Annotated in this window: 45 protein-coding genes, 1 pseudogene and 1 riboswitch (1 of these 47 running past the window's edge); of the genes and pseudogenes, 16 read left to right on the forward strand and 30 right to left on the reverse strand. The window is 64.5% G+C overall.

Going from position 1 to position 57671, the window contains the following annotated elements; translation table 11 throughout:
• Nucleotides 1-199: 199 nt before the first annotated feature.
• The gene (locus ACWGS9_RS18505) at nt 200-1093 is read right to left on the reverse strand and encodes a LysR family transcriptional regulator (protein ID WP_454506611.1); all 894 of its coding nucleotides are present in this window, start codon (nt 1091-1093) and stop codon (nt 200-202) included.
• 96 nt (nt 1094-1189) lie between these two features.
• On the opposite strand from ACWGS9_RS18505, the gene ACWGS9_RS18510 reads away from it, so the two are divergent.
• Nucleotides 1190-2146: an SDR family oxidoreductase gene (locus tag ACWGS9_RS18510; RefSeq protein WP_454506612.1), complete on the forward strand. Its 957-nt coding sequence runs from the start codon at nt 1190-1192 to the stop codon at nt 2144-2146.
• Here ACWGS9_RS18510 and ACWGS9_RS18515 read toward each other — a convergent pair whose 3' ends face one another.
• The 6 genes from ACWGS9_RS18515 to ACWGS9_RS18540 all read right to left on the reverse strand — a co-directional run bounded on the left by ACWGS9_RS18515 (nt 2147) and on the right by ACWGS9_RS18540 (nt 11178).
• Nucleotides 2147-2305, reverse strand: a complete 159-nt coding sequence (locus ACWGS9_RS18515) for a DUF3309 family protein (RefSeq protein ID WP_454506613.1) — start codon at nt 2303-2305, stop codon at nt 2147-2149.
• A 98-nt stretch (nt 2306-2403) separates the two neighbouring features.
• On the reverse strand, nt 2404-5580 hold the full coding sequence (locus tag ACWGS9_RS18520; RefSeq protein ID WP_454506614.1) for an efflux RND transporter permease subunit: 3177 nt from the start codon (nt 5578-5580) through the stop codon (nt 2404-2406).
• 71 nt (nt 5581-5651) lie between these two features.
• A complete protein-coding gene (locus ACWGS9_RS18525; RefSeq protein WP_454506615.1) occupies nt 5652-6830 on the reverse strand; it encodes an efflux RND transporter periplasmic adaptor subunit in 1179 nt (392 codons plus the stop codon).
• A gap of 364 nt (nt 6831-7194) precedes the next feature.
• Nucleotides 7195-8616, reverse strand: a complete 1422-nt coding sequence (locus ACWGS9_RS18530; protein ID WP_454506616.1) for a coniferyl aldehyde dehydrogenase — start codon at nt 8614-8616, stop codon at nt 7195-7197.
• A 126-nt stretch (nt 8617-8742) separates the two neighbouring features.
• Nucleotides 8743-9873, reverse strand: coding sequence for a patatin-like phospholipase family protein (locus ACWGS9_RS18535; RefSeq protein ID WP_454506617.1), 1131 nt, complete (start codon nt 9871-9873; stop codon nt 8743-8745).
• Between the two features lie 204 nt (nt 9874-10077).
• Nucleotides 10078-11178 carry a citrate synthase/methylcitrate synthase gene (locus ACWGS9_RS18540; RefSeq protein ID WP_454506618.1) on the reverse strand — a complete coding sequence of 367 codons (1101 nt, stop codon included), beginning with the start codon at nt 11176-11178 and terminating at the stop codon, nt 10078-10080.
• A gap of 89 nt (nt 11179-11267) precedes the next feature.
• Between ACWGS9_RS18540 and ACWGS9_RS18545 the strand changes: the two genes are divergently transcribed.
• Entirely contained in the window at nt 11268-12413 is a 1146-nt protein-coding gene (locus tag ACWGS9_RS18545) for a citrate synthase (protein WP_454506619.1), read from the forward strand.
• Nucleotides 12414-12662: 249 nt separating this feature from the next.
• Here ACWGS9_RS18545 and phaR read toward each other — a convergent pair whose 3' ends face one another.
• Complete coding sequence (gene phaR / locus ACWGS9_RS18550; RefSeq protein ID WP_320215571.1) at nt 12663-13262, reverse strand: polyhydroxyalkanoate synthesis repressor PhaR; 600 nt, start codon at nt 13260-13262, stop codon at nt 12663-12665.
• Nucleotides 13263-13567: 305 nt separating this feature from the next.
• On the opposite strand from phaR, the gene ACWGS9_RS18555 reads away from it, so the two are divergent.
• The 6 genes from ACWGS9_RS18555 (at nt 13568) to ACWGS9_RS18580 (ending at nt 21792) form a co-directional block, all read left to right on the forward strand.
• Nucleotides 13568-14755 carry an acetyl-CoA C-acetyltransferase gene (locus ACWGS9_RS18555; protein WP_454506620.1) on the forward strand — a complete coding sequence of 396 codons (1188 nt, stop codon included), beginning with the start codon at nt 13568-13570 and terminating at the stop codon, nt 14753-14755.
• Between the two features lie 116 nt (nt 14756-14871).
• Nucleotides 14872-15597: an acetoacetyl-CoA reductase gene (gene phbB / locus ACWGS9_RS18560; RefSeq protein ID WP_454506621.1), complete on the forward strand. Its 726-nt coding sequence runs from the start codon at nt 14872-14874 to the stop codon at nt 15595-15597.
• 800 nt (nt 15598-16397) lie between these two features.
• Nucleotides 16398-19778, forward strand: a complete 3381-nt coding sequence (locus ACWGS9_RS18565; protein WP_454506622.1) for a helicase-related protein — start codon at nt 16398-16400, stop codon at nt 19776-19778.
• Between the two features lie 69 nt (nt 19779-19847).
• Entirely contained in the window at nt 19848-20234 is a 387-nt protein-coding gene (locus ACWGS9_RS18570) for an RNA-binding S4 domain-containing protein (RefSeq protein ID WP_454506623.1), read from the forward strand.
• 262 nt (nt 20235-20496) lie between these two features.
• Complete coding sequence (gene fdxA, locus ACWGS9_RS18575; RefSeq protein ID WP_112101550.1) at nt 20497-20835, forward strand: ferredoxin FdxA; 339 nt, start codon at nt 20497-20499, stop codon at nt 20833-20835.
• A 375-nt stretch (nt 20836-21210) separates the two neighbouring features.
• Nucleotides 21211-21792 (forward strand): CarD family transcriptional regulator, encoded by a 582-nt coding sequence (locus ACWGS9_RS18580; RefSeq protein WP_095816705.1) that lies wholly within the window; start codon nt 21211-21213, stop codon nt 21790-21792.
• A gap of 66 nt (nt 21793-21858) precedes the next feature.
• Here ACWGS9_RS18580 and ACWGS9_RS18585 read toward each other — a convergent pair whose 3' ends face one another.
• The 3 genes from ACWGS9_RS18585 to ACWGS9_RS18595 all read right to left on the reverse strand — a co-directional run bounded on the left by ACWGS9_RS18585 (nt 21859) and on the right by ACWGS9_RS18595 (nt 24291).
• Complete coding sequence (locus ACWGS9_RS18585; RefSeq protein ID WP_454506624.1) at nt 21859-22635, reverse strand: amino acid ABC transporter ATP-binding protein; 777 nt, start codon at nt 22633-22635, stop codon at nt 21859-21861.
• A complete protein-coding gene (locus tag ACWGS9_RS18590) occupies nt 22632-23312 on the reverse strand; it encodes an amino acid ABC transporter permease (RefSeq protein ID WP_320215558.1) in 681 nt (226 codons plus the stop codon). Before ACWGS9_RS18590 ends, ACWGS9_RS18585 begins: the two co-directional genes overlap by 4 nt.
• 205 nt (nt 23313-23517) lie before the next feature.
• Complete coding sequence (locus tag ACWGS9_RS18595; RefSeq protein WP_320311984.1) at nt 23518-24291, reverse strand: amino acid ABC transporter substrate-binding protein; 774 nt, start codon at nt 24289-24291, stop codon at nt 23518-23520.
• A 307-nt stretch (nt 24292-24598) separates the two neighbouring features.
• Between ACWGS9_RS18595 and ACWGS9_RS18600 the strand changes: the two genes are divergently transcribed.
• Complete coding sequence (locus tag ACWGS9_RS18600; RefSeq protein ID WP_320215555.1) at nt 24599-25462, forward strand: RNA polymerase factor sigma-32; 864 nt, start codon at nt 24599-24601, stop codon at nt 25460-25462.
• A 163-nt stretch (nt 25463-25625) separates the two neighbouring features.
• Entirely contained in the window at nt 25626-27623 is a 1998-nt protein-coding gene (locus tag ACWGS9_RS18605; protein WP_454506625.1) for a caspase family protein, read from the forward strand.
• A 92-nt stretch (nt 27624-27715) separates the two neighbouring features.
• Here ACWGS9_RS18605 and ACWGS9_RS18610 read toward each other — a convergent pair whose 3' ends face one another.
• From ACWGS9_RS18610 to thiB, 4 genes are all read right to left on the reverse strand, one after another.
• Nucleotides 27716-29182 carry a M48 family metalloprotease gene (locus ACWGS9_RS18610; protein WP_454506626.1) on the reverse strand — a complete coding sequence of 489 codons (1467 nt, stop codon included), beginning with the start codon at nt 29180-29182 and terminating at the stop codon, nt 27716-27718.
• A 154-nt stretch (nt 29183-29336) separates the two neighbouring features.
• Nucleotides 29337-30125 carry a thiamine ABC transporter ATP-binding protein gene (thiQ, locus tag ACWGS9_RS18615; RefSeq protein WP_454506627.1) on the reverse strand — a complete coding sequence of 263 codons (789 nt, stop codon included), beginning with the start codon at nt 30123-30125 and terminating at the stop codon, nt 29337-29339.
• A complete protein-coding gene (gene thiP, locus ACWGS9_RS18620; protein WP_454506628.1) occupies nt 30122-31744 on the reverse strand; it encodes a thiamine/thiamine pyrophosphate ABC transporter permease in 1623 nt (540 codons plus the stop codon). Before thiP ends, thiQ begins: the two co-directional genes overlap by 4 nt.
• Nucleotides 31745-31989: 245 nt before the next feature.
• Nucleotides 31990-33000, reverse strand: a complete 1011-nt coding sequence (thiB, locus tag ACWGS9_RS18625; protein WP_454506629.1) for a thiamine ABC transporter substrate binding subunit — start codon at nt 32998-33000, stop codon at nt 31990-31992.
• Between the two features lie 43 nt (nt 33001-33043).
• Nucleotides 33044-33147: riboswitch (TPP riboswitch) on the reverse strand.
• 238 nt (nt 33148-33385) lie between these two features.
• On the opposite strand from thiB, the gene ACWGS9_RS18630 reads away from it, so the two are divergent.
• From ACWGS9_RS18630 to ACWGS9_RS18645, 4 genes are all read left to right on the forward strand, one after another.
• A complete protein-coding gene (locus ACWGS9_RS18630) occupies nt 33386-34030 on the forward strand; it encodes a thiamine diphosphokinase (protein ID WP_454506630.1) in 645 nt (214 codons plus the stop codon).
• 18 nt (nt 34031-34048) lie between these two features.
• Entirely contained in the window at nt 34049-35863 is a 1815-nt protein-coding gene (locus ACWGS9_RS18635) for an ABC-F family ATP-binding cassette domain-containing protein (RefSeq protein ID WP_454506631.1), read from the forward strand.
• 62 nt (nt 35864-35925) lie between these two features.
• Nucleotides 35926-36168 (forward strand): type II toxin-antitoxin system CcdA family antitoxin, encoded by a 243-nt coding sequence (locus ACWGS9_RS18640; protein WP_320215545.1) that lies wholly within the window; start codon nt 35926-35928, stop codon nt 36166-36168.
• Nucleotides 36168-36467, forward strand: a complete 300-nt coding sequence (locus tag ACWGS9_RS18645) for a CcdB family protein (protein ID WP_454506632.1) — start codon at nt 36168-36170, stop codon at nt 36465-36467. The genes ACWGS9_RS18640 and ACWGS9_RS18645 overlap by 1 nt, the downstream gene beginning before the upstream one ends.
• Nucleotides 36468-36535: 68 nt before the next feature.
• On the opposite strand, the gene ACWGS9_RS18650 is transcribed toward ACWGS9_RS18645, so the two are convergent.
• Both ACWGS9_RS18650 and ACWGS9_RS18655 read right to left on the reverse strand, forming a co-directional pair.
• Nucleotides 36536-38503: a hypothetical protein gene (locus tag ACWGS9_RS18650; protein ID WP_454506633.1), complete on the reverse strand. Its 1968-nt coding sequence runs from the start codon at nt 38501-38503 to the stop codon at nt 36536-36538.
• Nucleotides 38504-38572: 69 nt separating this feature from the next.
• The gene (locus ACWGS9_RS18655; RefSeq protein WP_320215541.1) at nt 38573-39871 is read right to left on the reverse strand and encodes an adenylosuccinate synthase; all 1299 of its coding nucleotides are present in this window, start codon (nt 39869-39871) and stop codon (nt 38573-38575) included.
• A 305-nt stretch (nt 39872-40176) separates the two neighbouring features.
• On the opposite strand from ACWGS9_RS18655, the pseudogene ACWGS9_RS18660 reads away from it, so the two are divergent.
• A pseudogene (locus ACWGS9_RS18660) lies at nt 40177-40338 on the forward strand (EamA family transporter); the annotation flags it as partial.
• A gap of 166 nt (nt 40339-40504) precedes the next feature.
• Here the strand turns inward: ACWGS9_RS18660 and serA are convergent.
• The 5 genes from serA to glmM all read right to left on the reverse strand — a co-directional run bounded on the left by serA (nt 40505) and on the right by glmM (nt 46949).
• Complete coding sequence (gene serA, locus ACWGS9_RS18665) at nt 40505-42103, reverse strand: phosphoglycerate dehydrogenase (RefSeq protein WP_320312209.1); 1599 nt, start codon at nt 42101-42103, stop codon at nt 40505-40507.
• Nucleotides 42104-42168: 65 nt separating this feature from the next.
• Nucleotides 42169-43344, reverse strand: coding sequence for a phosphoserine transaminase (locus tag ACWGS9_RS18670; RefSeq protein WP_454506634.1), 1176 nt, complete (start codon nt 43342-43344; stop codon nt 42169-42171).
• A 194-nt stretch (nt 43345-43538) separates the two neighbouring features.
• Nucleotides 43539-44324, reverse strand: a complete 786-nt coding sequence (locus tag ACWGS9_RS18675; protein ID WP_454506635.1) for an outer membrane protein — start codon at nt 44322-44324, stop codon at nt 43539-43541.
• A 201-nt stretch (nt 44325-44525) separates the two neighbouring features.
• Complete coding sequence (locus tag ACWGS9_RS18680; protein ID WP_454506636.1) at nt 44526-45374, reverse strand: outer membrane protein; 849 nt, start codon at nt 45372-45374, stop codon at nt 44526-44528.
• Nucleotides 45375-45596: 222 nt separating this feature from the next.
• Complete coding sequence (glmM, locus tag ACWGS9_RS18685; RefSeq protein WP_454506637.1) at nt 45597-46949, reverse strand: phosphoglucosamine mutase; 1353 nt, start codon at nt 46947-46949, stop codon at nt 45597-45599.
• A gap of 360 nt (nt 46950-47309) precedes the next feature.
• Here glmM and ACWGS9_RS18690 point away from each other — a divergent pair, with 360 nt between their 5' ends.
• Entirely contained in the window at nt 47310-48167 is an 858-nt protein-coding gene (locus tag ACWGS9_RS18690) for a hypothetical protein (protein WP_454506638.1), read from the forward strand.
• Between the two features lie 426 nt (nt 48168-48593).
• Here ACWGS9_RS18690 and ftsH read toward each other — a convergent pair whose 3' ends face one another.
• The 8 genes from ftsH to tolQ all read right to left on the reverse strand — a co-directional run.
• Complete coding sequence (gene ftsH, locus ACWGS9_RS18695) at nt 48594-50528, reverse strand: ATP-dependent zinc metalloprotease FtsH (RefSeq protein ID WP_320308950.1); 1935 nt, start codon at nt 50526-50528, stop codon at nt 48594-48596.
• Nucleotides 50529-50631: 103 nt separating this feature from the next.
• On the reverse strand, nt 50632-52026 hold the full coding sequence (gene tilS / locus ACWGS9_RS18700) for a tRNA lysidine(34) synthetase TilS (protein ID WP_454506639.1): 1395 nt from the start codon (nt 52024-52026) through the stop codon (nt 50632-50634).
• Nucleotides 52020-53186, reverse strand: coding sequence for a tol-pal system protein YbgF (gene ybgF, locus ACWGS9_RS18705; RefSeq protein ID WP_454506640.1), 1167 nt, complete (start codon nt 53184-53186; stop codon nt 52020-52022). The genes tilS and ybgF overlap by 7 nt, the downstream gene beginning before the upstream one ends.
• A gap of 218 nt (nt 53187-53404) precedes the next feature.
• A complete protein-coding gene (gene pal / locus ACWGS9_RS18710) occupies nt 53405-53911 on the reverse strand; it encodes a peptidoglycan-associated lipoprotein Pal (RefSeq protein WP_454506641.1) in 507 nt (168 codons plus the stop codon).
• Nucleotides 53912-54183: 272 nt separating this feature from the next.
• Nucleotides 54184-55476: a Tol-Pal system beta propeller repeat protein TolB gene (gene tolB, locus ACWGS9_RS18715; RefSeq protein ID WP_454506728.1), complete on the reverse strand. Its 1293-nt coding sequence runs from the start codon at nt 55474-55476 to the stop codon at nt 54184-54186.
• Nucleotides 55477-55544: 68 nt separating this feature from the next.
• On the reverse strand, nt 55545-56699 hold the full coding sequence (locus ACWGS9_RS18720) for an energy transducer TonB family protein (RefSeq protein ID WP_454506642.1): 1155 nt from the start codon (nt 56697-56699) through the stop codon (nt 55545-55547).
• 7 nt (nt 56700-56706) lie between these two features.
• Nucleotides 56707-57165 carry a protein TolR gene (gene tolR, locus ACWGS9_RS18725; protein WP_320232855.1) on the reverse strand — a complete coding sequence of 153 codons (459 nt, stop codon included), beginning with the start codon at nt 57163-57165 and terminating at the stop codon, nt 56707-56709.
• A gap of 9 nt (nt 57166-57174) precedes the next feature.
• Nucleotides 57175-57671, reverse strand: the 3' portion of a protein-coding gene (gene tolQ / locus ACWGS9_RS18730; RefSeq protein WP_320215524.1) for a protein TolQ. 214 nt of this gene lie beyond the right edge of the window; 497 of the gene's 711 nt are visible here — the last part of the coding sequence; its start codon lies beyond the right edge, outside the window — the gene reads right to left on this strand; its stop codon occupies nt 57175-57177.

Genomic DNA, 57671 nt, shown 5'->3' on the forward strand with positions numbered 1-57671 from the left:
TGGCTTTGATTCTGTTTTGTTCGCTTTTCGATTCTCGTTTGGACTCCAATTCCGACTTGCTTGGCAGTCGGTGCACGACTTTTTCAGCAACCTGTTAAAGCGCGTCGCCTGAACCCGGTTCAGCGCGACGCGCTTTAGGATCAGAGAAATAGAGCATGATGTCGTCCGAAAACCGCTTCACACTTTTCGGCATCATGCTCTAGCCGGCGCCGGCCGAATAGCGCTTCAGCTCTTCATGCAGGAAATCCGCCACGCGGCGGATGCGCATGCTGCTGCGCACGTCGCGATGCATGGCGAGCCACACCGGCAGGATGGGCAGCGGCACGTCGAGTAATAGCTTCTCCATGTCCGGGTCCCGGTCGACCAGCGGCTCCTGGCCAAAGCCAACCCCATTGCCGGTCCGCACTGCTTCCCACAGCACGATCTGGTTGTCGGTCCTGAAACGGAAATGGCCGCGCGCGACGGGAATGCCGAACGAGGTGAAGCCGCGAATGATCTCGTCGCTGCGGTCGAAGCCGACCAAGGCATGATCGGCAAGGTCGGCGGGTGTCTCGGGACGACCGCGCCGGTCGAGATAGGAACTGGCCGCGCATAGGCAGAGCGCGATGTCGGTGACCTTGCGCGCCACCAACTCGTTCTGGGCCGGCCTGACCATGCGGATGGCGATGTCGGCATCGCGGCGCAGCAGGTTCTCGACCTGGTTCGAGGCGACGATCTCGACCTCGATGCCCGGTTCCTCCTCGCCAAGCCGCGCCATCATCTGCGGCAGAACGAAGGCAGCGACCACCTCCGAGGCGGCGATGCGCACCGTGCCCTCGATCGCCTCGACCGAACCCAGCGCCAGCAGCGAGAATGCATTGGCCTGCTCGCTGACCGCCCGGCCGCGCTCGTAGAGCGTGCTGCCCGCCTCGGTCAGTTCGTAGCCGCGCCGCCCGCGCCGGAACAGGATGACACCAAGCGCCTGCTCCAGCTCGGCGATATGGCGGCCGAGCGTGGGCTGGCTGGCCGCAAGCCTGCGCGCAGCGGCCGAAAGACTGCCGGTCTCGGCGACCGCGACGAAGCTCTTGACCAGATTCCAGTCGAATTCTTTCATTCATTTTTGAATAACAGATCGCCAGTCTTAGTCAATTTCAATTCACTCGTGAAGGCATCAGATTAGCCGGGCAGACACAGACAACGGAGACGAACAATGACCAAGATCGCAATCCTCGGCGCCAATGGCCGGCTCGGCCGCGTGGTTGGCAAGGCTTTCATCGACGCCGGCTTCGAGGTCCGCGCCGTCACCCGCACCGGCAAGGTGCCGGCAGAGCTCAAGGGCGCTATCGCCGTTGCCGGCGATGCGCTGGACCGCGAATCCCTGGTCCGCGCCACCGAAGGCGTCGACATCATCTTCAACGGCCTGAACCCGGTCTACACCGACTGGGCCAAATGCATGCCGATGGCCCAGAACGTCATGGCCGCCTGCCGCGCGAACAACACGCTGCATCTCTTCCCCGGCACCGTCTACAATTACGGCTCGCCGATGCCGCAGGTGATCACCGAGGAGACGCCGTTCCATCCTACCACCGAAAAGGGCCGCATCCGCTGCGCCATGGAAAACCTGTTCCGCGGTGAGGCCGAGGCCGGCGGGGTGCGCACCATTGTCCTGCGCGCCGGCGATTTCTTCGGCGGCACCGGCAGCGGCTCCTGGTTCGACCTCGTCGTCGCCGCCAAGATGGAGAAGGGCGTCTACACCGCGCCCGGCCCGGCCGACCTTACCCATGAATGGGCCTACCTGCCGGACTTCGCCGTCGGCTTCGTCGGCCTGGCTCGCAACCTCGACAAGCTCGGCTTCTACGAGGCCATCAACTTCCCCGGCCACGCCATCACCGACCTCGACATCAAGGCCGCGGCCGAGAAGGCGCTGGGCCGCAAGCTTAAGCTCAGCTTCATGCCCTGGTGGGTGCTGCGCGCCGGCAGCCCGTTCGTGGCCATGTGGCGCGAGATCGTCTCGATGTCCTATCTGCGCTTCGAGGCGCACCGGCTGGTCTCGACGCGGCTGGAAGAGGTCATCGGCGAAATCCCGCGCACCCCGCTCGACAAGGCCGTGAAGGAGGCCATGCGGGATATCGACATTGCCGTGGAGCCCGCGCGCCGGGCCGCCTGATCAGATCCTGCCCATGAGCAGGAGGATCATCAGCACGATCAGGATGACACCGACGATACCGGACGGCCCATAGCCCCAGGAGCGCGAATGCGGCCAGGCCGGTACGGCGCCGATCAAGATCAGGATCAGGATTATTACGAGAAGTGTCGTGATGGTCATGAGAAACCCTCGCCGTCTAATCGAACTTGAGGGGACAATGCAAAAAGCCGCCCGGTTGTTCCCGGGCGGCTTTTTATCCTTGGGGTTGTGAAACCGCTCTATTCCGCGGCCTTCGGGAAGGCGACCGCCGGTTCGACGCCTGCCTCGCTGGCCGGTTCGTCGGTCGCTACCTTGCCCTTGCCGCGCCGGAACAGGCGGCCGAGCCAGTTGCGCCGCTGGCCGGGCTTCACCTTGGCGCGGGTGAACACCATCAGCATCGACGGCGTCACCACCAGCGTCAGCAAGGTGGCGAAAGACAGGCCGAAGACGATCGCCGAGGACAGCGAAATCCACCACTGCGTCGACGGCGCGTTGATCGTCGTCTCGTGATGGAAGATTTCCAGGCCGAGGCCGAAGGCGATCGGCAGCACGCCGAGAATGGCCGACACCGCCGTCAGCACCACCGGCCGGGCGCGCTCGCGGCAGGTCTGCAGCACCGCGTCCATCTTGTCCCAGCCCTCCTCGCGCAGCCGGTCATAGGTGTCGATGAGCACGATGTTGTTGTTCACCACCACGCCGGCGAGCGCGATGACGCCGATGCCAGACATGACGATGCCGAAGGCCTCGCCCGTCAAAAGCAATCCGAGGAACACGCCGATCGTCGCCATGACCACGCAGGACAAGACAAGCCATACGCTGGTGAACTTGTTGAACTGCGCCAGCAGCACCAGGAAGATCAGGAAGAGTGCCGCGCCGAAGGCCTTGCCGAGGAAGGCGCTGGCTTCCGCGCTGTCCTCGTTGGAGCCGGCAAGCTTCCAGCGGATGCCGCTGCCGAGATCCATGTCGGCAACGGCCTTGGTGACCTGCTCCTGCACCGCCGCGACCTGCGCGCCGGCATTGACATTGGCCTGCACGACCACGGTGCGCGCGCCGTCGATGCGGTTCAGGATGCCGACGGTCGGCTCGGGCTTGCGCACGACGAAGTTCGAGATCGGCACCGAACCCTGCGAGGTCTGCACCCGGAGTTCGTCGAGCGTCGACAGCGTGCGCCGGTCTTCGGGCAGGCGGAGCCGGATGTCGACCGCCTTGTCGGCGCCGGCCGGCCGGTATTCCGAGAGCTTGAGGCCGTTGGTGACCAGTTGCACCACTGTACCGACCGACGTCGGGCTGATGCCGTATTGCGCCGCCTTGGCGCGGTCCACCTCGAGCGCCCAGTCGACGCCGGGCGGTGGTAGGCCGTCCGAAATGTCGATGACGTTGGGCACCTTGGCGATCCGCGCAGCCACCGCGCGCGCCTTGTCGTCAAGCCCGGCCGGGTCGGCGGCCGACAGCCTGATCTGGATCGGCTTGCCGGTCGGCGGCCCAGCTTCCGGCACGCGCACCTCGACATCGACGCCGGGAATGCCCGCCATCACCGCGCGCAGATCGTCGAGGATCTGGTTGGCGGATTTGCGCTCGCGCCAGTCGACGAACTCGTACTGGATCACGCCGACCACGTCTTCTGGAACGTCCTGGCCGCCGCCTTGCGTCTTGCCGACGCGCGTATAGACCGACTTCACCCCCGGCCAGCCGAGCAGGCGGTTCTCCGCCGTCTTGGTCGCGGCGTCCATTTCGGCAAGCGAAAGGTTGCCGCGGGCATGCACATAGAGCAGGCCGTAATCCGGTTCGACGCTGGGGAAGAATTCGACGCCGGCGCCATATTTCGAATAGGCGAAGCCGACGCCGACTAGAAGGGCGACGGTGAGCACGATGACGGTGATCGGGAAGCGCACCGCCTGCTTCACGATCGCCATATACCAGCCGTCGCGATGATCGTCCTCGTGATGCGCCGGCGCCTTGGCGAAGATCGCGCCCAGCGTCGGCGCGAAGACCAGCGCGTAGAGCATCGAGGCCGACAGCGTCACGATCAGCGTGATCGGCATGTACTTCATGAAGTCGCCGATGATGCCGGGCCAGAACAGCAGCGGCGAGAAGGCGGCGATGCGCGTCATCGTTGCCGCGATGACCGGGCCGGCCATGCGCTTGGCGGCCAGCGCGAAGGCGTCCGCCTTCGGCATGCCCTCGCTCATGCGCCGCTCGGCGAATTCGGTGACGATGATGGCGTCGTCCACCAGCATGCCGACGGCCAGGATGAGGCTGAACAGCACGATCATGTTGATCGTGTAGCCCATCATGGCGAGCAGCAGGATGCCCATCAGGAACGATGACGGGATGGCAAGCCCGATGAGCAGCGAAGCGCGCCCCGACAGCGCGTAGAGGATGACGATGAACACCAGGATGACCGCAATCATCACATGGTTCTGCAGGTCGCCCAGCAGCTGGTTGACGAAGACCGACTTGTCCTGCGTGTAGGTGACGTGCATGCCTTCCGGCATGGTCTTGATGAAGGCGTCGGAGACCTGCCTGACATGGGTCAGCGTGTCGATCAGATTGGCGCCGATGCGCTTCTTCACTTCGATGGCGATCGCCGGCTTGCCGTCGAGGCGAGTGACCGTCTCGGCGTCCTTGAAGGTCGAGCGGACGGTGGCGACGTCCTTGGCCTGCACGACGGCATTCGGCGTCGCGACCACCGGCAGGTTGGCGACGTCCTCCGGCGTCACGATCAGCGACGGCACCTTGACTGCGTATTTGCCCTCCGAACCTTCGAGATTGCCGGCCGCGACCAGGCTGTTGGACGCGGCGACGCCCTGGATCACCTGGTCGAGCTGCAGACCGTAGGAGGAGAGCTTCACCGGGTCGATGACGACCTCGACGAGGTCGTCGCGCGCGCCCTGCAGCGAGCCTTCGAGCACGCCGGGCACCTCCTCGATGCGGTCGCGCAGCTCGCGCGCCGCTGCGGTCAGCACACGCTCCGGCACATCGCCGGAAAGTGTGACGACGAGGACCGGAAATTCCGAGACGTTGACCTCGTTGACCGTCGGCTCCTCGGCCGCCTGCGGCAGGTCGGCCTTGGCGTCCTGCACCTTGCTGCGCGTATCCTGCAGCGCCGTCGCCAGGTCGGTCTGCGGCTGGAATTCGACCAGCACGTAGCCGCCGCCCTGGAAGGCAGCCGAGCGCATCTCCTTGAGCCCCTTGAGGCTCTTGAGCTTGCTTTCCATCGGCCGCAGCAGCAGGCGTTCGGAATCCTCCGGCGAGATGCCCTGATAGATCAGGCTGACATACATCATCGGAATCGGAACGTCGGGCTCCGCTTCCTTCGGTGTCGACTGGTAGGCGACCCAGCCTGCGACAAGCAGGAACATCAACGCCGATATTGTGAGGCGGGCATTGTTGATGGCGAGTCTGACGATATCCATGACTTCGGCCTGTTATTCCTCGGGCTGCGAACTGGCCGCCGCCGGGCTGCCCCGGCAAAGGCGCGTCGTGCTTACTGTGTGCCGGCGGTGGCTTCGCCGATCAGCTTGCTGATGGTCGCCTGGTCGGCCTCGACGGGCTTCACCGGATCGCCTTCCTTCACCAGTTCCTGGCCGGCGACGATGATGCGCGCGTCTTGCGGGATGCCGCCCAGCACCAGGCCGTGCGGCGTGTCGTCGACCAGGTCGATCGGGAAGAACGCTACCTTGTCGTCCTTGCCGACGGCGCGGATGCCGAGGTCGCCCTTGTCGCCCAGCGTCACCACCGAGCGCGGCAGCATGACCGCGTCGGTCGGCTCGGCGCTGAGCGCGATCTCGGCCGTCATGCCGGCGGGGATCGAGCCGTCGCCATTGGGGATCGCCACCTCGACGCGGAAGGTACGGGTCTGCGACGAGGCATCGCGGCTGATGTAGCGAACCGTGCCGGTGACCTTCTGGTCGTTGACCAGGCGAACATCGGCTTCGTCGCCGATCTTGACGTAGCGCAGGTCGCGCTCGCTGATCTCGCCGCGCGCGATCACCGGGTCGAGCTTCAGGATCGTCGCCACCTCGCCGCCCTGCATCACCGAACTGCCGAGTTCCACCGGAATGCGGTCGATGACGCCGTCGAACGGGGCCTTGACCTCGTTGCGGTCGAGTTCGGCCTGCGCGGTATCCAGCTGGGATTGCGCGAGCGTCAGATTGGAGCGGGCGGTGTCGAGCTGCAGCTTCGGCAGGTTGCCGGTCTTGGCCAGCCGCTCCGCGGCATCGAGCTCGGCCTTGCGCTGCACGACAAGCTGCTTGGCGTTGTCGACCATCGAGATCTTTTCCTCGGCCGCGAGCATCAGCACCAGGTCGCCGGTCTTGACGTGATCGCCCTGCTTGACCGGCAGCTTTTCGATGACGCCGGCAACCCGCGTCGCCAGCACGGCGCGCTTGTCGGGCTCGGTGAGGCCGGAGATGCGGATGGCGCGTGCATAGGTCTTGCGCGGCGGCGTCACCACAGCGACGGTACGCGGCGCGGCCTTGGGCTCGGCTTTCGCCGTGTTCGGCTTCCCGGCTTCAGGCTGCGCCGGCTTGCCGGCGTCAGTGTGCTTGGTAACCGACTTGTCGGCGGCGCTGCCGACGGACGAAAACTCGCCCGTTCCCATCCAGGCCGCGAATCCGATGAGCACAGCAATGGCTGCAAGCTTGTGAAACCTGAATTTCGGCATCGTCATTTTTCCGTTGCAGGACCTGGCGAGGTCGGCGCTCCCGACTTCGGGCGCGCGGCCGATATGGGTGCGCCGAGGGTCCAGTTCAATTTGCCGTGATAGGCGAAGTGCGCCTTCTACCTGAAAGTTGCGGCGCAATATAGTCGGAAAAGTTGCATGAGCATTGCATCATGGAACGCAATAGCTCGACAAATACGGGCTTTTCTGCCAGCCGACCGCCGCTTTTGCGGGCACGCCGATAATTTTCTATCCTTCCCCGCGGTTACTGGCAGCAGCCGTCAGGATGATGCAGAGAACTTCCATAGGCGACGGCGATTGCCAGTTTGGGGCGCAGTCTTGCCCCGCCATTCTCGGATTGAAGCTGTCAGGTGATGAGGTTCAGCAGCCGGAATATCCGCTCGAAGGTCCTGCCATAGGGCGGGCGGAGCAGGCCGCCTGCGCTGAGCTTCGACTGGATGAAGATCGGCTTTTCCTTGCTGAAGGTGCGAAAGCCCCATTCGCCGTGATAGGCGCCCGTGCCGCTGTCGCCGACGCCGCCGAAGGGCTGCCGCTCCTGCACCAGGTGCATCATGCAGTCATTGACCGTGACGCCGCCGGCCACGGTTTCCTGCATCACCTTCTGGCGATTGGCGCTGTCGCTGCCGAACCAGTAGAGCGCCAGCGGACGTTCGCCCCGGTTCACATGATCGATGGCCTCGACCACCGTGCCATATTCGACGATCGGCAGCACCGGCCCGAAAATCTCCTCGCGCATCAGCCGCAAACTCTCCCCGGCATTGCGGACCAGCACCGGCGCCATCTTGCGGTCGGTGACGCCGAGCTTCTCGTTCGCCGGATTGACCTCGGTGATTTCGGCGCCGCTGTCGCGCGCCTCGGCGACCATGTCGCTCAGCCGCCGATGATGTCGCTCGCTGACGATGGCCGTATAGTCCGGGTTGTCGCGCAGGCGCGGATAGAGCTTCGCGATTGCAGCCGCGAACTTTGCAGCAACCGCCGCGCCATGGCCTTGCGGGACCATGAGATAGTCCGGCGCGATGCAGGTCTGGCCGGCATTGAGCAGCTTGCCATAGGAGACGCTGGCGACCGCCGCGTCGAGATCGCAGGACGGATCGAAGATCGCCGGCGACTTGCCGCCGAGCTCGAGCGTCACCGGTGTCAGATTGGCGGCCGCGGCCAGCGCCACCTGGCGGCCGACGGCGGTCGAGCCCGTGAACAGGAGGTGGTCGAAAGGCAGCGACACGAACGCCTTGCCGACCTCGGCATCGCCGACCATCACGCTGACCTCGTCGGCGGCGAAATATGTCTCGACCAGGCTGGCCAGCAGGTCCGAAAATTTCGGCGTCAGCTCCGACGGCTTGATCAGCACGCGGTTGCCGGCGGCCAAAGCCGCGGTCGCCGGCGCGATGGCGAGCTGGAAGGGATAGTTCCAGGGCGACACGATGCCGACGACGCCGAGCGGCTGCGGCAGCAGGCGGTTGCGGCCGGGCAGGAACGGCAGGCTGGTGGCGACGCCGCGCTCGCGCATCCAGGCGCTGAGATGCGACAGCGCATGCCTGATTCCGGCGCGCACGACGAACAATTCGGCAAGCCGCGTTTCCTGGGCCGCGCGGGCGGAAAAATCACTGTCGATCGCCGCGCAGATCTCGGCCTCGTGCTTTTCGGTGAGCGCCAGCAGGCGCTTCAGCCGGTCCCTGCGCACGTCCAGCGTCGGGAAAGGTTCCTTCTCGAAGGCCCTGCACTGCGCTTCAAACCTGACCCCGAGAGCGTTCTGTCTGGTCTGCAGCATCGCTACCTCCCGTTTACGTCGACGTAAGACTACATCGCGCCGAAGGCGTGATCCAGCGCCTCGCCGGTTCCGCTGGGGAAGATCCTGACAGTCGAGACTGACTTGCTGACAGGTAGGGAGGCCGCTCTAAGCCCGCCGCCGCGCGGATTCCGGCTTGATCCGCGCCGCGAGGAATTCCTTGACCCGCCGACCCGGCGCCGGGCCGTGCAGCGGCTTGAAGCCGTCGTCGAGCTCGCCCGAAAGATCGAGTGTAGCCCGCTGGCCGACGGCGTCGTAGTTTTCCTCCAGCCAGTCGCTGGCAGCGCTTCGGCCGAGGTCGCGCAAATAGGCGATGAAAGCCCATTCGGCATTGACCTTGGACGATGCCGACAGGTCCTTGAACGCCTCGTCGGCATCGATGCGGTGCATGCGGATGTCGCGATATTCGCCATGCGGCAGGCGGCCGGCCGCGATCAATTCCTTGACGAAGGCGATCGAGCGGAATTCGCGCAAGAGCCCGGCGTTGAAGGTGATCTCGTCGATGCGGTTCTGGATCTCGTTGGCGCTTTTGGGCGTGCCTTCGCGCACCACGGGATTGATCTGCACCAGAAGCACGTCCTCGGTGGCCGCCGTCTTGAAGAACGGATAGAGCGCCGGGTTGCCGCCATAGCCGCCGTCCCAATAGGGTACGCCCTTGATCTCGACCGCCTGGAACAGCTGCGGCAGGCAGGCCGAGGCCATCACCGTGTCGAGGTCGATCTCGCCGTCGGAGAAGACGCGCAGCTGCCCGGTCTCGACATTGGTCGCCGAGATGAACAGTTCCATCGACTTGCAGGCGCGCACATTGTTGAAGTCGATCTCCCTTTGCACCACATCGCGTAGCGGATTGAGGCCGAGCGGGTTGGCGACATAGGGAGAAAACACCCGCGACATGGTGTCGAAGAAGACATAGCCGGGCGTGTTCTCGATCGACCAGTTGCCCCAGACCACATCCCACGGCATGCGCTGCACCGGGCTGAAACGGCCCTTCGAGGCCACCGCCCGCCAGAAATCGTCGAGCTTTCGGCGGGCGCCCTCGACGCCGCCGCGCACGAAGCCGTCGGCCAGCGCCACCGCGTTCATCGCGCCGGCACTGGTGCCGGACACCGCCGCGATGTCCAGCCGCCCATCCTCGAGCAGACGGTCGAGCACGCCCCAGGAAAAGGCGCCATGCGAGCCGCCGCCCTGCAGCGCTACGTTGATCTTCTTCTTTTCCTCCGCCTTGCCGTTCTTCGCCATGGCGTTGTCCTTGTCTTGATGCGTCGGCCTGCCCCCACGTCACAGACGCGAAGCAGTTGCCGTCAGCTTATGTTGCAGTGCAGCATATAAGGGCGAACCAAGGCAAGAACACGAACACGGTGGCGTGATCGGTTGAAATTTCGGCCATGGAAACTTCTTTCCTCGCCCCACGCAGTGGGTACGAAGTGGGGAGAGGAACCAAGCTCAAGCTACCAGATCGGGCATCGGCCCGACATAGCGCGACTGCGGCCTGATCAGTCGTCCGGTCGCCTGCTGCTCGCGCGCGTGCGCGGTCCAGCCGGCGACGCGGCCGGCGGCAAAGACGTTGGAGAATGCCTCTTTCGGGAAGCCGACCGCTTCCAGCAGAAGTGCGGTATAGAACTCGACATTGGTCTGGATCGAGCGCTGCGGCTTGGCGATCTTGAGCACCTCGAGCGCCGCCTGTTCCACCGTCTCGGCGAAGGCCAGCCGGCTGCCCGTTTCGCCGCCACTCTTCTCGTTGCGCGAACCGAGCTGCCGTACGACCGCCTTCAGCGCGTCGGCGCGCGGATCGCGCACACGGTAGATGCGGTGGCCAAAGCCCATGATGCGCTCGCCATGCGCGATCTTGTCACTGAGCCAGCCAGTTGCATCGCCGCTCGCCTCGATGGCGTCCAGCATCGCGATCACCGGCCCCGGCGCGCCGCCATGCAGCGGGCCTTTCAGCGCGCCGAGCCCGGCCAGGATCGCCGAGGTCAGTCCGGCCTGCGTCGACGCCACCACGCGGGTCGCGAAGGTCGAGGCGTTGAGCCCGTGGTCGCAGACCGTCACCAGATAGCTGTCCAGCGCCGTGGCGAGCGCCGGCGAGGCGGTGCCCGCGAGCATCCGCAGCATGTCGCCGGCATGATCGGCTTTTGCATCGGGAGCGATTGGCGTCTCGCCCCGGCCAAGGCGCAGCAGGGCCGGTGTCAGCACCGCTGGCGCCGCGATCAGCCGCAGCGCATCGGCAAGCTCGTCACCGTCCGGCAGCATCGCCATGCCGGCCCGCATGCCGCTGTAGATGTCGAGCGGCGCAAGCTGGGTAAGCATCGGTCGCACACGATCAAATACCTCCACCCGCGCCTTGCCGATGGCCTTCTCCAGTTCGGCATCGCTTGGCAGGTCGTCGAAGAACCCGTCGAACAGCAGCCGGACCACTTGCGCATATCGCCAGCGGCCGGCGAGCTCCATCAGCGAATGGCCGCGGATGGTGAGATGCCCACCCGCGCCATCGACATCCGAAAGCACCGTGTCGGCCGCCACAACATCATCGAGCCCATTTGCCATGATCGTCTCCTTGACCTTTTGTGCATTGCAATTAATGCTGCACAATCAATGCATCAATCTTGATCAATATAATCAACGTAAGGCGGCAAATGACGGAATGGCTGACGCGGGAGCAAGCGCTGGAGCGGCTGAACGTCCGGCCGCAGACGCTCTATGCCTATGTCAGCCGCGGCCGTATCGGCATGAAACCGGACGACGCCGACCCGCGCCGCAGCCAGTACCGCGCCGACGACATTGCCGCGCTCACCACCCGCCGCGAACGTGGAAGGAGCCCCCAGGCGATAGCCGAAAGCGCCATCGCCTGGGGCGAGCCGGCCATCGCCACGTCCATCTCGACGGTGCTGCATGGCCGCCTCGTCTATCGCGGCAAGGATGCGGTGGCGTTCTCGGCGGCGGCGACACTTGAGGAAACGGCTGCCCTGTTGTGGGGCTCGGAGTCCCCGGCGTCGTTCGCTTCGCTGACCCCTTCAGCCGCTCGGCAAAGCGGCACTCCAACGGCATTCGCCAGGCTCTCCGCGCTCGCGGCCGAAGGCTGGCCCTCACTCGGCCGTAGGCCGGCCATGCTGCAGCACGACGGCGCCGCCGCCACCAGCGCGCTGGCCACGGCGCTTGGCGCGACGCCGGGCTCCGAACCCGTGCATGCAAGGCTGGCGCAGGGCTGGTCGGCGGAGGCCGCCGGCGCCGATCTCATCCGCAAGGCGCTGGTGCTGCTTGCCGATCACGAACTGAACGCCTCCACCTTTGCCGCCCGCGTCGCGGCCTCCACCGGCGCGCCGATCGCGGCCTGCCTGCTCGCCGGCCTGGCGACGCTTACCGGCCCGCGTCACGGTGGAGCCGGTGCGGCGGCGATCGCGCTTGTCGAGGATGCGGAGCGGCTGGGTCCCGATGAGGCGATCGCCCGCTGGCTCGCTCACGATCGACCGCTGCCAGGCTTCGGCCATCCGCTCTATCCGGAAGGCGACCCGCGCGCCGAGGGCCTTTTCGCCGGTTTCGGAATCGATGACGGGCTGTTGCGACTGCGCAAGGCGGTTCTTGCCGCGACCGGGCTACATCCGAACATCGATTTCGCTCTCGCCGCGATGACGCGCAGCCTGCGCCTGCCCGCCGATGCACCGTTCCGCCTGTTCGCGCTCGGCCGCAGCGTCGGCTGGACGGCGCATGCCGTCGAGCAGGTGACCAGCAACAGGCTGATCAGGCCGCGCGCGCGTTACGATGGGCCTGACGAGAGAGGATGACGGCTGCGGCTGCCAACTGCGATTAGCGGAAACGTCTCTCACGTCGTCATCCTAGGGCGGAGCAAGGAGCGAAGCGACGCGCGCAGACCCTAGGATCCATGCCGTTCCATTAAGGCGTTGTTACGGTTCAGAATTCTGCGCCGTGGTGCCCTTCAGCAGGCGTCACGGCATGGATCCTCGGGTCAAGCCCGAGGATGACGAAGGGATAGGCCTTGCCGCCAATCTCAACACCAAGCGGCGGCACACCCGTCAGGACATCGTGTCGAGCTTGCGCTGCATGGCCGCGATCTGGGCCTTCAATTCCTGCAGATCGTCGGATTTCTCTTCCTTCTTCGGCGGCTCGGCCGGGGCCGCGGAATTGCCGCCGGCGGACGGGAACGGCGTGAACATGCGCATGGCGTTCTGGAACATCTCGACATTGCGGCGCGTCTGTTCTTCCAGCGCCTTCATCGGCGTCGGCATCTTCATCATGTCCATCGGCGACTTGCCGAAGGCGCCCTTCATCTGCTCGCGGAAACGCTCCTGTTCCTTCGAAAAGGCGATCATCGATTGTTCGAGGAAGCTCGGCACGATCATCTGCATCTGATCGCCATAGAAGGCGATGAGCTGGCGCAGGAACGGGATCGGCAGCATGTTCTGCCCGTCCTTGTTCTCCAGTTCGAAGATGATCTGCGTCAGCACCGGATGAGTGATGTCGTCGCCGGTCTTTGCGTCCTGGACCGTGAACTCCTCGCCCTTCTTGACCATCTCGGCCAAGTCCTCGAGCGTCACATAGGTGCTTGTGCCGGTGTTGTAGAGCCGGCGGTTGGCATATTTCTTGATGACGATCGGGTCGTCTTTCGCGGCCATCCGTATCCTCCCCAGGATACCGGCGCGCTCGCGGTAAGCGGCCGGTAACGATTGTGCCCTTTGGCGAGGATATGCGCAAAAGCGTCACAATTCCAAGTGGTTTGTGCACTGCGGCATCAATTAATGCTGCATGGCCATGGCAAAATCCGCCACGCGGTCAACGTCATGTTACCGCAACCGGCGCGCGCGCTGCTTGCCGCGCATTGCGGCCATGCCCATTTCCGGTTTGACTTGGCCCCTTGAACGGGCAAGAAAAGTTTTCAACGATAGCCTAAAATACGACCCCTCGAAGTCTGGAGAAGAAAATGGCCGCTTCCAATTCAATCGTCGTCGCCGGCGCCGCCCGCACCGCGGTCGGCTCCTTCAACGGCAGTTTCGCCGCCACGCCGGCGCATGAGCTCGGCGCCGTGGTGATCAAGGAATTGCTCGCGCGGGCGAGCGTCGAGGCGGCGGAAGTCGACGAGGTCATCCTCGGCCAGGTGCTGACCGCCGCGCAGGGCCAGAACCCGGCGCGCCAGGCCTCGATCAATGCCGGCCTGCCGAAGGAGACCACCGCCTGGAGCCTCAACCAGGTTTGCGGCTCGGGCCTGCGCGCGATCGCGCTCGGCATGCAGCAGATCGCCACCGGCGACGCCAAGGTGATCATCGCCGGCGGCCAGGAATCGATGTCGATGTCGCCGCATGCCGAGCATCTGCGCGCCGGCGTCAAGATGGGCGACTACAAGATGATCGACACCATGATCAAGGACGGCCTGTGGGATGCCTTCAATGGCTACCACATGGGCAACACCGCCGAGAACGTCGCCCGCCAGTTCCAGATCACCCGCGACGACCAGGACCAGTTCGCGCTCGCTTCGCAGAACAAGGCGGAAGCCGCGCAGAAGGCTGGCAAGTTCAAGGACGAGATCGTCGCTTTCACCATCAAAGGCAGGAAGGGCGACACCGTCGTCGACCAGGACGAATACATCCGTCATGGCGCGACGCTTGACGCCATGACCAAGCTGAAGCCCGCTTTCGACAAGGACGGTACGGTCACCGCCGCCAACGCTTCCGGCATCAATGACGGCGCCGCCGGCGCGCTGCTGATGACCGAGGCCGAGGCTGCCCGGCGCGGCATCGCTCCGCTGGTGCGCATCGCTTCGTGGGCGACCGCCGGCGTCGATCCGGCGATCATGGGCACCGGACCTATTCCCGCTTCGAAGCGGGCGCTGGAGAAGGCCGGCTGGTCGGTCAAGGATCTCGACCTCGTCGAGGCCAACGAGGCCTTCGCCGCGCAGGCCTGCGCCGTCAACAAGGGCATGGGCTGGGATCCCTCGATCGTCAACGTCAATGGCGGCGCCATCGCCATCGGCCATCCGATCGGCGCTTCCGGCGCCCGCGTCTTCAACACGCTGGTGTTCGAGATGCGCCGCCGCGGCGCCAAGAGGGGCCTTGCCACACTTTGCATCGGCGGCGGCATGGGCATCGCCCTGTGCGTCGAAGCGCTGAACTGAGCCAATAGCGAACTGGGAGTAGCGAATAGGGAAAAATGGCGTCGGCGCGACGGGACATAGATCCCTACTCGCTATTCGCTACTCCTATTCGCTCCTCCACCAACAGGGAGGAGCACATGTCCAAAGTAGCAATCGTCACAGGTGGATCGCGCGGCATTGGCGCGGCGATATCGGTCGCATTGAAGAACGCCGGCTATTCGGTCGCCGCGAACTATGCCGGCAATGACGAGGCGGCCGCGAAATTCAAGGCCGAGACCGGTATCCCGGTCTACAAATGGTCCGTCGCCGACTACGATGCCTGCGCCGCCGGCATCAGGCAGGTCGAGGCCGATCTCGGTCCGGTCGGGGTGCTGGTCAACAATGCCGGCATTACCCGCGACGCCATGTTCCACAAGATGACGCCCGCGCAGTGGAAGGAAGTGATCGACACCAACCTCTCCGGCGTCTTCAACATGACGCATCCTCTGTGGAGCGGCATGCGCGACCGCAAGTTCGGCCGCGTCATCACGATTTCCTCGATCAACGGCCAGAAGGGCCAGGCCGGCCAGGTCAACTACTCCGCCGCCAAGGCCGGCGACATCGGCTTCAGTAAGGCTCTTGCTCAAGAAGGGGCTCGCGCGGGCATCACCGTCAACGTCATCTGCCCCGGCTATATCGCGACCGAAATGGTCAAGGCGATCGACGAGAAGGTGCTCAACGAACGCATCATCCCGCAGATCCCGGTCGGCCGGCTCGGCGAACCGGAAGAGATCGCGCGCTGCGTCGTCTTCCTTGCTTCCGACGAGGCCGGCTTCATCACCGGCTCGACCATGTCAGCCAATGGCGGCCAGTACTTCGCCTGATACCCGATTGTCATTCAGAGCGGGACGGCATTTCTTTGGATCGCCATCCCGCTCTAAATCTTATTTTGAAGCGTGATCTCCCCCTAAAGGTCTGCAACTTTCAAGGATCTTGCCCTGGGCGGCCCTGACATCCGGGCCGCCTTGCTCGCCCGCCGGAAAGGCCGGCGTGACACCTTGCCTCAATTCGGCACGCAAAAGTTAACGGCCGGGCCCGCGCCTGTGCGCAACCCGCTTCCCAAGCTGTGAGTTTTCGGTGGGCAAGCTGTGGGTAACACCACATCTAGGGGTGAACAAACCGGGAAAATCCCCGGAAAGCTGATTCGTCGCCGATTCGTTCCGGCTTTGGCCGAAAAGTTAACGACGGACGGCGCAAACATCACCGAATTCGTTAAAAGCGATTAAGAAAAATCAACAATTTCATAATCTTGAGGACCACCCTCAAGTCGACCGCGACTGTTCACCGGCAAAGGTTAACGACGGCTCGGGTCCATCGAGGACCAAGCATGAATCGGGCCAACTTCTCGATTCAGCATCTGGTGAGACTCATCGTCAGAAAATCCACATATAGCCGTGAACAAAACCTGAATCAGAGCGAGTCAGCGATTCGTCGCTGATTCGTTCCAGACTCGTTCCAGCCGTTAACAACAGCCGATTTGGACCGTCCCCGGCTGTCCTCGCTTGTCCCCAAAGGAACATTCCGCTTTCGCTTGGCGTACTAAATCCCTATGTGTCGGCTGTCACACGCGGCGGCGCCGCCGCGCCCCCGACCAAAAGCGGCAGAAACACTTATTTCCGAGCCGATGAATATCCAGCCGAAACACTCCCAGCCGCTGATCCTTTCGGGCCGCGACGTGACGGCCGTGCTAGGCCCCACCAACACCGGCAAGACCCATCTCGCCATCGAGCGCATGGTCGCGCATGAGACCGGCATCATCGGCCTGCCGCTGCGGCTGCTCGCCCGTGAGGTCTATGCCCGCGTCTGCGAGAAGGTGGGCGCCCACAAGGTGGCGCTGATCACCGGCGAGGAGAAGATCCAGCCTGCCGGCGCGAAATACTCGGTCTGCACCGTCGAAGCGATGCCGCGCGAAACCGACGCCGCCTTCGTCGCCATCGACGAGGTGCAGCTCGCCGGCGATCTCGAGCGCGGCCACATCTTCACCGACCGCATCCTGCATCTGCGCGGCAGGCAGGAGACGCTGCTTCTGGGCGCAGCCACCATGCATGGCATTCTGCAGAAGCTGCTGAAGGGCGTGTCGGTGGTGACGCGGCCGCGGCTTTCGCATCTCGCCTATGCCGGCTCGAAGAAGCTCACCCGGCTGCCGCGGCGCACGGCGATCGTCGCCTTCTCGGCTGACGAGGTCTATGCCATCGCCGAACTGATCCGCCGCCAGCAGGGCGGCGCCGCCGTCGTGCTCGGGGCGCTCTCGCCGCGCACCCGCAACGCGCAGGTGGAGATTTTCCAGTCCGGCGACGTCGACTATCTCATCGCCACCGACGCCATCGGCATGGGGCTGAACCTCGACCTCGATCATGTCGCCTTCGCCCAGAACCGCAAGTTCGATGGCTATCAGTATCGCAACCTGACCGCGGCCGAGCTCGGCCAGATCGCCGGCCGCGCCGGCCGGCATCTGCGCGACGGCACATTCGGCGTCACCGGCCAGGTCGATCCGTTCGACGAGGATCTGGTCAGGAAGATCGAGGCGCACGACTTCGACCCGGTGAAGGTGCTGCAGTGGCGCACCGCCGGTTTCGACTTTTCCAGCCTCGATGCGCTCAAGCGCTCGATCGAGACCAATGCGCCGGTCGAAGGGCTGACCCGAGCGCTGCCGGCTGTCGACGCGCAGGCGCTGGAGCATCTGTCGCGCGACGGCGATATCCGCGCCCTCGCCTCCGGCAAGGAGCGCGTCGCGCTGCTCTGGGAAGCCTGCGCCCTGCCGGACTACCGCAAGATCGCGCCGGCCCAGCATGCCGACCTTATCGCCTCGATCTATACGGACCTTGCCCGCCATGGCCATGTCGATGAGAATTACATGGCCGAGCAGGTGCGGCGCGCCGACACGACGGAGGGCGATATCGACACGCTCTCGCACCGGATCGCGCAGATCCGCACCTGGACTTTCGTCTCCAATCGCCCTGGCTGGCTGGCCGATCAGCTACACTGGCAGGAAAAGACGCGCGAAATCGAAGACAGATTGTCGGATGCGCTGCATGAGCGGTTGACGAAACGCTTTGTAGACCGCAGGACTTCCGTCCTCATGCGGCGCCTTAGAGAAAATACCATGCCTGAAGCCGAAATCAGCCCAACCGGAACCGTCCTCGTCGAAGGCCATCATGTCGGCGAGTTGCAGGGTTTCCGCTTCACCGCCGACCAAAGCGCCGGCGGCGAGGACGCCAAGGCGGTGCGCACCGCCGCCCAGAAGGCGCTTGCGGCCGAGTTCGAGGCGCGCGCCGAACGTTTTGCCGCGTGCGCCAACGGCGATCTGGCTTTGGGCTCCGACGGCGTCTTGCGCTGGATCGGCGCGCCGATCGGCACGCTGGTGGCCGGCGACGAGGCGCTGAAGCCGCGTCTGGTCCTGCTTGCCGACGAGCAGCTGACTGGCCCTGGCCGCGACAAGGTCGCGGCGCGCGCCGAGCGTTTCGTCAATTTCCAGATCGAGTCACTGTTGAAGCCGCTGGTCGATTTGAAGAATGCCGACCAGCTCACCGGCATCGCGCGCGGCATCGCCTTCCAGCTGGTCGAGCATTTCGGCCTGATCAATCGCCGCGACATCGCGGAGGAGATGAAGTCGCTCGACCAGGAAGGCCGCGCAGCACTGCGCCGCCTCGGCGTGCGCTTCGGCGCCTACCATGTCTTCGTGCCGGCGCTCATCAAGCCGGCGCCGGCCGGCCTGGTGACGCTGCTCTGGGCGTTGAAGAACGACGGCAAGGACAAGCCGGGCTTCGGCGATGTGGTGCACGCGCTGGCCTCCGGCCGCACCTCGGTGGTCATCGACCCGGCCTTCGACAAGACCTTCTACAAGCTCGCCGGCTATCGCAATCTCGGCCGCCGCGCCGTGCGCATCGATATCCTCGAGCGGCTTGCCGACCTCATCCGCCCGGCGACCAACTGGAAGCCCGGCCTCGGCCAGCGCCCTGACGGCGCCTATGACGGCCACGCCTTCATGGTGACGCCGCCGATGATGTCGATCCTCGGCGCCACCGCCGACGACATGGAAGAGATCCTGAAAGGCCTCGGCTACCGCTCCGAGGCAAAGCCGGCCGCCGAAGTGAAGGCGAAACTCGAAGCGCAGGACAACGCTGCCCGCGAAGCGGCCGCAGCGAAGCTCGCGGCAGAAGAGGCAGCCCGCGCCGCGCAGGCGGCGGAAGCTGCGGCAACGGACGCGTTCGCAGTGGCACCTGTCGAGGGTTCGGAGCCGGCTGCCGCTGTAGAGACCGCCGCCGAAGCTCCGGCCGAGGCCGCGGAAGTAGCCCACCCTGCAGAGGATACTGCGGTGCTTGAGTCGGCCGAACCCGCCGAAGTGCCCATCTCCCCCTCGACGGGGGGGGTCGCGGCGCGAAGCGAGGCGGGTGAGGGTGACGGCGCCGACGATGCACAGAACACCGATACCGGTGGCGCGCCCCCCGCCGCGGCGCTGCGCGCCGACCCTCCCCACGAGGGGGAGGGTGAAGCCGACGCGTCCGCAGCCGAACCGGAGGAACCTAAACCGGTCCTCCTGTGGCGCCAGGCGCGTTTCGACCATCAGCGTCCGCGCCACCGCCACGACAACCGTCGTGACAGTCGCCCGCGCGGTGGCCAGCCCTCACGCGACGGCCAGCCGGGTGCCGCAACCAGCCCGCCCGGCGATCGCCCGGCCAATGAAGGCCGCCGCGAGCAGCGCGACGGCGCCGGCAAGCCGCGCTTCGACCGCTCGAAGTTCAAGCCGAGGCCGGAGACGGGCGACCGGCGCGAGGGCGGTGAACGGCGCGAGGGCAGGCCGCAAGGTGAACGCCCGGATCGCCACGAGGGGGGCCGCCGCGAGGGCCGGTCCGACTGGAAGGGCAACAGGCAGGACGGCAACGGCAACGCTCCGGGCGGCAAGCCGGCCTTCCAGGGCAAGCCGCGCGAAGAACGCCCGCAGCGCTTCGATCCGGATTCGCCCTTCGCCAAGCTCGCCGCCTTGCGCGACCAGCTGAAGAAATAGGCTAGAGCATGATCCCGAAAAGTGGGAACCGGTTTTCGAATAAGATCATGCTCCAACAAAGCTAGCCCGATGGTTGGAGAAGGCCGCCAACGCATCGACAAATGGCTGTTCTTCTCGCGCGCGCTGAAGTCGCGGTCCCTGGCGGCAAAAGTCGTCGTCGCTGGACGCGTCCGCATCAATCGCGACAAAGCAGCGCAGGCCTCGGATTTGGTGAAGCCCGGCGACGTGCTGACCATCACGCTCGAGGGCCGTATCCTGGTCTGGAAAGTGCTGAATTGCGGCACGCGGCGCGGCCCGGCCGACGAGGCGCGCCTGCTTTACGAGGACATGTCGCCGGCACCGACACCCAAAGGCGAGGCTGTCCCGGATGCCATTCCGGCCTTGCGCGAGGCCGGCAGCGGCCGCCCGACCAAACGCGAGCGCCGGCAGACCGACAGGCTGCTTGGCGACGACTGAGACATAGCCGGATCCCGGCGCGGCCAGTGCAATTCCAGGAAAAGTGCGCAGCGGTTAGGTTCGGCGACTTCGCCGTAGCCTTCAGTCCGGAATTGCGTAAAGATGAGGAGGCCGGCGATTTTATGAATTGCTGAGCCGCTCCAAGGTGGGAACTCCATTCCGCCACACCGGCTTAGGTAGCAAGCCCTGCCCTTGCAAGCGGCGGGCAAAGGCGTTACCTCAGCCAAAAAGCCCAACAAAATGGGACGTTCCGGAGCCTGCAATGACCTATGTCGTGACCGACAATTGCATCAAATGCAAATACATGGACTGCATAGAGGTCTGTCCGGTCGACTGTTTCTACGAGGGCGAGAACATGCTCGTCATCCATCCCGACGAGTGCATCGACTGCGGCGTGTGCGAGCCCGAATGCCCGGCCGACGCGATCAAGCCGGACACCGAGGGCGGCCTCGACAAATGGTTGCAGGTCAACTCCGAATACGCCGAGAAATGGCCCAATATCACCGCCAAGAAAGAGCCGCCGGCGGACGCCAAGACCTTCGACGGCGAGACCGGAAAGTTCGAGAAATATTTCTCGGCGGAGCCCGGCGAAGGCGATTGATGTGGGCGCTGCCAACGCCGGCATGACGCGGCGTAACGGGGTCGATACAAATACTGTCTTGACAGGCAGCGGCCTCGTTTGGCGTCAGCGAACGCAGCAAAACCTTGATTCTTCCGACTTTTTGTGTTACATCAGCCAAACATGCCGGTGACACAACGTCGATTTATGGCGCTAACGCCCCAAATCACTGAAAGGTGAGCTTCTCAAACCCGAACCAGAGCGATCTGGGACAGGCAGCAGCATTCGTGCGCTTTGCTGGTCTCGGCTTTTTCCGGTGGGTTCGCCTGTTGTGCGGCTAATGATCGGCTATCGCCGGTCACACGAGTTCAGCCGGCGCCGCCATGCCGGCGCTACAACCAAGGAGTTCAGGGCGTAATGGCAACGATCACCCCGCAGAAGAAGTCCACCGCGGCCCGCCACGGGTTCAAGACCGGCGAGTTCATCGTCTACCCGGCGCATGGCGTCGGCCAGATCGTGGCGATCGACGAGCAGGAAGTTGCAGGTCACAAGCTGGAACTGTTCGTCATCGATTTCCAGAAGGACAAGATGCGTCTGAAAGTGCCGGTCGCCAAGGCTACCTCGATCGGCATGCGCAAGCTGTCGGAAGAGGACTATGTCGACCGCGCGCTGAAGGTCGTGCAGGGCCGCGCCCGCATCAAGCGCACCATGTGGTCGCGCCGCGCGCAGGAATATGATGCCAAGATCAATTCCGGCGACCTGATCTCCATCTCGGAAGTGGTGCGCGACCTCTATCGCGCCGACAACCAGCCGGAGCAGTCCTATTCCGAGCGTCAGTTGTATGAAGCCGCGCTCGACCGCATGGCCCGCGAGATCGCCGCGGTGAACCGCATGTCGGAAACCGAGGCGGTGCGCCTCATCGAGGTCAACCTCAACAAGGGTCCGAAGCGCGGCGCCAAGGCCGACAACGAAGAGTCCGAACAGGAAGAAGCCGCCTGAGCTTTTTCGCTTTTCAGCACGAAAAACCCGGCTTCGCGCCGGGTTTTTTGTTTTTGGTAGCCAACTCTACGCCCCGCTGCCGGCTTCCTTCTGTGCCTCCTCCTGCCGCAGCGACGCAATGAAGCGCTTGGTACGCTCGCGCTCGGGGTTGTCGAACACGACCGAAGCCGGACCTTTCTCGACGATCGCGCCGGCATCGAGGAAGACGACCTCCTGCGCGATCTTGGAGGCGAGCCGCAGATCATGCGTGGCCATCACCATGGTCGTGCCCTCGCGGGCAAGCTGCCCAAGCACGTCGACCACTTCCTGCGCCAGTTCCGGATCGAGCGCCGAGGTCGGCTCGTCGCAGAGCAGCACGCGCGGCGACGGCGCCAGCGCCCTGGCGATCGCCACGCGCTGCTGCTGACCGCCCGACAGCGTCGACGGCCAGGCATCGGCCTTGTGCGCCATGCCGACCTTTTCGAGCAGCGCCATCGCCCGCTCGCGCGCCCTTGGCTCAGGCCATTTCAGCACCGTCACCAGCCCTTCCATGACATTCTCGATCGCCGTGCGATGCGGGAAGAGCTGGAAATTCTGGAACACCATGCCGGTCTGCAGGCGTATGCGCTGGATTTCCTTGGCCGGCACCTTGCCGCCCGGATGGAACGCAATCGTCTCGTCGCCGATGCGCAAGCTGCCGGAAGTCGGAATCTCCAAGAGGTTGATGCAACGCAGCAGTGTGCTTTTTCCCCCGCCCGATGGGCCGACCAGCGCCGTCACGCTGCCTTCGTCCAGGCTGACGGTGACGCCCTTCAGCACCAGATTGTCGCCGAAGCGCTTTTCGATGGCGGTGAGGCCGATCATGCGTTGGCCTCCAGGAATCCGCCATAGCGGTTGAGCCGCACCTCCAGCCGCGCCTGCAGCGCCGACAGCACCGAGCTCAATGCCAGATAGAGCGCCGCCGCCTCGACATAGAGGATCAGCGGCTCATAGGTGGTGGCGACGATGCGCTGCGCGGCCTGGAACATCTCGGGCACCGTGATCGCGGCCGCCAGCGACGTGTCCTTGACCAGCGAGATGAATGTGTTGGAAAGCGGCGGCACCGCGACGCGGCCGGCTTGCGGAAGGATCGTGCGCCGCATCGCCTGGCTCCAGGTCATGCCGATCGAATAGGAGGCCTCCCATTGGCCCTTCGGCACCGAGCCGATGACGGCGCGGATGATCTCCGACGTATAGGCGCCGATGTTGAGCGTGAAGCCGATCAGCGCCGCGGGAAAGGCATTGAGCAGGATGCCGACCGAAGGCAGGCCGTAGAAGATCAGGAACAACTGAACGAGCAGCGGCGTGCCGCGAAAAATCCAGACATAGAAGCGCACCAGCGCGACCAGCGGCTTCGGACCGAACAGCCGGATCAGCGCCGTCACCAGTCCGGCGATCAGCCCAAGCGCGAAGGACAAGAGCGTCAGCGGTACGGTGAAGATCAGCGCCGCCCACAACAGCGTCGGCAACGATTCCAGCATCAATTGCAGCCAGTGCGGCACGGAGCGCTTCTCCTTTCCAGATACGGCGGCACCTTCCCCCGTACGGAGTGACTATCAAGCAAAAATCGGCGGGCCGTCAAAGACGGCCCCAATGAATGTCACGCAAGAAATGCGGGCCGTCGTTGACGGCCCCGATGAATGTCACGCAAGAAATGGCGGGCCGTCGTTGACGGCCCGCCGGTATGCGAACAAAGAGAACGGTGGCTTACTTGGAAACGTCCTGGCCGAAATAAGTGTCTGCGATCTTCTTGTAGGTGCCGTCGGCCTTGATGTCGGCCAGCGCCTTGTTGATGGCCGCGACAAGTTCCGGATCGCCCTTGCGCACGATGACGCCGGAATAGTCGGCGTTCTCTTCCTGCGCGGCGATCTTCACATTGGCGTCGGGCTTGTGCTTCTTGAAGTCGAGGAAGGACAGGCTGTCGTTGATGGTGGCATCGGCGCGGCCGGTGAGCAGAAGCTGGATCGACTGGTCGAAGCCGTCGGTGCCGACCAGTTCGGCGCCATTGGTTTCGGCGAGCTTGCCGAAATTCGAGGTCAGCGACTGCGCCGACTTCTTGCCCTTGAGGTCGGCGAAGGTCTTGATGTCGGTGTTGTCGCCGCGCACGATCAGCACGGCCTTCGAGGCGATGTAGGGATCGGAGAAATCATACTTCGCCTTGCGCGCATCGGTGATGCCGACCTCGTTGATGACGGCGTCGTAGCGGTTGGCGTCGAGGCCGGCGATCAGGCCGTCCCACTTGCCTTCGAGGAACTCGACCTTGACGCCGAGCTTGTCGCCGATGGCTTTGGCGATCTCGACATCGAACCCGACCAGGGCGTTGGATTCGTCGTGATAAGTGAAGGGCGCGTAGGTGCCTTCCGTGCCGACCTTGAGTACGCCGGCCTGCTTGATCTGGTCGAGATTGGCACCGGCATGGCCGGCGGTGACCGCCAGAACCTGCAGCGTTCCGGCGACAAGGAGCGATTTAAGCCATTTCATTTTTCTGTGATCCCGTTTTGACCGGTGCCCCGGTTCGATTGTGAGAGCCGGAAACTGACAGATAGAAGGTTGCGAAATAAGGAACCAGATTTCAAAAATCGGCTCTGCCAGAAATCTGATGCTCAAAATCACCCGGTAATCCGCCAGGCGGCTTTCCGGGCCCGATAACAAAATGTTCCCGCTGGCAACATTTGCCCCCTCGGGCGGCGGAACCATCCATGCGCCTGACACGTTGCATGGCTGTTGTAGGGCACGGCGGCGCCTTTTCAACCGCCGCCATCGCAATCACCGCCAAAAGGGAGCCGGCATGATCGAGGACGCGGCAGGACGGACACTGGTCCGCGCGGCAATGAGGGCTCCCTATCTCGAGCGCGACGAGGAGCATGTCCTTGCCCTGCGCTGGAAGGAGGAGAACGACCAGCACGCGCTGCACAGGATCACCGTCGCCCATATGCGCCTGGTCATCTCAATGGCTTCGAAATTCCGCCACTACGGCCTGCCGCTCGGCGACTTGATCCAGGAGGGCCATGTCGGCCTGCTCGAGGCGGCGGCCCGTTTCGAGCCCGCGCGCGAAGTGCGCTTCTCTACCTACGCCACCTGGTGGATCCGCGCCTCGATGCAGGATTATATCCTGCGCAACTGGTCGATCGTGCGCGGCGGCACCAGTTCGGCGCAGAAGGCGCTGTTCTTCAATCTCAGGCGTTTGCGCGCCCGCCTCGCCAACGGCGCCGAGCCCATCTCCAATGCCTCGCTCTACCACGAGGTCTCCGTGGCGCTCGGCGTGCCGGAAGCCGACGTAGCGATGATGGATTCGCGCCTGTCCTCTCCCGACAGCTCGCTCAACGCACCTTTGGCCGACGAGAACGGTGCCGCCGAGCGGATGGATTTCCTGGTCTCCGAAGACCCGCTTCCCGACGAGATCGTCGGCGAAAGGATCGATGTCCAGCGCCGCGCCGTCTGGCTGAGGAGCGCGCTCAGCGCGCTCAACGCCCGCGAGCTCCGGATCATCGAGGAGCGCCGGCTGAGCGATGACGGCGCCACGCTGGAATCGCTTGGCGAGCAGCTCGGCATCTCCAAGGAGCGTGTCCGCCAGATCGAAGCCCGCGCCATGGAAAAACTGAAGCTGGCGCTGGTGAAGCAGAACCCTGAATTTCTCGCGGAAGCCGCCTGATACAGCGCTCGAATTCGATTTTAAGAAATTAGTAAATAAGAAAATATCGCTATCGCGGCAATTTTCCTTCATCCATACTTACGGATTGTGAGGTCTTTAACAGACCATTGCATCGCAATTGGCCTTCTTGAAGCCTCCAGATCATACGGATGGGGGATTTGCCATGCTGCGATGCTGCGTGTTCCTTGCGGCCCTGGTTCTCATGGCCTTTACGACGATGGACGCCCGGGCGGATCGAAGGGTCGCCCTCGTCATCGGCAATTCGGAATACCGCGAAATCCCGGCTCTCAAAAACCCAGACAAGGACGCCGAGGATGTGTCGAAGACATTCCGGCTGGCCGGCTTCGAGGTGTTCACCGGGAAGGATCTGACCAGGCTTCAGTTCGAGGAGCAGTTCCGCAACTATCTCGCGGCAGCAGACGGGGCCGACCTGGCGGTCGTTTATTATTCGGGTCACGGCTTTCAGATCGGCGGTGAGAATTTCCTGATCCCGGTCGATGCGTCGCTGAAAGACCCGGCCGACATGGAAGTTCAGGCGATCAAGGTCGACGACGTTCTGCAGCAGTTGCGCTCGAAATCGAAGATCCAGGTGATCATCCTCGATGCCTGCCGCAACAATCCTTTCCCGCGCAAGGACTATTGGCTGCGCGATCAATTGATCGTCGCCAGCGGCACCGGTCTTGCGCAAGTGACGGGCTCGCAGAATACGCTGATCGCCTTCGCCACCGAGCCCGGCGCCGTCGCCTATGACGGCAGCGGCGGCCTCAGCCCGTTTTCGTCCGCCTTCTCCCGCCGCGCGCTGGCGCCAAACCAGGAGATCCGCTCGGTCATGGCGGCCGTGCGCCGCGATGTGGTCAAGGCGACCAACGGCAAGCAGGTGCCGTGGGAAAACTCCTCGCTGCTTGACGACGTGGTGCTGATGCGCGGTGCGAACACCGAGGCTCGGCAAGTCATCGCCTCGCCCGACGGACAGCGGCAACAGGGGTTGACCGAACGCGGAATCCGCATCGCCACCGCCGCCAAGGCGATCGACGACCGCGACATCAGCGTCCCGGTCGGCGTCGGCCCGGTTCCGCTGAAACTTGGTCTCCCGGCCAGCGATGCCTCGATCATCCTCAAGCTGGCGAACTACCCGGCAACCGGGACGCTGTCGCTGCCGGATCGCGTCCTGTCGCCGCAATCGGACCTGATGGCCGCTGAAGTCAATGATTTGCGCTACGAACCGCAGATCGGCTCGGCGGCTCCCGTCGAAATCGGCTTTCAAATCGGCGGCGGCGGCACGTCCAAGCGAGCGACGATGAAGCTGTCGCCAAGCGTCGATCCCTGCGACCAGGCCGCCGGCGAGCCGCTCGACCTGCAAGGCGTTGTCCCCGGCCGGTTGCCGAATGAGATTGGCGGCGGGGCGGTGGAGGCTTGCGCGGCGGCGGTTGACACCTATCCCGACGTCGCCCGTTTCCGTTACGAGCTAGGGCGGGCATTGCTCGCGGCCGGCAAGGTCGACGAGGCAAGGCAGGCCATTCAAGATGCTGCCGACAAGGGACATGCCCGTGCGATCTTCCAACTCGGCTACATCGCCTCGTCCGGCCTAGGGACGGCCATGGATACGACGAAAGCGAACGGCTTCTATTCCAAGGCGTCCGACAAGGGAGATCCCTACGCGATGGCCGCCTGGGGACGCGCCTTGTTCAATGGCATCGGCGTCCAGCGAGACACCGGCAAGGGGCTTGACCTGCTGCTCCAGGCTGCGGCGATGGGGCATGTCAATGCCATGACCGATCTCGCCCTGATCTTCAAGGAAGGTCGCAATAGCGTGCCCGCCGATCCGGCCAGAGCCCTGGCTTTTCTCAAGGCCGGCATCGAGCGGCAGGACGTCTATTCGATGAGCATTCTCGGTCTTGCCCGGCGCAGCACCCAGACGGTCGCGGTGTGCAAGCCGAAGATCGTCCGAAAAATAGTTACGAAGATAAAGGTAGTCCGCATACCCACGCCAACGGTCGTCGGGACACCGGTCAAGCCGATACAGAACGATACCGGACCGGCGCCTTGGCGCGGCACTGGCGGCGATCATCCCGAGCCCACAGGCGGCAGCGGCAACGCCGGCAGCACCAGCTCTGACACCGGCAGCACCGGCGGTTTCTCCAGCGTCAGCACCGGGTTCTGACGAACAGCAGCAGCAATGGCGTGCGCGGGGTCAACCGGATAGACGGCGTCGACCCGATTTCTGGCGGAGCCGCCTGAATGCGGACGCCGGCCCTATCTATCGGTGACGATCTTGACCTTGTCGCCGGCCGACACCGTCGCGCCGGGCGACATGGCGTTGAGCACCCGGAAAAGATCGAGCTTGCGGTCGACGCCGACCATTTGCGCGGCGAGCGAGCCCATGGTCTGGCCGGCCTGAACGGTGACGACGCGGATATGCAGCGGCTTCAACGCGGCCTTCTCGGCCGGGCTGAGCACACGGAAGGACGCACTGACCGACCGCGCGACCGGGTCCAGCGCGGTGCTTGCTGAGGGCGCGGCCGTCAGCAGCCTGTAGACCTGTCCACCGGCGCGGATCACCGCGATGTCGAACTGCCAGCCTTGCGCGCTGGCATGCGCCATCGCCGCCTCGTTGCCGTTGATCGTGTCCTGGCGCACGCTGGCGTCTTCGAGACCGGCCACCCAGCCGCTGCGGATGTAATCCGTGAGCGACACGGACTTGTTGATAGCCACGCCGTCGAAACGGATGGCGATGTCGCCCGGCCCGGTCGCGGTGACGGCGGCAGCCGTATTGTCGATGACGAAACCGTTCGGCACCGTGAAGGAGACACCTAGATTGGGGTGCATGAAGGTCTGGCCGCGCACATAGCCTTCTTCCGGCGTGTCGCCGTAAAGCAGGCCGTCAATGCCGGCTAGGAAGGGGTCGCGGTCGCGCGTGCCGAAGCCGGGCGGGCCGAAATTGCGCGCGAGGCGCTGCGCCAGCTCGATGCGCTGCGGCGTGTTCGGGTGCGTCGCCAGGAAGTCGAGGCTGGCGTCGGTGGCGCCGCTGACCGAGCGGAAATCGGTATAGGCCGACATCGACTGCAGGAAGCGGCCGGCGGCATAGGGATCATAGCCCGCCTCGCCGATCGACTTGATGCCGATGGCGTCGGCCTGCAGTTCCTGGTTGCGCGAGAATTGCGCGAGCCTCAGCTTGCCACGGATGAGTGCCGCCTTGGCGGTTGGACTGTCGCCGAGCACGTCGGAAACCACCTTGGTCGCCAGGCCTTCCTCGGCCTCGAGCTGCTGCCGCTGCAGCCCATGATTGGCGGTGACGTGGCCCATCTCATGCGCGATGACGGCGGCAAGCTCGGAGGAATCGTTAGCCAGCGCCAGCAGGCCTCGCGTCACGTAGAGATAACCGCCCGGCAGCGCGAAGGCGTTGACGTTGGGCGAATTGAGGATGGTGATGCGATAGGTCTGGGTCGGATTGGCCGACACCACCGTCAGGTTGCCGACGACCTTGGCCACCATGCGCTCGAGCTTGGGGTCGGAATACTCGCCGCCATAGGTGGCCAGGATGCGCGGATGCTGCGCCTTCGCCATTTCGGCGAGCTTGGCGTTGGCGACGACATTGTCGACGGTGATCGGCTTGTCGGAAGGCTGGAAGCCGCTCTCCTGCACATCCGGCGGCGTGAACATCTGGCAGCTCGCCAGCACGGCAACGCTCGCCAGCGCGAAAAATCGTGCCAGCGGCCTCATCCACACCTTCTCAGCGCCGGTCGACAGATCGGCTTCCTTTCGAAATCTTTCGGCAAATCACGTCCCCCCCGGAACCAGCATGGCCGGACCTAGCCACACTCCCCCGGACAAGGCAAGCAAACGCCGGATCGCTCGTTGCCGGTTTGGCCGTAAATTATGTCCGCTTCCGGGCAATATGTTGTGATCCGGCAACGGTGCCGCCTCGATCGCCGATATAGCGCCGGAAGGCGTCCGGTCCAGATCGATCGAAGAAATCATCGGCCGGGCCGGTCGCCGCGATTGTGCCTTCATCGAGGAATGCGACGTCCTGGCCGATGCGACGCGCATCTTCGGGCTGATGCGTGACGAAGAGCACCGTCATTTTGCGCTCGGCGTGGATGCCGGCGACAAGGTCGAGCATGTCGTCGCGCAGCGCCGGGCCGAGCGACGCGAAAGGTTCGTCGAGCAGCAATACCGGCCGGTCGCGCAGCAGCACTCTCGCCAGCGCCACGCGCTGCCGCTCGCCGCCGGAAAGCTCGCGCGGCAGCCGCTTTTCCTTGCCCGCCAGGCCAACCCGCGCCAACGCCTCGACGACCGCCGCCCGATCGGCGTCACCGAGCTTCAGCGACGCCGAGCGGCCGAGCCCGACATTGGCTTCGACCGAAAGATGCGCAAACAGGTTGTTTTCCTGGAACACCATCGACACCGGCCGCGCCGAAGGCGGCGCGTCGCCGAGATCGATGCCGCCGATCAGCACCTTGCCTGTACCAGGCGTTTCGAAGCCAGCTATCAGATTGAGCAGCGTCGACTTGCCGGAGCCGCTCGGTCCCATGATGGCGGTGATCCTGCCGGCGGCGAATTCGGCGTCGAAGCGGAAGGACGCCTCGCCATAGCTGAACGAGACGCCGTCCAACGCAACAGCGAGGCCGTTTTGCGCGGCGGTGCCGTTGATGGTCGTCGTCATGAGCTTCCTTCCCGCCCCAACCAGTCGGCGACGACCACCAGCATCAGGCAGACGAGGCCGAGCAGCAAGGCAAGTCCCGCGGCGTCGGCCGTCCGGTAGCTGCCCATGCGCGCCAGCAGAAGATAGGGCAAGGTCTGCACGGAATCGCTGCCGAACAGCGCGATCACGCCGAGATCGCCAAGCGACAGCGCCATGGCGAAGGCAAAGCCAGTGGCCAAAGGCCGCCTGAGCGACGGCCAGTCGACCAGGCGCAGCCGGGTCCAGCCGGATATGCCGAGCGCCAGGCAAAGCCGCTCGTGACGTTCGCTGGCCGCGTCATAGGCGGGGCGAATGGCCCGGATGGCGAAGGGCATCGCCATCACTGCGTTGACGGCGACGACCATGATCGGCGCGATGGCAAAGACATCGGTGACCCCGCGCAGCGCCAGGAACCAGCCGGCGCCGAGCACGATCGGCGGCACGACCAGCACGAAGCCGGCGCCGGTGTCGGTGGCATGTTCGAGCAGGCCCATGGCGCCGCCTGGCCTGCGCCGCAGGGCCAGCGCGCGCCGCGCCGTGATCAGCGCCAGCGACAACGTCACGCTGAGCAGCGCCGCCAGGAAGGCGAGGCCCGCGCTGGTGAGCGTGGCGCGGCGCACCGCCGCTTCACCCCCCAGCCGGCCGAGATCGGCCTCCAGGCCTGAAAGCACGGTCGCTACCATCGGTCCGGCAACGAACAGCAGGGCAAGTGCGATAAGGCCGGCGTTCAGCATGCTTTCCACCCTGCCCGTCGAAAGGTAGCGGCGCGGCGCCACCGGCAGGTTGGCATCGCCGACCGTGTTGGCGCCAAGCCGCGTGAGCACGATGACCACGATGAAGGTCAGCGCGATCTGCAGCAGCGTCAGCACGACGGCGCGCGCGGGATCGAAGTCGAAGCGCAGCGCCTGGTAGATGGCGACCTCCAGCGTCGTCGCCGCCGGACCGCCGCCCAGCGTCAGCACGATGGTGAAGGACGTGATGCAGAGCATGAAGACCAGCCCCGCAATCCCCGGCAGAGCCGCGCGCAGCACCGGCCATTCGATCAGCCGGAAGGCTGGCCGGGCGCCCATGCCAAGCTGGCTCGCCAGCCGCCAATGGTCGGCGGGAATGGTGCCCAGCGCCTCAAGGAACAGGCGCGTCGCCAAGGGCAGGTTGAAGAAGACATGGGCGACAAGGATGCCGGAGAGGCCGTATATCCCCGGCCACTCCCCGCCGCCAAGCCCGGCGAAGACGCCGGCAAAGTACCCCGCCCCGCCATAGAGCGCCAGGATACCGAGCGCGGCGACGATCGCCGGCAGTGCCAGCGGCACGGTGAACAGTTGCAGGATCAGGCGGCGGCCGGCAAAGGCCGGATGCCTCGAAAGCGCGCGCGCCACCAGCAGCGCCGGCGCGACCGACAGCAGCGTCGACAGCAGCGCCTGCCAAAGCGTGAAGCGGGCGACGCGGAAGAGGTAGCCGTCGAAGGCGGCGACAGCACCGGAGAGATCATGCGCGCCTTCGAGGGCGAGACCGGCGAAAGCGCCGCCGATCAAGACCGCGACGGCCGCGAGCGCAATGACGCCGGCGGTTGTGCGGGGATCGCTGGGATGGGGCGTTGCCATTCCCGCCTAGCCAAACACACTGAATGGCTTGGGTAAGGTGGAAGCATTATCTGCGTCGAGTTCCCGCCCACCCCCCTCTGTCCTGCCGGACATCTCCCCCGCAAGGGGGGAGATTGGCAGCTTCGATCGCCGTGCCACTCTTGCAACGTTGGCGATTGGCGAAAGTGGCCGAGCGCTTGATCTCCCCCCTTGCGGGGGAGATGGCCGGCAGGCCAGAGGGGGGTGTTCAAGCGCCATCCTGAAGCCTACTTGCTCATCACCGCCAGCCACTCATCCACCCACGCCTTGCGGTTGGCCGCGACCTCTTGCGGGCTGAACAGCAAGGTCTTGGTCGGCTTCACCAGTTTGTCGAAGGCCGGGTTGAGCGGCTTGTCGGTCTTGCCGGCCGGGAACATCCAGTTGGTTTCCGGAATGACATCCTGGAATTTCGGCCCTGTCATGAAGGCGATGAACTTTTGCGCCAGCGGGTTCGTAGCGCCCGTCGTGGTGATGCCCGCCACTTCGATCTGCAGGTATTCGCCTTCCTCGAAAGAAGCGGCCTGGTAGCGCTCGGTGTTCTCGGCCACCATGTGGTAGGCCGGCGAGGTGGTATAGGACAGCACCATCGGTGCCTCGCCCTTGGTGAACAGGCCATAGGCCTCGCTCCAGCCCGGCGTCACCGTCAGCACCTTCGGCTTGAGCTTTGCCCAGGCCTCCGGCGTTTTGTCGCCATAGACCGACTTCACCCACAGAAGCAGGCCGAGGCCCGGCGTCGAGGTGCGCGGATCCTGGATCACGATCTTGTCCGTGCCGGCGCCCTCGACCAGGTCCTTCAGGCTCTTGGGCGGGGTTTTCAGCTTCTCGGTATCGTAGACGACGGCGAAATAGCCATAGTCGAAGGGCACGAAAGTGTCGTCTTTCCAGCCGCCGGGCACATTGATGCCGGAGACTTCGCCATGCGGCGCGAACAGGCCGCTCGCCTTGGCATCTGCGGTGAGATTGGTGTCGAGGCCGAGCACGATGTCGGCCTTGGTGCTGGCACCCTCCAGCTTGACGCGGTTGAGCAAGGCTACGCCGTCGGCGACCGAGACGAATTCGAGATCGCAGCCGCACTCGGCCTCAAATTCCTTCTTGACGGCCGGTCCAGGCCCCCAGTCGGCCGTGAAGCTTTCATAGGTGTAGATGGTGAGCTTGTCCTTTGCGGTGGCAGGCGCAACGCCTGCCAGAAGCGAAACAAGACCGGTTGCGAGAATAAGCTTGGACAATATCGCGCGCATCGGCGCCTCCTTCGTTCGAGTGACAAGGAATTGAGGCGTCGGATGGTCCGAAACGTCTAATCCCTCCGCCGGTACAAACCGGATCAGGTTCAGCGGGTTGGCTTTCGCCTCTCAGCCGGATCACGTCCGGCACCCCGTTAGAGCGTTTCGACAGATAGGCCCGGCCGAAGCGGCGCGCAAGCGGAAGTTTGCCGGGCAGCTAAAGCAATTCCAGGAAAAGTGCGCAGCGGTTTTCCGTCCGGAATTGCGCAAGGATAAAGCCTTGGAGCGGCTCTGCAATTCTATCAATCGCTGAGCCGCTCCAACGTTCGGGCGGGACCTTGGACGCGACGTGCGGCGCTGCCCGGCTTCCGTTTCGCACGCCGGGCTGGTAAGGGCCACGGCCATGGGCACATTCACCATCCTGCTTGGCGGCGAACTCATCCGCACGCCCCGGCTCGAACGCCAGATCGAGGGTTCGCGCGTCATCGCCGCGGATGCCGGCATCGGCCATGCCCGCTTGCTTGGCCTGGTGCCGGAGCTCTGGGTCGGCGATTTCGACTCGGTACCGGCGAACCTGCCGAGAGATCTGGCCGACGTGCCGCGCAAGGTCTTTCCGGCCGAGAAGGACATGACCGATGGCGAGCTCGCCATAGCGGAGGCGCTTCAGCGCGGCGCCACCAGTCTCGTGCTTGCCGGCGCCTTCGGCGGCAAGCGCGCCGACCATGCGTTCCTGCATCTGGCGCTGGCCGTGCGCTTGGCTGCTGCCGGCACGCGAGTGCTGCTGACCAGCGGCGCGCAAGAGGGCGTTCCCATCCTGCCTGGCAAGGCCAGCTTCGATTATGATGACGGCACCTTGTTTTCGGTGCTCGGTTTCTCCGAGCTTTCGGGCCTGACGGTCACCGGCGCCAAATGGCCGCTGGACCGCGTCGAGGTGGCGTTCGGCTCCTCGCTCACTATATCAAACGAGGTCAAAGGGCGGCTTGGCGTCGCGCTTGAGCGCGGCCGGGCGTTGCTTCTGGCCCACCCCTATCCCCTTCCTGAAAGCTGACATTTCCAGAAAGTTGACATGGCGCCGCCACTCCTCAATCTCGACGGCATTAAACTGACCTTCGGCGGCGCCCCGCTGCTCGACGGCGCGGCACTCAGCGCATCCGCCGGCGAGAAGATCGCGCTGGTCGGCCGCAACGGCTCGGGCAAGTCGACGCTTCTCAAGATCGCCGCCGGGATGATCGAGCCGCAGGACGGCGAGGTGTTCCGCCAGCCTTCGGCAACGGTCCGCTATCTGCCGCAGATGCCGGATATGGATGGTTTTGCCAGCGTGCGCGCCTATGTCGAGGCGGGCCTCGGCCCGGCCGACGATCCGCATCGCGCCACTTATCTGACGGAACATCTCGGCCTTACCGGCGAGGAGCGGCCGAACGACCTTTCCGGCGGCGAGGCGCGTCGCGCCGCCCTCGCCCGCGTCATGGCGCCGGAGCCCGATATCCTCCTGCTTGACGAGCCGACCAACCATCTCGACCTGTCGGTCATCGAATGGCTGGAAGAAGAACTTGCCCGCACCTCGTCGGCGGTGATCCTGATCTCGCACGACCGCCGCTTTCTCGAGCGCGTTTCGCGCGCCACGGTCTGGCTCGATCGCGGCCAGACCCGCCGGCTGGACAAGGGCTTTGCCCATTTCGAGGAATGGCGCGACCAGGTGCTGGAGGAGGAAGAGCGCGACCAGCACAAGCTCGGACGCCAGATCGTGCGCGAGGAGCACTGGCTGCGCTATGGCGTGACGGCCAGGCGCAAGCGCAACATGCGCCGCCTCGGCGAACTGCAGACGATGCGCCAGCGCTTCCGCAGCCATCGCGGCGCCGAAGGCACCGCCACTATGCTGGCGAGCGACGCCGCCGAATCCGGCAAGCTGGTGATCGAGGCCAAGGGCATCGAAAAGAGCTTCGGCGACCTCACCGTGGTCAAGGGCTTCTCGACCCGTATCCAGCGCGGCGACCGCGTCGGTCTGGTCGGACCGAACGGCGCCGGCAAGACGACGCTTCTGAAGATGCTGACCGGCGAGCTGGCGCCGGATGCCGGCGGCGTGCGGCTCGGCGTCAATCTGGAGATCGCAACGCTCGACCAGAAGCGCGAGGCCGTCGACCCGCAGGAGACCCTGGCGCATTACCTGACCGACGGTCGCGGCGAGAACCTCGTCATCAATGGCGAGCAGCGCCACGTCGTCTCCTACATGAAGGATTTCCTGTTCAAGCCGGAGCAGGCACGCACGCCGGTGCGCGAACTTTCCGGCGGCGAGCGGGCGCGGCTGCTGCTCGCCCGCGTTCTGGCCAGGCCGGCGAACTTGCTGGTGCTCGACGAGCCGACCAACGATCTCGACATGGAGACGCTGGAACTGCTGCAGGAACTGGTCGCGGGCTTTGCCGGAACCGTGATCCTGGTCAGCCACGACCGCGACTTCCTCGACCGCACCGTCACCAGCGTGATTGCGCCCGACGGCGGCGGGCGCTGGATCGAATATGCCGGCGGCTATTCCGACATGCTGGCGCAGCGCGGCGGCTCGAAGCTGGAAGACCGCAGGGCGAGGTCGAAAGCCGAGGCGAGCGAGGCTGCGCCGAAAGCCGAACAAGCCGCGCCGAAGGGTTCGGCGAAGAAGCTCTCGTTCAAGCAGAAATTCGCATTGGACTCTCTGCCCAAAAAGATCGAAGCGGTCACCGTTTCGATCGCCAGGCTGGAGAACAATATCGCCGACCCCGCCTTCTACGAACGCGATCCCGTTTCATTTCAGAAGACCATCGCCGCGCTCGACAAAGAGCGCACGACCCTCGCCACGCTCGAGGAGGAGTGGCTGGAACTGGAGATGCTGCGCGAAGAGATGGAAGGGTAGCACCATCTTCATTGCAAAGGCTCCGGCGTGCGCATAAGATATGCGCATAATGAGGCGCCACCATGCGCAAGATCGCGACGAATGCAGTCCGTCAACCGGCTAATCTATCTATCGATTCTCAGCTCATGGCGGAAGCCAAAGGACTCAACGTGAATGTATCGCGTGCAGCGGAGGCCGGGATAGCGGAAGCGGTCGCGGCCGAGAAGACACGGCTATGGAAGCTTGAAAACCGCGCGACGATGGACGCCTGGAACGACTATGTCGACAAGCACGGCATCCCGCTCACTGAACATCGGCAATTCTAATGGCACGCTATGACGTCTTCGCCAGCAGCATCGAAGGCGCCTATCTGCTCGACGTTCAATCCGACCTGCTCGACCACTTCAAGACCCGCGTGGTCGTTCCGCTTCTGCCGCTGACCTCAGCACCTTCGCCAATGCGCAAACTGCATCCGGTCTTCGAGATCAACGGCCGGAAGATGGTGATGGCCACCCACCTGATTGCCACGGTCGCGGCGACCGAACTCGGCGAAAATCGAACCAATCTTATGAGCCACCACGACGATGTCGTCGCGGCGCTCGATATGCTCTTTCAAGGCTTTTAAGTCGCCTATCTGTTGTTTTTACGCAATTCCGGACGGAAAACCGCTCACACTTTTCCTGGAATTGCTCCTCACCCCGACGTCTTCGCCGCCCAGGCCTTCAGCGCCTCGTCGAACACCTTCTCGCCCGGGATGCCCTTTTCCATGGTGAGCAGCGCGCGGCGCCCGGTTTTGTAGACCACCGGCACGTCGATCCAAGCCTGTCCCCTCAGCAGCGTCAGGTTGGCGTCCACGTCGGCCTTGGTGTCGTTGAGCGCGACGAGGAAGAAGCCGTCGCCGATCTTGGCCGGAAGGCCGATCAGCGGACTGCCGGCATCCTGCTCCGAACTCTTCATGGCAATGCGCAGAAGGCCGTCGACGCCGCCGCCGTCGAAGTCTTTCGGCGTCAGAAAGATCATTTCGATGATATGGCTGGCCGGCAAGGTCTGGTCGGCGTTGCGCCGGATCGTCATGCGAAGCTGGATGTTCTTGCCGGGGATCGTCGCCTCGGCGCGGATTGCCGGTTCCGGCGGCAGATCGCCGCCAGGCGATTCCTGCACCAGCGACCACACGATGCTGCCGGGCTCGGCCGTGCCCTGCTGGGTGCTGGTGCGCTCCTCATAGAAGATCGCCTTCTGCCCGACCGGCACGGTCGCCTCGGCCGTCGCCGGTGCCGGCGTGGCGGGTGTCGTGCCTGCGGCCGGTGGCGTTGTCGCTGCCGCGGGTGGCGTCGCGCCGGCCGCGGGTTGCGTCGCGCCGGCCGCGGGTGGCGTGGCGCCGGCCGCGGGTGGCGTGGCGCCGGCCGCGGGTGGCGTTGCCGCATCAGTCGCTGGCGGTGTGGTCGCGGCCGCCGGCGGTGTCGGATTGGCCGCGTCGGTCGCCGGCGCCGCCGGCGTTGCTCCCGAGGCAGACGCCTCAGGCGTTTGCGTTGCCGGCGCCGGCGGGGTGCCGGTCGTGGCGGGCGCTGTTGCGGGCGCCGGCGGGGCGCCAGTCGTGGCGGGCGCTGTTGCCGGCGCTGGCGGGGCGCCGGTCGTGGCGGGCGCTGTTGCCGGCGCAGCCGGCGGGCGCGAGGTCAGCGCCGCGACGGATTCGCCTTCGCCGATCGTGGCCTGTCCGCCGGCGGGACCGGGATCGACCTCCTTGCCCTCGGGTGTCAGGCGCTGCGTGAACTTGGTCGTGTCGGCCGGCTCGCTGGTGCCGGCGGGAGCCGGTGCTGCCGCCGTCTCCGTCGCCGGCTTGGCGGGTGCCGGCTTTACCGGCGCCGGCTTGACCAGCGGCTCGGTCGAGACCGTCTTGCTGCCGCTGCCGCCAAGGCCAAAGAGCGAGCCGAACGCGTTCTTGTTCAGCCAAATGCCGTAGCCGCCGCCGGCCAGCACCAGCAGCGCGATGACGGCGGCGATCAGCCCGCCATAGCTGCGCTTGCGCCGCTGCGGCTGGGGCCGCAGACGCTGGAAAGTATCGGCAGCCGGCTGCTCGTCATTGGCAAAGACGTCGCTGCCGTCATCGGAATCGGCAGCGTCCATGCCGGCGAGGCCTACGTCGTCCTCGCGCGGCGACGGCATCGGCGGTGCCGCCTTCTGCCAGGCTGGCTCCGCCCTTGCCGCGCTCTGCCAGTCAGGCTCGGCTTTCGCCGGGGTTTGCCGAGCAGGCTCCGTCTTCGGCGCGCTTTGCCAGCTCGGTTCCGTCCTGGCAGGCGCGGGCGCCGGCTTGAACGGTTCGGGTCTGAACGGATCCGGCTTGGCGGGCTCCGGCGCCGCCGGCTGGCGGGTATGGCTCGGCTGGTTCTTGTTGCGGTCGATGGAGGAGAAAATATGCTCCAGCTCCGCCAGCGGATCCTCGGCCGGAACGCGTTTGACATAGTCGCGCTCGACGCTGGAAATGGCATCTTCCAGCGAGCGCTTCTGCTTGCTGACGACATCGGGCGCAAGCGGCGGGGAATACTCGGCGAGCTTCTTAGCCAGCACCGCGCGGGCACCGTCGTATATCTGCTTGCGCATCTCGAACGAAGGATCGCTCTTCTTCTCGAGCTGCTTTTTCAGAACACTAACGAAATCTGCCATGCGTCAGGTGACCTGCATTCTTTTCCCGCCAGCCGCAAATCAGCCGTAGCGCCGGGAAGGGCTGTGAAACTAGTCTTGAAACGGGTCGGTCACAAGTATCGTGTCGTCCCGCTCGGGGCTGGTGGAGAGCAGCGCCACCGGGGCGCCGATCAGCTCCTCGATATAGCGTACATATTTGACGGCTTGCGCCGGCAAATCGTTCCAGCTTCTGGCGCCGGCCGTGGTTCCCTTCCAGCCTTCGAGCGTCTCGTAGATGGGCTCGACCCGCGCTTGCGCGCCCTGGCTGGCCGGCAGGTAATCGATCGTCTCGCCGTCGAGCCTGTAACCCGTGCAGACCTTGATCTCGTCCAGCCCGTCGAGCACGTCGAGCTTGGTGAGAGCGATACCCTTGATGCCGTTGACGGCGACGGCCTGGCGCACCAGCACGGCATCGAACCAGCCGCAGCGCCGCTTGCGGCCGGTGACGACGCCGAACTCGTGGCCGCGCGTGCCGAGGAACTCGCCGATCTCGTTCTTCTGCTCGGTCGGGAACGGCCCCTCGCCGACGCGCGTCGTATAGGCCTTGGTGATGCCGAGCACATAGCCGATGACGCCCGGGCCCACGCCCGAGCCGGCGGCCGCCTGCCCGGCCACGGTGTTGGACGAGGTGACGAAGGGATAGGTGCCGTGGTCGATATCGAGCAGCGTGCCCTGCGCGCCCTCGAACAGGATGCGCTCGCCGGCGCGACGCTTGTCGTCGAGCACCTTCCAGACGCGGTCCATGTAGGGCAGGATTTCGGCGGCCACCGAGGTCAGCTCCTGCATGATCGCCTCGTGCGTCGCTTCCGCATGACCGAGCCCGCGGCGCAGCGCATTGTGGTGCGTCAGCAGCCTGTCGACCTTGAGGGGAAGCGTTTCCAAATCCGCCAAATCCATCACCCGCACCGCGCGCCGGCCCACCTTGTCCTCATAGGCGGGGCCGATGCCGCGGCGTGTCGTGCCAATCTTGGTTCCGGAATTCGAAGCGGCGTCTTCGCGGAATCCGTCCAGCTCCCGGTGCAGCGACAGGATAAGCGCGGTGTTTTCGGCTATTTTCAGGCGCTCCGGCGTGACCTCCACACCCTGTTCCTTGAGCTTCTTGACCTCGGCGACGAAGGCGTGCGGATCGAACACCACACCATTGCCGATGATCGAAAGCTTGCCTTCGCGCACCACGCCGGAGGGCAGCAGCGACAGCTTGTAGACCTTGCCGTCGACGACCAGCGTATGGCCGGCATTGTGACCGCCCTGGAAGCGCACGACCACATCGGCCCGTTCCGACAGCCAGTCGACGATCTTGCCCTTGCCTTCGTCGCCCCATTGCGAGCCGACGACCACCACATTGGCCATGTTCTTTTCCCTTGAAATGCCGCGCGAGCGGCCTGAAACGACAGGCCTCTATAGCGTCAAGCGCCGGCGGGCGCGACCCTTTCTTTGCTGCCGAAACCCTGGAGCACAACCCCGAAAGTGAGAACCCGTTTTGCAGATTTTCAGAAGAAGCTCCAACGAAGGGTCCGGCCAGGATGTTGATCCTCAATGAACGTCATCCTGATCCAGGCACAACAGAATCCGGCTTTCGCATCATTCACTTGCCGCCGCCGTCGCACTACCCCGGCTTCGAGCCTTGAACGCATTGCGCCGCGCCGGATTTTGCTGCCGGCCTGTTCATCCACCTGGTGCCGATCTTCGGCACGCTGCTTTCGATGCTGATCGTCGGCGAGCAGTTTCAGCCCTATCAGGCCTTCGCGCTCGCGCTGGTGCTCGGTGGCATCGCGCTCGCCGAATACAGCGGCAGCAGGGCGCCCGTTCTGGCATGAGCCGCGCCGGGTCGCCCGCCTGCCGTAGCGGGCGGGACGTATCCCAGGCTTTCCCCGTGTCACTAATGTACGTCGCCCAGAAGTGTGCAGCGGTTCTGGGACAACGACATGCATCAAAACAAAGACGTAAAGCGCGTCGCCTGAATCCGGTTCAGCGCGACGCGCTTTAGCCGCCGACGTCGAAGTGCAGCGGCTTGGCCGAGTCGATCGATTGGTGCGCCCGCAGCTGATCGAGCACTTTTTCCGGGAACGGCGCGTCGAGATAAAGCAGCGCGATCGCGTCGCCACCCGGCCGGTTGCGGCCGAGCTGGAAGTTGGCGATGTTGACGCCGTTCTCGCCGCAGACCGTGCCGAGCAGGCCGATGATGCCGGGCGCGTCGGCATTGGTGGTGTAGAGCATGTGCTGGCCGACCTCGGCGTCGAGATTGATGCCCTTGATCTGAATGAAGCGGGGCTTGCCGTCGGAAAAGCAGGTGCCGGCGATCGAGCGCGTCCTGTGCTCGGTCGTGACGGTGAGCTTGATATAGCCGTCGAACACGCCCGACTTGTCGCGCTTGACCTCGGCGACGATGATGCCGCGCTCCTTCACCATGATCGGCGCCGACACCATGTTGACGTCTGAGACTTGCGGCCGGATCAGGCCGGCAAGGGCGGCGCTGATCAAAGCGCGCGTGTTCATCGTCGCGGTCGAGCCGTCGAACAGGATCTCGACTTCCTTGATCGGATCCTCGGTGACTTGGCCGACAAAGGCGCCGAGCACTTCGGCGAGCTTGACGAAGGGCTTCAGTCGCGGCGCCTCCTCGGCCGTGATCGACGGCATGTTGATGGCGTTGGAGACCGCGCCCTTGATCAGATAGTCGCTCATCTGCTCGGCGACCTGCAGCGCGACATTCTCCTGCGCTTCCGCGGTCGAGGCGCCGAGATGTGGCGTGGCCACGACATTCTCCATGCCGAACAGGGCGTTCTGCTCGGCCGGTTCGGCCTCGAACACGTCTATACCGGCGCCCGCCACCTTGCCGCTCTTCAGCGCCGCCACGAGGTCGGCCTCGACGACCAGTCCGCCGCGTGCGCAATTGATGATGCGCACGCCGTCCTTCATCTTGGCGATTGCAGCCGCGTCGATGATGTTGCGCGTCTTGTCGGTCAGCGGCGTGTGCAGCGTGATGAAGTCGGCACGGGCGAAGAGCTCGTCGAGCTCGACCTTCTGAACGCCGAGCTCCTCGGCGCGGCTGTCCGACAGGAACGGGTCGAACGCAATCACATGCATCTTCAGCCCGACGCCGCGCGTGGCGACGATCGAGCCGATATTGCCGCAGCCGATCACGCCCAGCGTCTTGCTGGTGATCTCGACACCCATGAAGCGGTTCTTTTCCCACTTGCCGGCATGGGTCGAGGCATTGGCTTCCGGTATCTGCCGCGCCAGCGCGAAGATCATCGCCACCGCATGCTCGGCCGTGGTGATCGAATTGCCGAAGGGCGTGTTCATCACGATGATGCCCCTGCGGCTGGCGGCCGGGATATCGACATTGTCGACGCCGATGCCGGCGCGGCCGACCACCTTCAGCCTGGTTGCCGCATTGATCAGCTTCTCGGTGACCTTTGTCGCCGAGCGGATGGCGAGGCCGTCATACTGGCCGATCACCTCAAGCAGCTTTTCCTTGTCCTTGCCGAGGTCGGGCAAGTAGTCGACATCGATGCCGCGATCCTTGAAGATCTGCACGGCGGTGGTTGAAAGTTTATCCGAGACGAGAACGCGGGGCGCCATTGCGGCCTCCTTGAAGGGGATTGGGTGTGTCGGCAATGGTGGCGGCCGGAGGCCGCCACGGGGTCTCAGGCCGCTGCCTTGAGCGACGCCTTCTGCGTGGCGAAGGCCCAGTCGAGCCAGGGTATTAGCGCTTCGAGATCGGAAGTCTCGACGGTGGCGCCGCACCAGATGCGCAGGCCGGGCGGCGCGTCGCGATAGGAGCCGATGTCGTAGGCGACGCCTTCCTTGTCGAGCGAAGACACGATCCCCTTGGCGAAGGCCGCCTGCCCGTCGGCGTCGAGCGCCGCCACATCCGGATCCGTGAAGGCAAGGCAGACCGAGGTGTTCGAACGCGTCGCCGGCTCGACGGCGAGGTGGCCGAGCCACGCCGATTTGTCGGCGAACCGGTCGAGCACCGCGGCATTGGCGTCCGCGCGGACAATGAGAGCCTCGAGCCCCCCGATCGACTTCGCCCAGTGGAGCGCATCGAGATAATCCTCGACGCATAGCATGGACGGCGTGTTGATGGTCTCGCCTTTGAAGATGCCCTCGATCAGCTTGCCGCCCGAGGTCAGGCGGAAGATTTTCGGCAGCGGCCAGGCCGGCTTGTAGGTCTCCAGCCGCGCGACGGCACGTGGGCTGAGGATCAGCATGCCGTGCGCGCCCTCGCCGCCCAGCGCCTTCTGCCAGGAGAAGGTGACGACATCGAGTTTTTCGAAATCGAGCCGCTGCGCGAAAGCCGCCGACGTGGCGTCGCAAATGGTCAGACCCTTGCGGTTCGTGGGAATGAAATCGCCATTCGGCACGCGCACGCCCGAGGTCGTGCCGTTCCAGGTGAAGACCACGTCGCGGTCGAAGTCGACCTGCGTCAGGTCGGGCAGCTTGCCGTAACCGGCCTCGAACCTGCGCACATCGGCGAGCTTGAGCTGCTTGACCACATCCGTGACCCAGCCGGAGCCAAAGCTTTCCCAGGCGACCATGTCGACGCCGCGCTCGCCGAGCAGCGACCACAGCGCCATCTCGACCGCGCCGGTGTCCGACGCCGGCACGATGCCGATGCGATAGTCCGCGGGGACATTGAGGATTTCGCGCGTCAGCTCGATTGCCTGCTCGAGCTTGGCCTTGCCGATCTTGGCGCGGTGGGAGCGCCCGAGCGCGGCCTTCGACAGCGCCTCGACCGACCAGCCGGGGCGTTTTGCGCAGGGACCTGAAGAGAAATTGGGGTTTGCCGGACGGAGTCCGGGCTTGGTAGGCGTCGTCATCGTGGTCTATCCTTCCAGATAGTGGCCCCTCGTTGGGGAGGGGTGGCCCACGGACGGCGATATGCGCTCACGCTTTCGGCGTCAAGAGCAAAGTTTTTGTCGCTGGCGGGATACTCCCTTGATCAGCGGCTCGATCCGAAACGAAGACGGCGGATTCTTGGGATCCGCCGTCGGCATTTCCTGATCTGCTTCGGCTACCAAAGGTCGTAGCGCAAGCCGAGCTTGACCTGGTGGTTGCTGATGCCTTTGCGAACCGGGTAGGAATTCAGGCTGGCGGCGGTGATATATTCGGCATCGGGGGCGGAGAAATACTGATAACCCAAGTCGATCAGCACATTCTTCGAGACCTGGTAGGCGACGCCCGCATTCAATGTATAGGCAAGCGAATATTTCGTCTTGCTGCTATGCTCGACAAAGTCGTCGGAAGGATCGCTATTGTTCGTAAAATAGCTCGCCGAAAGATCGTATTTGCTGCGCACGATGCCGACGCCGGCGCCGATGTAAGGCGTGAAGCCGACATAGGTGCCGAGATCGACATAGCCGTTGAGCATGCCCGAGACAGCATAGTTCTTGAGGTTTCCAGATCCCACGGTCGCCGTTGCCGGCGCTATCACGGTTGCTGTATCGTCATAGTTGAAGCTCACTTTGTTGCCGGGCAGATAGCCTAGGTTGAGATCGGCGCGGAGGTAATCGTTGAAATGATATCCGAAGCCGATGCTCGCGAAATACGCGTCCTCGCTCTCACTGAAGCTTTCGTTGTTGATCGTTGACGGGAAGGTGAAATCCCCGTTTTTGAAGGTCTTTTGCGGCAGATAGGCGACATCGCCGCGCAGGTACCAGCCCGAACCGACCTCGACCGGCTGGTAGTCCGGCGCCTGGTCCGCATATATCGGCGGATCGTAGTCGGCCGCGAGCGCCGGCGTCATCGGCAACAGGATGGCTGCGGCAAGCGCTGACGCGATACGCGATTTGGATATCATGGTCCCCGGCTCCCGAGATTGGCGCCAGCCGCGAATGCGGGCGCCGTTTCAAGGTGCCATTGTTAACCATAGTGGTTAAGTGCCGGTTAAGGATAACACTCCGTTACCGAATTGATTTTGATCGGATTTTAGCGGCGCGAAAAGGAAAAGCCGCCCGACTGATGCCGGGCGGCTGACGAATTTCAGGAATACTGGAAGCGATTACTTGGTGTAGATTGGTTCCGGCTCCGGCTGGTAGGGCTCCGGCGGCGGAGCACAGTCGGACCGGCCGCCGAACTGATAACGAAGGCCGCCGCGAACTTCATGCACGTTGATGCCGCGGTCGTAACCAGGACCGACATTGCTGTCCGAAGCATACTCGAACATCTTGCCGCCATTGATGTGGCTGTAGCGGTAGCCGACGTCCAGCTTGACGCGGTCCGTCAGACAGTAGGAGGCGCCGGCCATAAGGGCATAGGCGAAGCGCCAGCCCTTGCCGCCTTGATGGAAGAAGTCGCCGTCGGAGTCGCTATTGTGCAGCGTATCCCATTTGACCCAGGCACCACCGATACCGGCGCCGACATAAGGCGTGACACCATGCCAGGTTCCGATGTCGATATAGGCATTGGCCAAGAGCAACAGCGCCGAGTAAGAGGAGGTGTCGGTCGAGACGCAAGGCGTCTGCGCGATGCCGCAGAAGCCGTTGGTCGAGCCGCGGAAATTCGACTTGGCCATCCAGTCTGCGGTGAGATCAGTGCGGAAATACTGATTCACCTGGTAACCGACGCCAGCGCCTAAGGAGAGGGCACCCTTCAAGGAGCCGCTGGCGAAGCTGCCCTGGATCTGAGGTGCGGCACCATAGGTGATGTAGTCGCCGCCGCCGAAGCGAGACCAGTGATAGTCTATGTCGCCGCGGATGTACCAGCCGCCGACATCGACGGGCTGGGCTTCGACGACCGGCGGCGGTGCCGGCTCGACGGGAAGCGGTTCCGCGAGGTCGGCGGCGAGAGCCGGCCCGGCTACCCCCGCGAACAGCGCGGCAAGCAATGCCATTCTTGTTGTCTTGAACATTCCGTCACCCCTGAGAAGCCTCGGGACGACGCCCGCCCGAAGATGATTGACCTCGGGTGTGGATAATGAATTGCAAAGGTTAAAAGCCGTTTAACCGTACCGATTAACCACGAATCTATACAATTCTAGATGGAATGCCGTTGTCCGGCGACGTCGCGCGACAACGAAAAAAGCCCGCCTGGCGGCGGGCTTGCGGATTATGAAGAACCCGTGCCGCTGGATTCAGGCGGCGCTGCGGGTTTCCTGGAGGATGCCGACGATGTCGTTGACGACGGCCTCGACCAGTTGCGGATCGTCGCCCTCGGCCATGACGCGGATGAGAGGCTCGGTGCCGGATGGCCGGATGACGAGGCGGCCGGACTTGCCGAGCCGGTTGCGTCCCTCTTCGATCGCCGCCTTGACCGGCGCTTCCTCCAGCGGCTTGCCGCCGGAAATGCGGACATTCTTCAGAAGCTGTGGCACCGGCTCGAACTTCTTCGACAATTCGCTGACCGGACGGTTCTGCCGCTTGATGCAGGCCAGCACCTGCAGCGCCGAGACCAGGCCGTCGCCGGTGGTCGAGAAATCGGAAAGCACGATGTGGCCGGACTGCTCGCCGCCGACATTCAAGCCGTGCGCACGCATATGCTCGACGACATAGCGGTCGCCGACCTTGGTGCGGTGCAATTGCAGCTTCATGTCGCCGAGGAAGCGCTCCAGCCCGAGATTGGACATCACGGTGGAGACGACGCCGCCGCCGGCCAGCCGTCCGCTCTGGTGCCAGGATTCGGCGATCAGCGCCATGATCTGATCGCCATCGACGATCGCGCCGTTCTCGTCGACGATCACGACGCGGTCGGCGTCGCCGTCGAGCGCGATGCCGATATCGGCGCGCACCTCATGCACCTTCTTCTGCAGGCCGGCCGGATGGGTCGAGCCGCACTCCTTGTTGATGTTGAAGCCGTTCGGCTCGACATTGATCGCCACCACCTCGGCGCCGAGTTCCCACAGCGCCTCGGGCGCCACCTTGTAGGACGCGCCGTTTGCGCAATCGACGACGATCCTCAGGCCCGAAAGCGACATCGAGCGCGGCAGCGTGCGCTTGGCGAATTCGATATAGCGGTCATGCACGCCATCGACGCGCTTGGCGCGGCCGAGCCCGTCGGAATCGGCGAGCGCCAGCTCGATGTCCCTGTCGAGCATGCCCTCGATGCGCTCCTCGATCTCGTCGGAGAGCTTGTAGCCGTCGGGCCCGAACAGCTTGATGCCGTTGTCGTAGTAAGGATTGTGCGAGGCCGAGATCATAACGCCGATATCGGCGCGCAGCGAGCGCACCAGCATGGCGACCGCCGGTGTCGGAATCGGACCGAGCAGGAAGACGTCCATGCCGGCGGCGCACAAGCCCGCCACCATCGCGTTCTCGATCATGTAGCCGGAAAGCCGCGTGTCCTTGCCGAGCACGACGCGGTGACGATGATTGCCGCGCTGGAAGGAGAGCCCGGCGGCCATGCCGACGCGCATGGCGACCTCGGCCGTCATCGGAAATTTGTTGGCGCGTCCGCGGATACCGTCCGTGCCGAAATACTGACCTGCCATGTCCCTTACAGTCCCCGTCGGTTTTTCAGCCGCCCGTAGTGCCACAATTGGGCCGCATCCGATCATCAAATTTCGTGACTATATATCACCATTCCTTAGAAAATCATTGTCGCGGGCGGAGCAAGTGATTCGACGGCATATCACCACCTTTGACGTGGCGGGCGCTACACCTGCCCGCGAGAGGCTTTCGGCGCCTTGTCCGCCGGCGAACCTTGGCTACCGCAAGCAATTCATCACCTTATCGGGAGCAACACACTTTGTGACGGCGCTCGTGCCGGAAGCATCTGGCGCAACCGGACATTGAGCGTTATTGGTTTTGGCATAGGGACACTTATTGGCGGCAACAAGGGAGAAAACGCCATGCTTATTCATAGACTTGCAGTTTTGACGGGGCTTGCCGTCGCAACCTTGTTCCTGGCGGCGCCGGCCAACGCGCTGACCATGGCCGAGTGCAGCACCAAGTATAACGCAGCCAAGGATGCGGGAACGCTCGCTGGCCAGACCTGGAACCAGTTCCGCAAGGCGCAGTGCGGCACTGACGCGTCCGCCTCGACGACGACCACGACGAAGGCTACAGACACCAAGGCGGCTGAGACCAAGCCCGCCAAGAAGGCCAAGGACACCACCGCCGCGGCCGCCGACAGCTCGGCCAAGGGCCTGTCGGCGAAAGAGTGCAGCACCAAGTACCAGGCGGCCAAGGCCGCCGGCACGCTGAACGGCATGAAGTGGAACGACTTCCGCAAGGCCGAATGCGGAGCCGGCGCCACCGCTGCCGCTGCCAGCACCACGGCCCCCGCTGCCAAGACAGCGACCACCACCACCGCGCCGGCCGCGGGCGGCAAAGGCCTCAGCATGGCCGAATGCAGCACCAAATATCAGGCGGCCAAGACCGCCAACAAGCTCAACGGCATGAAGTGGAACGACTTCCGCAAGAGCGAATGCGGCGCCGCCGCTGCCGACGACGACACCGTGCCGGCCCCTACCGAGGCCACCTATACCAGCGAGCCTGAGAAGCCGACCGCAGTCGCGCCGAAGGGCGTGAGCTTCCCGAAGGCCATCTCGCCGAAATTCGCGACCGAGACCCCGGCCAAGGGCCGCATGCATACCTGCCTCGAGCAGTATTACGCCAACAAGGATGCCAACACGCTGAACGGCCTGAAGTGGATCCAGAAGGGCGGCGGCTTCTACAGCCTGTGCAATGCCAAGCTGAAGAGCTGATCGCGCAGCGATTATTTCCGGAAGAAGGCCCGCGCATCGCAAGATGCGCGGGCCTTCTTGTTTGCCGCTTTATTGAAGCGAAGTCGCAACATACGGGATCATAGGAAGCGGGCGACATCTTCCGGCGTTGGCGCCGCCCCTCATCTGGCTACCGCCATCTTCTCCCCGTAAACGGGGAGAAGGACGCTGTCACGGCGGGTTTCGCCAATCATCAACGTTGCAGGATGAGCACCGAGAAAGCGGCCAGCCTCTTTCTCCCCGTTTACGGGGAGAAATGCCCGGCAGGGCAATGAGGGGCAGCGCCGACCTTGAAGATGGAGTGTAGGCGAGGCCACCCGAGAGATCGGACAGGTCGCTTTCGATCCTCCCAAACAACAAACGCCGCGGTTCGATCCGCGGCGTTTGTTGTAAGGCGTTCGCTCGTCCTCAGCCCTGCGGCTGCGGCTCCATGCCGCCTTCGGGCTCGGAGCCTTTCTTGCGGCGGCCGCCGCTGCCGGCCTTCGGCACAGCCGAGCCACGGCTGGGCGGGGTATCGTCGCCGAGGTCGCGGGCGGGCTTGTTGCCTGCGATCAGTTGCTTGATCTCCTCGCCGGACAGTGTCTCGTATTCGAGCAGCCCCTCGGCCAGCGCGATCCATTCCTTCTTCTTCTTGGTCAGGATGGCCTTGGCGGTCGAATAGGCGTCGTCGATCAGCCGCCGCACTTCCGCATCGATGATCTGCGCCGTCTCTTCCGAGATGTTCTGCGTGCGCGCTACCGAATGGCCAAGGAAGACCTCTTCCTGATTGTCGCCATAGGCGACATGGCCGAGCTTGTCGGAGAAGCCCCAGCGCGTGACCATGGCGCGCGCCAGCTTGGTCGCCTGCTCGATGTCGGAGGAGGCACCCGACGTGATGTTCTCCTTGCCGAACTTGAACTCCTCGGCAACGCGGCCGCCCATCATGATCGCGAGGCGCGAGACCATGTATTTGTAGCTCATCGAATAGCGGTCGCCTTCGGGCAGCTGCATGACCATGCCGAGCGCGCGGCCGCGCGGGATGATGGTCGCCTTGTGCAGCGGATCGGCCGACGGCACGTTGAGCGCCAGGATGGCGTGGCCGGCCTCGTGATAGGCGGTCAGCTCCTTCTCGGCCTGGGTCATGGCCGACGAGCGGCGCTCCGCGCCCATCATGATCTTGTCCTTGGCGTCCTCGAACTCGGCCATGGTGACGAGGCGCTTGTTGCGGCGCGCCGCCATCAACGCGGATTCGTTGACGAGGTTCATCAGGTCGGCGCCGGAGAAGCCCGGCGTGCCGCGGGCGACGACCTTGAGGTCGACATTGGGCGCCAGCGGAACGTTGCGCACATGCACCTTGAGGATCTTTTCGCGGCCAACGATGTCGGGGTTCGGCACCACCACCTGACGGTCGAAACGGCCCGGACGCAGCAGCGCGGGATCAAGCACGTCGGGGCGGTTGGTGGCGGCGATCAGGATGATGCTCTCGTTGGACTCGAAGCCGTCCATCTCGACCAGCAGCTGGTTCAGCGTCTGCTCGCGCTCGTCATTGCCGCCGCCGAGGCCGGCGCCGCGATGACGGCCGACCGCGTCGATTTCGTCGATGAAGATGATGCAGGGCGCGTTCTTCTTGGCCTGGTCGAACATGTCGCGCACACGGCTCGCGCCAACGCCGACGAACATCTCGACGAAGTCCGAACCGGAAATGGTGAAGAACGGCACGTTGGCTTCGCCGGCGACCGAGCGAGCGAGCAGCGTCTTGCCGGTGCCGGGCGGGCCGACGAGCAGCACGCCGCGCGGAATCTTGCCGCCGAGGCGCTGGAACTTCTGCGGGTCGCGCAGGAACTCGACGATCTCTTCCAGATCTTCCTTGGCCTCGTCGACGCCGGCGACGTCCTGGAAGGTGACGCGGCCATGCGCCTCTGTCAGAAGCTTGGCCTTCGACTTGCCGAAGCCCATGGCGCGGCCGGAGCCGGATTGCATCTGGCGCATGAAGAATATCCAGACGCCGAGGATCAGGATCATCGGCAGCCACGAGATCAGATAGCCGAACAGCGAATTGGAGCCGTCGGTTTCCGGCTTGGCGGTGATGGTGACGTTCTTGTCCTGCAGCCTGGAGACCAGCGACGGATCGCCGGGCGAATAGGTCTGGAAGCCGTTGGTGTTGTCCGCGTAGGTGCCGAAGATGCGGGCGCCGGCGATGGTCACGGTCTTGACCCGGCCGGAGGCGACATCCTGCAGGAACTGCGAATAGGCAATCTCGCTGGTAGCGCCGCGCGTCTGCGGCGTCTGGAAAAGGTTGAACAGGGCTATGAGCAGGACCGCTATGATCGCCCAGAGCGCGAGGTTGCGATAATTCGGATTCATCTATTGTCCCGTTGGGGCCCGCGTTCGGACCCGCGATGGTGGAGAAGCTCGGCCTAACATAGGGAGAGCACCTCCCCTTGCCAAGCAGAACAGCACGTATCGGTTAAGCTTTCGCCCACCCTCGCCCGACATCATGGCCGCGAAATGGCGGCGCCGGCAGCGGCGGCGCGCCGACAAGCGCCGCGACGGCAGCGGCGGGCTCGAGGTCGAAGGACGGCAGGAAGCGCGCGAAAGGGGCCACCGCGGGAACGATCGAGACCGATTGCGGGCCGGCATTGCCGCCAGCAAAATCAAGGCATTTGCCTCCGGCCCACAGCGAGGGCTCCGCGGCAAGTGCCGCGCGTGAAAGGCCTGGTGGAATATCCTCGCTCAAGGATGCTCGCCTGGCGGCGGCGGGCCCCAGCGGCGCGATCACCAAGTTGCCCGGCCCGTCGCTCAAAGTGATGCGGCCGTTCAAAGTGATGCGTCGCCGGTTGTCCCAAAGCCGGTTATCCACCGGTGGCGCGGCGGCGGGCAGGTCGCGGCTTTCGCGGCGAAGGAAAATGCCGGTTCGCCGCGCGTCGATCACCGTCCGCGACAATGTGGCACAAACCGGTGCGGACCGCAGGCGGGAAAACAGCGCAGCGCAACGCGCCTCATCGGTCAGAAACGACACTCCGCCGACGGTGGCCAGCAGGATGCGCAGCGCATAGATGGCGGCTTGGCCGTCCTCATGCGCGGCAAAATCGCGATCGAGGCGGACAAGGCCGGGAACCGGCCTGCTGGCAAAGGCGTCGATCGAGAGAGCCGCGCGATGACCGACGTCCTCGCGTTCGCCGGCCGCCTGGCCGGCCCGCGCCAACGCTTCCGCAATGCGCCGTTCGCCCTCGCCCTGCGCGAGCGCCACCCGCACGCGCGGCCGCTCGAAGCGGGCATCGACATTGGTCGGGTCCTCGATCCAGCCGATGTCGCGGCGCCGCAGCATCTCGCGCAGTGCCGCGCGCCGGGTGCCGAGCAGCGGTCGGACGATCCATGTCCGCCAGTCGTGAAGCGTGGCGGGCGCCATGCCGGCGAGACCGCGGCCGTCATCGTCGCGCGCCTGCCGCATCAGCACCGTCTCCGCCTGGTCGTCGGCAGTGTGGCCGGTCAGGATCAGCTTGATGCCCTCGGCGTCTGCTGCCGCCGCAAGCAAATTGTAGCGCGCCTCGCGCGCAGCAGCCGGCAGCCCGCTCGCAGGCTTGTCGCCACCCCAAGCGAGAATGCGATGCGCAATGCCGCGCCCGGCGCAGAAGCGGGCGACGAGCCGCGCTTCAGCGGCTGAATCCGGCCGCAAGCCATGATCGACCGTCACCGCGAGCAGCCTGGCGGCCGATGCGGTCCGGTCGAGGTGATCTTTGAGGAGAAGGAGAAGGGCGGTCGAGTCGCTGCCGCCGGACACGGCTGCAACGGCGCCGGTCGAAAAGTCTAGGTCGGAGAAAAGGCGGTCGCAAAGGTCAGGTTTGGTATCGGGCGTCAGCACGACGCCAGCGCCTTTTCCTGCTTGATGCGCTCCTTGAGCGTGCCGGAGACATCCGGATAGCGCTTGCTGATCTCATTGAAGGTGGCGCATGCGACGTCGTTCTGCTTCAGGCCGACCAGCGAAACGCCGAGCTTGAGCAGCATGTCGGGCGCTTTCTTGGCCTTCGGGTACTCCTTGCTGGCGGCGAGGAAGACTTCGGCCGCGTCACGGTATTTCTGCTCACCCAGCAGCGACTCGCCCAGCCAGTAATGCGCGTCCGCCGCCTTGGCGTCCTTCGGGAAGCGGGAAATATGGTCGCGAAACCCCTGCTCGGCGGTCGGATAGTCGCCCGACAGGATGAACTGGTAGGAATTGCGGTAGAGCTCGTCAGGATCGTTGGTCGACGGCAGGGCCGCGACCTCGGTGCCGCCGGACTTGCCCTTCCTGGCTGGTGTTTCGGCGGAAGGCGCGCTTGCCGTGGCCGCGGGAGCTTCCGCCGGTGCGCTGGCCTGCGGGCGGGTCTCCGCATTGACGACATTGCCGTTCTTGTCGACGGTGATGGTGCCGAAATTCTTCGGCGGCGCGCCGGTGATCAGCTTGCCGGGATCGCCGGTCTGCGATTCCACGATGACGTCGCCGACACTCTTGCCGCCACCATTCTGGGCTCCGGCGTCGGCCGGCGCCTGGGTCGCTGGAGCCTGGGCGACGCCGCTGCCCGTTCCGGCGATGCCGGTACCGGATTGACCGGTGCCGGCATCGCCGAGGTTGGTGTTGCCGTTGCTATTCCCATCCTGGGGCGCGGCTTCCGATTTCTTCTGCCCGGCCGGTTTGGCGCCTCCTTGCGAACCGCCCTCGAGCTGCTGGAAGCGGAACTCGTTGTCTTCCTGCTGCTTTCGCATCTGTTCCTGCATCTGCAGGATCTGGAAGTTGAGCTCCTCCATCTTGCCGTTCATCTGGCGAAGCTGATCTTGCAGGCCGGTCATGCCGGCGCCGCCATCCTGCTGCGCGACCTGTGCCTGTTCCGGCTTCGTCTTGTCGCCGAAGATGCCGAGTGTCGGCAGATGGAAGGTGAACCCGCTGTTGGAGGCCTGCCCGGAGCCGTCGGCCGGCGCGGCAAGGCTTGGGAGGCTTGATACGAGCAGCAGCGCAAGCGTGCCGCTCAGGACCGTTCTGAAATGCATTCTGTCTCTCGCGGTGGGTGTGTTGGCCTGATGCGCCTTTCCAAATCAAAACAGTGGGAGGAAGCGCCCTCGCGCTCATAGCAGGGCGCGAGACTTCGGCCAAATTTTGTTTCCACGCGTCGCAAATGAAAAAGGCGGCCCTGAGGCCGCCTTTCATTTTGGGATGTTGTATTTTTGCCGCCTGCAGTCTGCCGGAACCGACGCTGCAGCGGTTGGCCTTAGGAACCGGCGCCCGACAGCGTGGTGACGGCGCGGCGGTTCTGCGACCAGCAGGAGATGTCGTCGCAGACAGCGACAGGACGCTCCTTGCCGTACGAAATCGTCTTCAGGCGGCTGCCGGCGACGCCCTTGGAAACCAGGAAGTCGCGGGTGGCGGCGGCGCGGCGGGCGCCCAGCGCCAGATTGTACTCACGCGTGCCGCGTTCGTCGGCATGGCCCTCGACGACGATGGCATACTGCTTGTACTGGTTCAGCCACTGCGCCTGGCGCGCCAGCGTGGTCTGCGCATCGGCGCGGATCGACGCGGAGTCGGTGTCGAAGAAGATGCGGTCGCCGATGTTGACGGTGAAATCCTGCGCCGAACCCGGCGTGGCGGCACCGGCGCCGTTGAGGCCGAGATCGGCCGCGCTGTTCGGGGTCTTCTTCGAGGCGCAACCGGTGATGGCAAGAGCTGCCACCAGCGCGATCATGGCTGGGTTTCGGGTAAGTGCTGCGATACGGCCCATGCCGCCTCTCCTTCGCAATTCGAGTGATTTCGTTGATCACCCAGTAACCACGTTTGGGTTAACCGGCGTTCAAGAAACACGGTTAATTTTTGGTTCGAGCCGCCGTCCTCGGCCGTTACGCATGCACGCATTTACCAAGATCGACAATGCGCGCGGACCGTAGGCGGAAATACGGCCAAAACGCGACGAGGAGTAGAAAAGGGGGGAATTGAAGCGACAAGGAATCCGACTTTCCTCAGTTCTTCAATTCTTCAGTTCTTCAATTCCTGTGCCTACTCCAGCAACGGCGACCACGCCGGGTCCGAAGCATAGTTCGCGGTCGGAATCTGCTGCTCGTTGCGGCCGGTGAGATCGACCGAGACCAGCTTGGGTCCGCCGGCGGAGTCACGGAAGAACATCAGCACGCGACCGTTTGGCGCCCAGGTCGGACCCTCCTGCTGGAAGCCTGAGGAAAGGATGCGCTCGCCCGACCCGTCGGTCTTCATGACGCCGATCTGGAACTCGCCGCCGCTCTGCTTGGTGAAGGCGATCAGATCGCCGCGCGGCGACCAGACAGGCGTCGAATAGACGCCGTCGCCGAAAGAGATGCGGCGCGGATTGGAGCCGTCCGCGCCCATGACGTAGATCTGCGAACGGCCGCTGCCGCCGCCGCGGTCGGAGGTGAAGACAACCTGCGAGCCGTCCGGCGAATAGGATGGCGAGGTGTCGATCGCGGTCGAATCGGTGAGCCGCGTCGTCGAGCGGCTTCTCAGATCCATGGCGAAGATGTTGGAATTGCCGTCATCGCGCAGCAGGCTCATGATCACCTTCTGGCCGTCGGGCGAAAAGCGTGGCGCGAACGTCATGCCTGGGAAGTTGCCCACCAGCTCGCGCTGGCCGGTTTCGATCTGCAGCAGATAGACCTTCGGCTGCCCGCTTTCATAGGACATGTAGGTGATTTCCTGCCGGTTCGGCGAAAAACGCGGCGTCAGAACGATCGCGCGGCCGTCGGACAGATAGCGTACATTGGCGCCGTCCTGGTCCATGATGGCCAACCGCTTCTTGCGGGCGTTCTTGGCGCCGGATTCGTCGACGAAGACGACGCGCGTGTCGAAATACCCCTTCTCGCCGGTGATCCGCTCATAAATGGCGTCGGCGATGATATGGGCGACGCGGCGGGTGTTGGCGTCGTTGGCGAAGAACTGCTCGCCGGCCATCTGCTGGCCCGCAAACGTATCCCACAGCCGGTACTGGGCGCGGATGCGGCCGTCGGCTTCCTTGCCGACGCTGCCGGTGACCAGCGCCTGCGCATTGATCACCTTCCAGTCGTCGAAGCGCGGCGTGGCGTCCGGACCGGAGAGCTTTTCGATAAAAGCGCTCTTGTCGATCGGAGCGAAAAGGCCGGACCGCTTCAGGTCGGCGGTGACGATCTCCGTGATCTGGGCGCCGAGCGCATCATTGGACTGGAAATCCGTGATGGCGATCGGCAGCGGTTCGACATTGCCCTTGTTGACGTTGATCTCGACGAGGGCCCATGCCGGCGCGGCCGCGCCAACCACTGAACCCAATGCAATTGTCGCGACCATCAGGAGCGGCTTGAGGATGAATTTCATGTCTTCTCGCTTCTCTTCACTGATTGTGCGGAGGGCAGGCCTCAAAGGCCAAGCATTTCCCTCGGATCGAAAGTGACCTTGATCTGTCCCCAGATGTCCTGCTTTCCGGCAGGAACCTGCAGACCGGCCATGTTGCATTTCTGGACAGCGCGCACCGCGCTTTCGTCGACCTGGCGGTTCCCGCTCGACTTCTCGACGACAGGCCGGCCGTCCAGCTTGCCCGAGGCGTCGAGATTGAACGAAATCACGGCAATGAGGTCGTTCGTGGCCTCCATGCCCGCCGGGAAGGTCCAGCAACCCGCAAGCTGATCGCGCAGAGCCCCTTCCTCTGACTTCGACAGCTTCTGGCCCTGGTCCTTCTCGCCGCCGAGCGATGCTTGCTGGGTCGAGCGCTTGGCGCCGCCGCCGGACGGCTTCTGCTTGTCCAGCAAAGCGGAAATCTCATCGGCATTGAACTGCTTGTCATCCGACTTCGGCTTGGAAGACGCTTCCTTCACCGGCTTCTCGGCATCCTTGCGGTCCGGCGCCTTGGCGCTCTCGGCCTGGGCCGGCTGTGGCTTCGGCCGAGCTTCGGGCGCGGGAGCCGAGTCCGGAAGCTTTGCTTCTTCCGCCGGCTGGTCCTGTGAGATCGCCTCGGCGACGGCGTCCGGCTTGACCTCTTGCTTTTGGATAGCCGCGGTCTTGTCCGGCTGCGGCGCGGGCGTCGGTTCCTTGGCCGGCGTCGGCTTGGGCTCCGTCTGCTTGACCGGCTCGGGCTTGACCTCTTCCTTCGGCGTCGGCTTCGGAGCGACTTCGGTCGCCGGGGTCGGCTTCGGCTTCTCCTGCGGCTTCGGCACGTCCTCGACTGCCGGCTTCTCGGTCGGCGTCGGCGCGGGCGGTGGCGCTGCCGTCTTCTCGACCGGCTTCGGCTTGGCTTCGTCCGTCACCGGCTTGTCGGTATCGACGGTGTTCTCACCGACCTTGAGCGCATTGGGCACGACGTCCGGCCGCTTGGTCGGCACCGGCGCCGGCTTTTCATGCATCACCGACTTCTTGTCGCCCTGCAGCGTCTGCGGCACGGCCTCCATCGGCACGATGTCGACCGCCACGGACTCGACGTCCGCGGCCGGCATGGCCGGCGGCGAAGACAGCGTGAACAGCCCGAAGGCCAGCGCCACCGTATGCAAGATCACCGATGAGGTGAGGCCGGTCCGCATTTGGCGTCTACTGATCCTGTTCCTGCAGCGAGACCAGGCCGATATTCTTGTAGCCGGCCGCCGAAATGCGGGCCATGACCTTCATCGCCGTGCCATAGTCGGTCAACTTGTCGCCGCGGATGAAGATGCGCTCGTCATAGCCGGTCTTGGAAATCGCCTGCAGCTTGGCCACCAGCTCGTCGATCGGAATCTCGGTTTCCTGCAGGTAGATCTGGCCGGCGGCGTTGATCGACACGGTGATCGGCTGCGTGTCGACATTCATCGCCTTGGCCTGGGTGTCCGGCAGGTCGATCGGCACACCCACGGTCAAGAGCGGCGCCGCGACCATGAAGATGATCAGCAGCACCAGCATCACGTCCACCATCGGCGTGACGTTGATTTCGGATATCAGGGCATGGTGGCGGCCACGCCGCCTATGGCCGCGTCCGCCTCGCCCCATGCCACCTGCGCCTGCAGACATCCCCATGATCGTTCCTCAGGCCTTCTGCGCTACTTTTTCATCGATTTGGCGCGAGAGTATGGCGGAGAACTCATCCGCGAACCCTTCCATGCGCACGCCGAGTTTGTTCGCATCCGATGACAGTTTGTTGTAGGCGATGACCGCGGGGATGGCCGCGAGCAGGCCGATCGCGGTCGCAAGCAGCGCCTCGGCGATGCCGGGCGCCACCACCGACAGGCTGGTGTTCTTCGAGGCGGCGATCGCCTGGAACGACGTCATGATGCCGATGACGGTGCCGAACAGGCCGATGAACGGCGCGGCAGAGCCGGTGGTGGCGAGGAAGCCGAGGCGTCCCTCCAACTTCTCCATCTCGCGCGTCAGCGCCAGATCCATCGCCTTGTCGATGCGGGTCTGCAGCGCCAGCGCCGATTTCGCGCCCTTCTCGAAACTCTTCTTCCACTCGCGCATGGCGGCGACGAAGATCGCGCCCATGCCGGTGGTCTTGCGGTCCGACAGCGTCCGGTAGAGGTCCT

It is taken from the genome of Mesorhizobium sp. Arg314 (assembly GCF_053714275.1).

What these genes read in the sequence shown, in the direction of transcription:
- ACWGS9_RS18505 (WP_454506611.1), bottom strand. Translation starts at nt 1,093, where the DNA reads ATGAAAGAATTCGACTGGAATCTGGTCAAGAGCTTCGTCGCGGTCGCC.
- ACWGS9_RS18510 (WP_454506612.1), top strand. Translation starts at nt 1,190, where the DNA reads ATGACCAAGATCGCAATCCTCGGCGCCAATGGCCGGCTCGGCCGCGTG.
- ACWGS9_RS18515 (WP_454506613.1), bottom strand. Translation starts at nt 2,305, where the DNA reads ATGACCATCACGACACTTCTCGTAATAATCCTGATCCTGATCTTGATC.
- ACWGS9_RS18520 (WP_454506614.1), bottom strand. Translation starts at nt 5,580, where the DNA reads ATGGATATCGTCAGACTCGCCATCAACAATGCCCGCCTCACAATATCG.
- ACWGS9_RS18525 (WP_454506615.1), bottom strand. Translation starts at nt 6,830, where the DNA reads ATGCCGAAATTCAGGTTTCACAAGCTTGCAGCCATTGCTGTGCTCATC.
- ACWGS9_RS18530 (WP_454506616.1), bottom strand. Translation starts at nt 8,616, where the DNA reads ATGCTGCAGACCAGACAGAACGCTCTCGGGGTCAGGTTTGAAGCGCAG.
- ACWGS9_RS18535 (WP_454506617.1), bottom strand. Translation starts at nt 9,873, where the DNA reads ATGGCGAAGAACGGCAAGGCGGAGGAAAAGAAGAAGATCAACGTAGCG.
- ACWGS9_RS18540 (WP_454506618.1), bottom strand. Translation starts at nt 11,178, where the DNA reads ATGGCAAATGGGCTCGATGATGTTGTGGCGGCCGACACGGTGCTTTCG.
- ACWGS9_RS18545 (WP_454506619.1), top strand. Translation starts at nt 11,268, where the DNA reads ATGACGGAATGGCTGACGCGGGAGCAAGCGCTGGAGCGGCTGAACGTC.
- phaR (WP_320215571.1), bottom strand. Translation starts at nt 13,262, where the DNA reads ATGGCCGCGAAAGACGACCCGATCGTCATCAAGAAATATGCCAACCGC.
- ACWGS9_RS18555 (WP_454506620.1), top strand. Translation starts at nt 13,568, where the DNA reads ATGGCCGCTTCCAATTCAATCGTCGTCGCCGGCGCCGCCCGCACCGCG.
- phbB (WP_454506621.1), top strand. Translation starts at nt 14,872, where the DNA reads ATGTCCAAAGTAGCAATCGTCACAGGTGGATCGCGCGGCATTGGCGCG.
- ACWGS9_RS18565 (WP_454506622.1), top strand. Translation starts at nt 16,398, where the DNA reads ATGAATATCCAGCCGAAACACTCCCAGCCGCTGATCCTTTCGGGCCGC.
- ACWGS9_RS18570 (WP_454506623.1), top strand. Translation starts at nt 19,848, where the DNA reads ATGGTTGGAGAAGGCCGCCAACGCATCGACAAATGGCTGTTCTTCTCG.
- fdxA (WP_112101550.1), top strand. Translation starts at nt 20,497, where the DNA reads ATGACCTATGTCGTGACCGACAATTGCATCAAATGCAAATACATGGAC.
- ACWGS9_RS18580 (WP_095816705.1), top strand. Translation starts at nt 21,211, where the DNA reads ATGGCAACGATCACCCCGCAGAAGAAGTCCACCGCGGCCCGCCACGGG.
- ACWGS9_RS18585 (WP_454506624.1), bottom strand. Translation starts at nt 22,635, where the DNA reads ATGATCGGCCTCACCGCCATCGAAAAGCGCTTCGGCGACAATCTGGTG.
- ACWGS9_RS18595 (WP_320311984.1), bottom strand. Translation starts at nt 24,291, where the DNA reads ATGAAATGGCTTAAATCGCTCCTTGTCGCCGGAACGCTGCAGGTTCTG.
- ACWGS9_RS18600 (WP_320215555.1), top strand. Translation starts at nt 24,599, where the DNA reads ATGATCGAGGACGCGGCAGGACGGACACTGGTCCGCGCGGCAATGAGG.
- ACWGS9_RS18605 (WP_454506625.1), top strand. Translation starts at nt 25,626, where the DNA reads ATGCTGCGATGCTGCGTGTTCCTTGCGGCCCTGGTTCTCATGGCCTTT.
- ACWGS9_RS18610 (WP_454506626.1), bottom strand. Translation starts at nt 29,182, where the DNA reads ATGAGGCCGCTGGCACGATTTTTCGCGCTGGCGAGCGTTGCCGTGCTG.
- thiQ (WP_454506627.1), bottom strand. Translation starts at nt 30,125, where the DNA reads ATGACGACGACCATCAACGGCACCGCCGCGCAAAACGGCCTCGCTGTT.
- thiP (WP_454506628.1), bottom strand. Translation starts at nt 31,744, where the DNA reads ATGGCAACGCCCCATCCCAGCGATCCCCGCACAACCGCCGGCGTCATT.
- thiB (WP_454506629.1), bottom strand. Translation starts at nt 33,000, where the DNA reads ATGCGCGCGATATTGTCCAAGCTTATTCTCGCAACCGGTCTTGTTTCG.
- ACWGS9_RS18630 (WP_454506630.1), top strand. Translation starts at nt 33,386, where the DNA reads ATGGGCACATTCACCATCCTGCTTGGCGGCGAACTCATCCGCACGCCC.
- ACWGS9_RS18635 (WP_454506631.1), top strand. Translation starts at nt 34,049, where the DNA reads ATGGCGCCGCCACTCCTCAATCTCGACGGCATTAAACTGACCTTCGGC.
- ACWGS9_RS18640 (WP_320215545.1), top strand. Translation starts at nt 35,926, where the DNA reads ATGCGCAAGATCGCGACGAATGCAGTCCGTCAACCGGCTAATCTATCT.
- ACWGS9_RS18645 (WP_454506632.1), top strand. Translation starts at nt 36,168, where the DNA reads ATGGCACGCTATGACGTCTTCGCCAGCAGCATCGAAGGCGCCTATCTG.
- ACWGS9_RS18650 (WP_454506633.1), bottom strand. Translation starts at nt 38,503, where the DNA reads ATGGCAGATTTCGTTAGTGTTCTGAAAAAGCAGCTCGAGAAGAAGAGC.
- ACWGS9_RS18655 (WP_320215541.1), bottom strand. Translation starts at nt 39,871, where the DNA reads ATGGCCAATGTGGTGGTCGTCGGCTCGCAATGGGGCGACGAAGGCAAG.
- serA (WP_320312209.1), bottom strand. Translation starts at nt 42,103, where the DNA reads ATGGCGCCCCGCGTTCTCGTCTCGGATAAACTTTCAACCACCGCCGTG.
- ACWGS9_RS18670 (WP_454506634.1), bottom strand. Translation starts at nt 43,344, where the DNA reads ATGACGACGCCTACCAAGCCCGGACTCCGTCCGGCAAACCCCAATTTC.
- ACWGS9_RS18675 (WP_454506635.1), bottom strand. Translation starts at nt 44,324, where the DNA reads ATGATATCCAAATCGCGTATCGCGTCAGCGCTTGCCGCAGCCATCCTG.
- ACWGS9_RS18680 (WP_454506636.1), bottom strand. Translation starts at nt 45,374, where the DNA reads ATGTTCAAGACAACAAGAATGGCATTGCTTGCCGCGCTGTTCGCGGGG.
- glmM (WP_454506637.1), bottom strand. Translation starts at nt 46,949, where the DNA reads ATGGCAGGTCAGTATTTCGGCACGGACGGTATCCGCGGACGCGCCAAC.
- ACWGS9_RS18690 (WP_454506638.1), top strand. Translation starts at nt 47,310, where the DNA reads ATGCTTATTCATAGACTTGCAGTTTTGACGGGGCTTGCCGTCGCAACC.
- ftsH (WP_320308950.1), bottom strand. Translation starts at nt 50,528, where the DNA reads ATGAATCCGAATTATCGCAACCTCGCGCTCTGGGCGATCATAGCGGTC.
- ybgF (WP_454506640.1), bottom strand. Translation starts at nt 53,186, where the DNA reads ATGCATTTCAGAACGGTCCTGAGCGGCACGCTTGCGCTGCTGCTCGTA.
- pal (WP_454506641.1), bottom strand. Translation starts at nt 53,911, where the DNA reads ATGGGCCGTATCGCAGCACTTACCCGAAACCCAGCCATGATCGCGCTG.
- tolB (WP_454506728.1), bottom strand. Translation starts at nt 55,476, where the DNA reads ATGGTCGCGACAATTGCATTGGGTTCAGTGGTTGGCGCGGCCGCGCCG.
- ACWGS9_RS18720 (WP_454506642.1), bottom strand. Translation starts at nt 56,699, where the DNA reads ATGCGGACCGGCCTCACCTCATCGGTGATCTTGCATACGGTGGCGCTG.
- tolR (WP_320232855.1), bottom strand. Translation starts at nt 57,165, where the DNA reads ATGGGGATGTCTGCAGGCGCAGGTGGCATGGGGCGAGGCGGACGCGGC.